This window comes from Pseudomonas sp. G166 (assembly GCF_037027455.2).
Classification (GTDB): Bacteria; Pseudomonadota; Gammaproteobacteria; order Pseudomonadales; family Pseudomonadaceae; genus Aquipseudomonas.
Window position 1 is genome coordinate 3322704 of record NZ_CP146985.1, and the last position, 57671, is coordinate 3380374.

Annotated in this window: 26 protein-coding genes and 1 pseudogene (2 of these 27 cut by a window edge); 8 read left to right on the top strand and 19 right to left on the bottom strand. The window is 62.6% G+C overall.

The window, feature by feature from the left end:
• The 11 genes from SGN16_RS14415 to SGN16_RS14465 form a co-directional block, all read right to left on the bottom strand.
• Positions 1–588, bottom strand: partial view of an MFS transporter gene (locus tag SGN16_RS14415; RefSeq protein WP_210638715.1) — the start only. Its footprint begins 729 nt before the window's first position; 588 of the gene's 1317 nt are visible here — the first part of the coding sequence; the start codon lies at positions 586–588; its stop codon lies beyond the left edge, outside the window.
• Positions 578–18379, bottom strand: a complete 17802-nt coding sequence (locus SGN16_RS14420) for a non-ribosomal peptide synthase/polyketide synthase (RefSeq protein WP_335944804.1) — start codon at positions 18377–18379, stop codon at positions 578–580. Before SGN16_RS14420 ends, SGN16_RS14415 begins: the two co-directional genes overlap by 11 nt.
• The gene (locus SGN16_RS14425) at positions 18376–27984 is read right to left on the bottom strand and encodes an amino acid adenylation domain-containing protein (RefSeq protein WP_335944805.1); all 9609 of its coding nucleotides are present in this window, start codon (positions 27982–27984) and stop codon (positions 18376–18378) included. Before SGN16_RS14425 ends, SGN16_RS14420 begins: the two co-directional genes overlap by 4 nt.
• 450 nt (positions 27985–28434) lie before the next feature.
• Positions 28435–29718, bottom strand: a complete 1284-nt coding sequence (locus SGN16_RS14430; RefSeq protein WP_335944806.1) for a TIGR02270 family protein — start codon at positions 29716–29718, stop codon at positions 28435–28437.
• 70 nt (positions 29719–29788) lie between these two features.
• Positions 29789–30700 (bottom strand): hypothetical protein, encoded by a 912-nt coding sequence (locus tag SGN16_RS14435; RefSeq protein ID WP_134926627.1) that lies wholly within the window; start codon positions 30698–30700, stop codon positions 29789–29791.
• Between the two features lie 21 nt (positions 30701–30721).
• A complete protein-coding gene (locus SGN16_RS14440; protein ID WP_134924365.1) occupies positions 30722–31735 on the bottom strand; it encodes a PAAR-like domain-containing protein in 1014 nt (337 codons plus the stop codon).
• Positions 31735–32772, bottom strand: a complete 1038-nt coding sequence (locus tag SGN16_RS14445) for a hypothetical protein (RefSeq protein WP_335944807.1) — start codon at positions 32770–32772, stop codon at positions 31735–31737. Before SGN16_RS14445 ends, SGN16_RS14440 begins: the two co-directional genes overlap by 1 nt.
• Complete coding sequence (locus SGN16_RS14450; protein ID WP_335944808.1) at positions 32769–33884, bottom strand: DUF2169 domain-containing protein; 1116 nt, start codon at positions 33882–33884, stop codon at positions 32769–32771. The genes SGN16_RS14445 and SGN16_RS14450 overlap by 4 nt, the downstream gene beginning before the upstream one ends.
• A gap of 15 nt (positions 33885–33899) precedes the next feature.
• Complete coding sequence (locus tag SGN16_RS14455) at positions 33900–34358, bottom strand: DUF6484 domain-containing protein (protein WP_335944809.1); 459 nt, start codon at positions 34356–34358, stop codon at positions 33900–33902.
• Positions 34359–34374: 16 nt separating this feature from the next.
• Entirely contained in the window at positions 34375–36600 is a 2226-nt protein-coding gene (tssI, locus tag SGN16_RS14460) for a type VI secretion system tip protein TssI/VgrG (RefSeq protein ID WP_335944810.1), read from the bottom strand.
• Between the two features lie 299 nt (positions 36601–36899).
• Positions 36900–38579, bottom strand: a complete 1680-nt coding sequence (locus SGN16_RS14465) for an HAD-IIB family hydrolase (protein WP_335944811.1) — start codon at positions 38577–38579, stop codon at positions 36900–36902.
• Positions 38580–38802: 223 nt separating this feature from the next.
• On the opposite strand from SGN16_RS14465, the pseudogene mgtA reads away from it, so the two are divergent.
• A pseudogene (gene mgtA, locus SGN16_RS14470) lies at positions 38803–42424 on the top strand (magnesium-translocating P-type ATPase).
• A 42-nt stretch (positions 42425–42466) separates the two neighbouring features.
• Here the strand turns inward: mgtA and SGN16_RS14475 are convergent.
• Positions 42467–42964 (bottom strand): BCAM0308 family protein, encoded by a 498-nt coding sequence (locus SGN16_RS14475; RefSeq protein WP_335944812.1) that lies wholly within the window; start codon positions 42962–42964, stop codon positions 42467–42469.
• A gap of 315 nt (positions 42965–43279) precedes the next feature.
• On the opposite strand from SGN16_RS14475, the gene groL reads away from it, so the two are divergent.
• The 5 genes from groL to SGN16_RS14500 all read left to right on the top strand — a co-directional run bounded on the left by groL (position 43280) and on the right by SGN16_RS14500 (position 47873).
• A complete protein-coding gene (gene groL, locus SGN16_RS14480) occupies positions 43280–44896 on the top strand; it encodes a chaperonin GroEL (protein WP_335944813.1) in 1617 nt (538 codons plus the stop codon).
• Positions 44897–45151: 255 nt separating this feature from the next.
• Complete coding sequence (locus SGN16_RS14485; RefSeq protein ID WP_210638726.1) at positions 45152–45856, top strand: phosphoribosyltransferase; 705 nt, start codon at positions 45152–45154, stop codon at positions 45854–45856.
• Entirely contained in the window at positions 45849–46508 is a 660-nt protein-coding gene (locus tag SGN16_RS14490) for an alpha/beta family hydrolase (RefSeq protein ID WP_335944814.1), read from the top strand. The genes SGN16_RS14485 and SGN16_RS14490 overlap by 8 nt, the downstream gene beginning before the upstream one ends.
• Positions 46509–46597: 89 nt before the next feature.
• Positions 46598–47206, top strand: a complete 609-nt coding sequence (locus tag SGN16_RS14495) for a c-type cytochrome (protein WP_335944815.1) — start codon at positions 46598–46600, stop codon at positions 47204–47206.
• 106 nt (positions 47207–47312) lie between these two features.
• Positions 47313–47873, top strand: coding sequence for a nitroreductase family protein (locus tag SGN16_RS14500; protein WP_335944816.1), 561 nt, complete (start codon positions 47313–47315; stop codon positions 47871–47873).
• 58 nt (positions 47874–47931) lie between these two features.
• Here SGN16_RS14500 and prs read toward each other — a convergent pair whose 3' ends face one another.
• From prs to SGN16_RS14515, 3 genes are all read right to left on the bottom strand, one after another.
• The gene (gene prs, locus SGN16_RS14505; protein WP_335944817.1) at positions 47932–48897 is read right to left on the bottom strand and encodes a ribose-phosphate diphosphokinase; all 966 of its coding nucleotides are present in this window, start codon (positions 48895–48897) and stop codon (positions 47932–47934) included.
• 94 nt (positions 48898–48991) lie between these two features.
• Entirely contained in the window at positions 48992–49558 is a 567-nt protein-coding gene (locus tag SGN16_RS14510; RefSeq protein ID WP_335944818.1) for a phosphoribosyltransferase family protein, read from the bottom strand.
• Positions 49559–49638: 80 nt separating this feature from the next.
• Complete coding sequence (locus SGN16_RS14515; protein WP_335944819.1) at positions 49639–51006, bottom strand: erythromycin esterase family protein; 1368 nt, start codon at positions 51004–51006, stop codon at positions 49639–49641.
• 314 nt (positions 51007–51320) lie between these two features.
• Between SGN16_RS14515 and SGN16_RS14520 the strand changes: the two genes are divergently transcribed.
• Entirely contained in the window at positions 51321–53603 is a 2283-nt protein-coding gene (locus SGN16_RS14520) for a heavy metal translocating P-type ATPase (protein WP_335944820.1), read from the top strand.
• A gap of 74 nt (positions 53604–53677) precedes the next feature.
• Here the strand turns inward: SGN16_RS14520 and SGN16_RS14525 are convergent, their stop codons facing one another.
• The gene (locus SGN16_RS14525; protein WP_335944821.1) at positions 53678–54451 is read right to left on the bottom strand and encodes an SDR family oxidoreductase; all 774 of its coding nucleotides are present in this window, start codon (positions 54449–54451) and stop codon (positions 53678–53680) included.
• Positions 54448–54777 carry a nuclear transport factor 2 family protein gene (locus tag SGN16_RS14530; protein ID WP_210638730.1) on the bottom strand — a complete coding sequence of 110 codons (330 nt, stop codon included), beginning with the start codon at positions 54775–54777 and terminating at the stop codon, positions 54448–54450. Before SGN16_RS14530 ends, SGN16_RS14525 begins: the two co-directional genes overlap by 4 nt.
• 81 nt (positions 54778–54858) lie before the next feature.
• Between SGN16_RS14530 and SGN16_RS14535 the strand changes: the two genes are divergently transcribed.
• Positions 54859–55812 (top strand): LysR substrate-binding domain-containing protein, encoded by a 954-nt coding sequence (locus tag SGN16_RS14535; protein WP_335944822.1) that lies wholly within the window; start codon positions 54859–54861, stop codon positions 55810–55812.
• A 43-nt stretch (positions 55813–55855) separates the two neighbouring features.
• Here the strand turns inward: SGN16_RS14535 and SGN16_RS14540 are convergent, their stop codons facing one another.
• A complete protein-coding gene (locus tag SGN16_RS14540) occupies positions 55856–57415 on the bottom strand; it encodes a GMC family oxidoreductase N-terminal domain-containing protein (protein WP_335944823.1) in 1560 nt (519 codons plus the stop codon).
• A 249-nt stretch (positions 57416–57664) separates the two neighbouring features.
• A protein-coding gene (locus SGN16_RS14545) for an alpha/beta hydrolase (RefSeq protein ID WP_210638731.1) crosses the window boundary here: on the bottom strand, positions 57665–57671 show its 3' end. 755 nt of this gene lie beyond the right edge of the window; 7 of the gene's 762 nt are visible here — the last part of the coding sequence; its start codon lies beyond the right edge, outside the window; its stop codon occupies positions 57665–57667.

Consider the following 57671-nt stretch of genomic DNA (forward strand, 5'->3'; position numbering starts at 1 on the left):
GCGCACCGCCGTCGCCACCCAGGCGAGCCAACCGAGCACGCCGGCGGAAAACAGCACCGCACCGACATCCAGCAACAACAGTCCAGGAACTCCAACACTGCCCAGCAACAGGGCCGCCAGGGTGGGCGCGATCAGTTGCGGCAAGCCGACCATCAGTTGCATCAGGCCGTTGGCCCGGCCAATCGCTTGCGCACTGCTCAAGATTCGCGGGATCGCTGCCTGGCAAGTGAGCATGCGCATGACCTGGCCACTGGAATTGACGGCGGCAAAGGCATACACCTGCCACCGTTCCAGCTCGCCTTGCTCGAACAGCCACCAGAGGATCAGCGCCGCGAAACCGCTGCCGGCCTCGACGCCGAGCAGGATCGCCCGCGCCTCGCAGCGGTCCACCAACCAGCCCGCCACGGGCGCCAGGAGCAGTCCCGGCAACGCAGACAGCGCGATGACCAGGGCGTAGTCCGTCACACTGGCGTGTTGCTGCAACAACCAGATGCCCAGGCTGAAGGCTGCAAGGGCCGACCCCAAGGTCGAGACGACCTGACCCGCCCACGCCCATACCCAGGGCCGCACCGAATGCTCAATTTTCATGGGTTTGAAACGCCTCCAGCGCGGGCCAATAGTGTTTTAGGTACTCGGCCAAGGTCCGTGCCGCAGGCGCTTTGAGAATCGACAGGTGATCACACCCTTCAAGCACGTGGCGCTGACAGTCCCCGGCGAATGCCTCCCAGCCATCCTCGGTTTCGCCATGACCTCGCCCGGCCTTGAACACTACCACGGGGCCCGGATAGACCGATGCCGGTCGATAGTCTTTCGCCAGGTTGGCGTAAAACACCCGCAAAGGACCGCGCAACGCATCGGCACGGGCTTGCGCGGGCATCAAACCGACGGCTTGCATGCGCGTCAGCAATCGGGCGCATTGCTCGTCCGGTTCCAGCTTGGCCAGGCTGTCGACGTCGAGGCCCAGCTCACACCCGGCCTCCATCTCCAGCAACGCCACATAGTGCGCCAGGGCCCCACGCGAATCACTGGCCAACCGCGTGCCAGGCGCGCGACTGTCGAGCACCAGCACCGGTGCCACCCCAGTACCCTCAGCGTGCAATTGGCGGGCGACTTCAAAGGCCAGCCAGCCGCCAAATGAGTGCCCGAGCAGGTAGTAGGGACCGTTCGGAACCTGCGCGCGGATTTCCCGCACATAAGCGCTGGCCGCAGCCTGCACCGAGGCATGGGGCTCGCGCTGGCCGTCGGAACCACGGGCTTGCAGGCCGATCACCGTCAATCGCGGGTCCAGTTGCCGGACCAGGGGCACGAAGCTGGCGACATTCGCGCCGGCGCCGGGGATCATGAACAGGCAGGGCGCGTTCGGCGCGCCGGTTTGCAGGACCAGGCTGACGCGCGCGCCCGACGGACCGGCAGGGGGCTGCTCGGCTCGCGCCAGCGCCTGCTCCAAGGCCTGCGCCAGCCGTTGCAAATGCTCGGGGTCGCGCATGATCGACCAGTGATCGCCCTCGATACGCTGCTCGACCAGCTCGGCCCCCAGCAGCGCGCGCCAATCGGCTGCCAGATCTCGCGAGTCACTTCCCCCAGGGCCTGCCGATGTGGCGCGGAACAGGTGCACGGGCAGGCCTAGCGGCGCCGGCCGATAGCGAACCATGGCATTGCGCAGGTTCAGGTTGAGACGGGCTCGGCGGCTCAGCTCCTGGCGGTCGAAACCGGCTGGCAGCCAACCCCGTGCCTGGGCCGCAGCGATCACCGCGTCCAGATCGAGCCCGGCATGCCAGGTGTCTTGGGCAGGGTCATCGGCGCTGTCGCCGACCCGGTGGTGCGCCAAGTACCCGATCAGTTGCTGGCGCAGGCCGGCTTCGTCGAAGCTCAGCGCCAACGGTGCGGCGCGCAGGGCGCCCGGCTGGCTGCTGTCGATCAGCCCGAGGAACGCTACCGGGCAATCCTCGCCCAGCAGTTGGCGGGCCATTTCATAGGCCAGCACGCCGCCCGCCGACCAGCCGGCGAGCTGATAGGGACCGTGCGGTTGGACCGTGCGCAGCAGCTCGATGTAGCGTCTGGCCAAGGTCGTGTTGTCGACGCCGTCGTCCAGTTCGGCGGCGGCCTGCACGGCATAGATCCCCCGTTCCGGGTCCAGATGCTGCGCCAGCCGGACGTACGGCAACGCCTCGCCCGTGCCTTCATGGATGAAAAACAGCGGCGCGCGCCCCGGCGAACCGGCGCGAATGCACAGCAGGCCTTGGGCCGCGACGCTGGCAACGTCCCGCGTAACGACCTCGCGGGCCAGCGCGGCGAGGCTTTCAGCGCTGAACAGGGCGCCGATGGCCACATCCATTCCCTGCGCGCGCAAGCCGTCGAGCAGTTGCACGAGCAGCAACGAATGCCCGCCCAGGGCGAAGAAGTTGTCGTCACGACCGATCTGCTCGATGCCCAGCAGTCGCGACCAGAGTTGCGCCAGTCGCGTTTCCGTGGTGCCGCGTGGCGCCGCATAAGGATGCTGTTGCAAGGCTTGCTGATCGGGAGCCGGCAGGGCGCGCCGGTCAAGTTTGCCGTTGGCGGTCAAGGGCCATTGCTCCAGCTGCACATAGGCGCTGGGCAACATGTGCGCTGGCAATTGTCCGGTCAGTGCTGAGCGCAATTGCCCAGGCTCCAGGTGCCGGCCCGGCTCGGCCAGCAGATAGGCGACCAGGCGCGCATCGCCGGGATCGTCCTGGCGCGCCAGCACCACCGCCGAGCGCACGCCGTCCAGGGCACTCAGCCGGGCTTCGATTTCGCCCAGTTCGATGCGGAAGCCACGCACCTTGACCTGCTGGTCATTACGGCCCAAGTAGTGCAAGGTTCCGTCGGCGGTCCAGCGTGCCAGATCGCCGGTCTTGTAGAGACGCTCGCCTTGGCCGCCGAGAAAGCGCGCCGGCTGGAAGCGCTCGGCATCGAGCGCCGGTTGATTCAGGTAGCCGCGCGCCAGGCCAGGCCCGGCGACATACAGCTCGCCGACCACGCCGCGTGGTACCAGTTCGCCGTGGGCATCGAGCAGGTAGACCTGCAAGTCCGGGATGGGCCGGCCAATCGGTGCCAGCCCGGCCTGGGCATGGCAGTCGGTGGCTTCGATCGGCTGGTAGGTCACATGCACAGTGGTCTCGGTGATGCCGTACATGTTCACCAGGTGGGTAGCCTGGCTGTCCGGCCGTTCGAACCAGGGCCGCAGCGCGGCGGCATCCAGGGCCTCGCCACCGAAGATGACACAGCGCAACCGATGGGGTTCGGCGCGGGTCTGTTTCATCCAGGTATAAAAGGCGCTAGGGGTCTGGTTGAGCACGGTGACGCCGGCGTCCACCAGCAGGTGGTAGAAATTCTCCGGGCTGCGCGAGGTCAAGTAGGGCACCACCACCAACCGGCCACCGTGCAGCAGCGCACCCCAGATTTCCCACACCGAGAAGTCGAAGGCGAAAGAGTGGAACAGGGTCCAGACGTCCCGGTCGTTGAAGCCGAACCAGGCGTCGGTAGCGCTGAACAGCCGCATCACCGCGCGATGCTCGATCATTACGCCCTTGGGCACGCCGGTCGAGCCCGAGGTGTAAATGATGTAGGCCAGGTCCGTGTCACTGGCTCGCGGATCGGCTGCCAGGTCAATGCTGGACAAATGCCCCCATTCACCGGTGTCCGGGTCCAGGGATACCACTGCGCACGACGCGGGGATCTGCAGCGTCTCAGGCAACGCAGTCAGGGTCAGCAGGACCCGTGGCGCACTGTCGTCGAGCATGAAGTTCAAGCGCTGCGCCGGGTAGACCGGGTCCAGCGGGACATAGGCGCCTCCGGCCTTGAGCACCGCGAGTATGCCGATGAGCATTTCGATGCCGCGCTCGGCGTGGATCGCCACGCGGCTGTCCGGGCCGACATCCAGGTCGCGCAGGCGATGGGCCAGGCGATTGGCCCGCTCGTTGAGCGCCCGGTAGCTGAGGGTCAGGTTCTCGTATTGGAGCGCAACGGCGTCCCCACGACGTGCGACCTGGGCCTCGAAACGTTGGTGCAATCGTTCGCCGCTCGGGGCCGCCAGCGCCAGCGCCGGATTGAAGCCATGCAGCAACTGCTCGCGCTCGGCCGGGCTGAGCAGGTCAATGCGGGTCACGGTCCGGCGATCGTCGTCGACCATGGCCCGCAGCACGGCCAACAGCGCCTGCCAGTGACGGGCCACGGTGTCGGCATCGAACAGCGCGGTGGCGTAGTTGAAGCCACCCTCGATGACATCGCCCGCTTCATGGACATCCAGGGCCAGGTCGAACTTGGCCGTGCTGACCGGCGCGCCGACGCTGTGCAATTGCAGTCCGTTGCCCAGATCGAGGTTGCCCTGTGGAGCGTTCTGCCAGGCCAGCATCAGTTGGAAAATCGCGTTATGAGCCAGCGAACGCGGCGGATTGAGCGCTTCGATCACTTGCTCGAACGGCAGGTCCTGATGCTCTTGGGCGGCCAGCGCCAGGCCCTTGACCTGGGCCAGCAGCGCACTCACCCGGGGCGCGTCGCCCAGGTCGATGCGCAGGGCCTGGAAGTTCACGAAGAAGCCGATCAGCGGCTCCAGCTCGACCCGGTTGCGGTTGGCGACAGGTGAGCCGATCACCACCTCCGCCTGGCCCGACAGCCGACTGACCACCACGGCCCAGGCCGCCAGCAAGGTCATGTACAAGGTGGTGCCATGGCGCCGTCCGAGGGCCTTGAGCCCGTGGCTCAGTTCGGCATCGATGCGCACCGGCAGGCTCGCCCCGGCGTAGTCCTGTCGAGCCGGACGCGGACGGTCGGTAGGCAGGGTCACGCAGGTCGGCGCGCCGTCCAGGTGGGCCTGCCAATAGGCACGTTGGCGTTGCAATTCGTCCGCCTGCAGCCATTGGCGTTGCCACAGCGTGTAATCGCCGTACTGGCGCGCCAGGGGCGGCAAGGGATCGACCTGATCCCGGCTGAAGGCTTGGTAGAGACGGGAGAACTCGTCGGTGAGTACGCCCATGGACCAGCCGTCCGAGACCAGGTGATGCACCGTCACCAGCACGACATGATCGTCGACATCCAGGCGCAACAGGCGTGCGCGGATCGGCCACTGACAGGTCAAGTCGAACGGTCGGCCGGCTTCCTCGGCGCACAGCACCTGCCAATCCGCCGCGCCGGGCGCGCTCAGGTCTAGTACGTCCAGGGCCAATGCCCGTGGTGGGTCGATCACCTGCCGCGCTTGGCCGGCAAGGCTCACGAACCGGGTCCGCAGGCTTTCGTGGCGCGCCACGATACGATCCAGGCTGCGGCGCAACGCCTCGATGTCGAGCTTGCCGCGCAGGCGCAAGCCCGCCGGCATGTTGAAGGCGGCTGTCGAGTCCGGGTTGAGTTGCTGGATCAGCCAGAGGTTTTGCTGGGCGAACGAAAGTGGCAGGGGTTGGCTGCGGTCGGCTTCCTGCAACGGTTCCAAGCGACTGCGCCCGGCGTCGGCCAGCACTGTCGCAAACGCGTGCAGGCGCGGTTGGGCGAAGACCGCCGAGAGCGGCACTTCCAGGCCCAGTCGATGGCGCACTTGTGCGAGCAACCGCAATGCCAGCAGCGAGTGTCCGCCCAAGGCGAAGAAATCGTCTTCGCGACCGATGGATGCGACACCCAGCAACTCGCTCCAGATCGCCGCCAGGGTCATCTCCAGCTCGCCCTCGGGCTGGCTGTATTCCGTTTGCGCAAACGCCTCGGGGGCTGGCGCCGGCAAGCGTTGGCGATCGACCTTGCCATTGCTGGTCAGCGGCAGGGCATGCAGTTGTACAAAGGCGCTGGGCAACATGTACTCGGGCAGGCGCTCACTCAGTTGGCTGCGCAGGTCCAGCGGCGACAAGGTCTGCTCGGCGCTGAAATAGGCGACCAGGCGCGGGTCGCCGTGGTCCGCCGGCAGCACGACGACCACCGATTCGCGCAGCCCGGGCAATTGATCGAGGCGGCTTTCCACCTCGGCCAGTTCAACCCGATAACCGCGAATCTTCACTTGGAAGTCATTGCGCCCCAGGTACTGCAGCGTCCCTTCGGCGGTCCAGCGGGCCAGGTCGCCGGTCTTGTACAGGCGCGCGCCGGGAGTGGCGTCGAACGGGGGCTCGATAAACCGCTCGGCGGTCAGCTCGGGACGGTTCAAGTAGCCTTGGGCCAGGGCCACGCCGGTGACATGCAGTTCGCCGACAGCGCCCTGGGGCACCCATTGGCCATGGGCATCGAGCAGGCACACCTGGGTGTTGGCAATCGGCCGTCCGATCACCGGTACGTCCGGCCATTGGTCCGGATCGTCGGGCAGGGTGTGGGTACACACCACATGGGTTTCGGTCGGGCCATAGTGGTTGTGCAGGCGCGCGTGGGGATGGTGCCTGAACAATGTGCGTAACGCGCCGGTGATGCGCAGCGCCTCGCCCGCGACAATCACGTCCCGCAGCATGGGCAGTTCAAGCGGGGCGTCGGCCCAGCTGTCGGCCATCGCTGCCAGGGCGATATAGGGCAGGAACAAACGCTCGATACGCGCCTGGCCGAGCCAGCGCGGCAGGCTCGCGAGGTCCAGGCGCTGGGCTTCGTCCAACAGCACCAGGGTACCGCCGCTGCCCAGGGTGGAGAACACCTCCTGAAACGCGACATCGAACCCCAGCGCGGCGAATTGCAGGGTACGAGCCGGGCCGGGCAATGGCTGCTCGGCCTGCCAGGCCAGCAGGTTGCTCAACGCCAGATGGCCCATGGCGACCCCCTTGGGCAGGCCGGTGGAGCCGGAGGTGTACATGACATAGGCCAGGTCATCGGGGCTCGGTTGCCCGAGCGATGGCGCGGAGGGTGCCTGCATCGCCGTTGCCGCCAAACGCACCGACAGCGGCGTGCAACGGTCGCTGCATTGCAACGCTTCGACGCGCTGCGCATCCCACAGCAGCAGGCACGGCTGGCAATCCTCGATGATGCCTTGCCGGCGTGCGAGGGGCTGACTCGGGTCGAGCGGCACGTAGGCCGCACCGGTCTTGAGGGTGGCGACCATGGCCAACACCATCTCCAGGCTGCGCGGCAGATGGATCGCCACCCGTTGGCCGGGTCCCGCGCCCAGCTCGATCATCTGCCAGGCCAGGTGATTGGCCTGGCGATCGAGCTCAGCGTAACTCAGCCCGCGCCCATGCAGTTCGACCGCGATGGCGTCGGGCTGCAACAGCGCCTGGCGCTCGAACGGCTGGTGTACCCAGCCGGCCTGCGGGTAGGCGGTTGGCGCCGGGTTGAGGCCGTGCAGCAGATGCTCGCGCTCCCGGGCATCGACCAACGACAGGCGGGCCAGCGGTTGGCGGTCGTCGGCGCACAGCTGGCGCAACACGTTGACCAGGTAGCGCCAATGCCGATGCACGCTGGCGGCATCGAACAGCGCAGTAGCGTAGTTGAGCCCGCCGACGATGCGCTCCTCGGCCTCATAGAGTTCCAGGGACAGATCGAAAGGCGCAGTGACCTGGTCGGCGGCCAGACTGGTCAGGCTCAGGCCATCGAGGTCCAGCGCGCTGCGTGGGGCGTTCTGCCAGGCGAACATCAATTGGAACACCGGGCTGTGTGCCAGCGAGCGGGGTGGGTTGAGGGCTTCGACCACATGCTCGAACGGCACGTCCTGGTGCGCCTGGGCCTGCAGCGCGTGCTCACGCACCTGGGCCAGCAACTGGCTGACGTCCGGTTGCCCGGCCAGGTCGATGCACAGCGCCTGGGTGTTGACGAAAAAGCCAATCAACGGCTCGACTTCGCTGCGTGTGCGGTTGGCGACCGGGGTGCCGATCACCACGCGTTCCTGACCGGCCAGGCGCCCGACCACAATCGCCCAGGCCGCCAGCAAGGTCATATACAGCGACGTGCCATGGCGGTGACTCAGGTCCTTGATCGCAGCGCTGGTCGGCTCATCGAGCGTGACCGTCAACCGCGCACCGGCGAAGTCCTGGCGGGGCGGCCGTGGACGATCGCTGGGCAGGTCGACCCGCTCGGGCGCGTCGCGCAGGTGTTCGAGCCAATAGGCCAACTGCTCGGTACGACGCTCGCCGGCCAGCCAATCGCGTTGCCAGGCGGCATAGTCGGCGTATTGGATCGCCAGGGCCGGAAGCGGATCCGCCGCGCCCTGGCGGAACGCTTTGTACAAGGTCGACAGTTCGTCGATCAGCACCCCGATGGACCAGCCGTCGGCGATGATGTGGTGCAGGGTCACGTGCAGCACGTGGCAGCAAGGGTTCTGCCGCACCAGCAGCACCCGTAGCAACGGGCCCTCGCTCAATGAGAACGGCCGGGCAGCTTCGCTGGCCATGACTTGTTGCAGGCGGGCCGGGTCGCTAGCGTCCAGCGCTAGGCAGGCGAACGCCAGGCGCGGCTGCGCGTCGATGACCTGGCGGACTTCCGCGTCCTGCTCGATGAAACGGGTCCGCAGTACGGCGTGGCGTTCGACGATGCGCGTCAAGGCGTTGCGCAGCGCCGCTTCGTCCAGTTCGCCATCCAGGCGCAGGGCGCCGCTGATGTGGTAGGCGGCGCTCGCTTGCTCATCCAGGCGGGCGATGAACCATAGACGTTGCTGGGCAAACGACAAGGGGCGCGCAACGCTCTGCGGCAGCACCGTGATCGGCGCCAGGGCGCTGCGCGTCGCATTGCCCATGACGCTGGCCAGCGCGGCCACGGTCGGGTGCGCATACAAGGTTGCCAGGGGCAATTCCAGCCCCAGGCGCTGGCGCACCCGGGAGACCCATTGCACCGCCAGCAGCGAGTGTCCGCCGAGTTCGAAGAAATGATCATGACGCCCCACCTGGGCGACGCCCAGCAGGTCGCGCCAGATCTCGGCCATGAGCGTTTCCTGTTCACCGCTTGGCGCTTCATAAGCCTGGGCGGTCCAGGCGTCTTCGCCGGGCACCGGCAAGGCGGCGCGGTCGAGTTTGCCGTTGGGGGTCAGGGGCAGTGCGTCCAGGGGTATGACCAGCGCTGGCACCATGTACCCCGGCAAGCGGCTCGCCAGGGCCTCGCGCAGCGCCGTTGGCGTCAACGGCGCTGCGTCCGCCGTCGCCACGGCATAGGCCACCAGCGCGGGCTCGCGACCATTACGCTGGACCGCCAGCACTGCTGCGGCGGCCACGTGTGGAAGCGCGAGCAGAGCCGCTTCGATTTCCCCCAGTTCGATGCGAAAACCACGAATCTTGACCTGGAAATCGTTGCGCCCCAGGTAATGCAACTGGCCGTCGGCGTCCCAGAAACCCAAGTCGCCAGTGCGGTACAGCCGCGCCGTCGGCTCGGCACTGAACGGGTCGGGCAGGAAGCGCTCGCGGGTCAGTTCGGGCCGCCGATGGTAGCCACGCCCCACGCCGGCCCCGCCGATATACAACTCGCCAGTCACGCCCACCGGCAATGGTTGCCCCGCGTCATCCAACACGTGCACCTGAGTATTGTCGATGGGCCGGCCAATGTGCGGGACAAAGCCGCGCGCGCGGTCCATCGAGGCCCAGGTCGAATAGACCGTGGTCTCGGTCGGGCCATAGAGGTTGTTGACCTGGTGCACCGCGCCATGGGCGAACAGTCGCTCGACCAAGTGTCGCGGCAGCGCTTCGCCGGCGAGGTTGACGGTGCCCAGCGAGTCCGGCAGCGCATCGGCGCGCAGCAAGGCGTCGACGGCCGACGGCACACTATTGAGCAGGCTCAGGGCGGGACGGTGCTCGAGCAGGGCAAGGGCGTCGTCGACCAGTTCGAGGGTGCCGCCGCAGGACAACGGCGCGAAGCATTCGAACACCGACAAGTCGAAGTTGATCGAAGTGCTGAACAGGCTGTGGGCAAGGGTTTCAGCGCTAAAGCTACGCAGGGCCCAGTCGAGGAAATTGCGCGCGTTGCGGTGTTCGATCATCACCCCCTTGGGTTGCCCGGTAGAGCCGGAAGTGTAGATCATGTAGGCCAGGTGGCTGGCCTCCAACGCCACAGCCAACGGCGTCGTGTCGCCGGTGTGCAACGCCTCGTCGACATTGAGCCGCCGGCAGGTAGCGGCGAGGGTGAGGCCCAGCGGCGCGTCGCCCATCGTCAGCACTGCCACGGGGGCACTGTCGTCGAGCATGTAGGCCAGGCGTTGAGTCGGGTAGGCCGGGTCCAGCGGAACGTACGCGCCGCCCGCCTTGAGCACCGCAAGCAGCGCGACGATCAATTCCGGACAGCGGCGCAAGTGAACACCGACCCGTGCCTCGGGCCCGACACCCAGTGCTTGCAGTTGCCGAGCCAGGCGATTGGCCTGGCGGTCGAGCTGTCCGTAGCTGAGCACGCGTCCCTTGCAACGCACCGCCTCAGCCTCCGGAGTCAAGCGAGCCTGTGCTTCGAAGTGCTGGTGCAGCAAGGCACGTTCGGGTTGCGTACGCTGCGTGGCGTTGAAGCGAGCCAAGCGCTGATGCTCGTCCGCCGGCAGGACGTCGAGGGTTTGGGCGAGCTGTTGCGCGTTGTGATCCAGGGCTTCGACCAGGCTGGCGAGGGCACGGTGCAGGAAGGACCAGACCCGTTGCGCCCCCACCGAACCGGCAATTTGCGCAGTCACGCTGAAGCCTTGGCCAAGGTCGTCCACCGAAACGGTGAAGGGATAGTTGGTGCGTTCAGCGCTGCTCAACACCTGCATGCCCTCGACACTTTGGTGTGGCGTGTCTTCCAGGCTGTAGCGAAAATTCAGCAGTGCGGAAAACAACGGCGTGCTGGCCGGCACGCCACTGCAGCGCTGGGCCATGGTCAACGGTGCGTGCTCATGTTCGAGCAACCCCAGCAAGGCCTGATGGGTGCGTTGCAGGCTGTCGCTTACCGAGCTCTGCGCGAAGCCGATACGCAACGGTAAGGTATTGATGAAAACCCCCAATGCCTGATCGGCGCCTTGCACGCCTTGCAAACGACCGAGCAAGACAGTGCCGAATACCACGTCGGCGCGTCCGGTGGCCTTGCCCAATACCAGCGCCATGGCCAGGTGAAACAGACTGGCAACACTCACCTGATGGCGCCGCGCCGCCTGGCGCAGAGCGAGCGCCAGCGTTGGGTCCAGCGACCCGTGGGCTTCGTCGATTTCGCCGGTATTTTGCACATCCAGCAGGCCAAACGGGGCGGTGGGTTCGCTGACGTCGGCGAGCATGGTTTGAAAAAAAGTCTGCTGCCGGGCGCTGTCCTGGCCGCGCCGGGCGTGCCCGACGAAGGTCCGGAACGGCACTGGTGCGCACAACTGCGCCGCGCGGCCCTGCTGGATCAGCACGATTTCCTCGACCATGCGTTCCAGGGTGGTGTGGTCCAGCACCAAATGATGGTGCAAGACCTGCAGCAACCAACGTTGCTGGCCGGCGTCGAACGCCTTCACCACCCGTAGCAGCGGCGCCTGGCGGATGTCCAGGCGCCGTTGCCGGGGATTGGTGTGGGCCTGTAGTTGAGCGAGCGCATCGGCTTCGGTAATGCGCAGGATCTCGATGGGCAGCGGCGCCTCCCGCCAGACCACCTGCACGGGTTGCTCCAGGTCTTCCCAGGCCAGGGCGGTGCGCAAAATGTCGTGGCGGGCGATGACTTGTTGCAGCGCCAGGCAAAAAGCGTCCAGTCGAGCTTCGTCGCTGAAGGCCAGGGTGGTGTGCAGCAGGTAGGTGTCGCCTTCGTCCTGCAACAAATAGTGAAAGAACAGGCCTTCCTGCAACGGCGCCAGGGGATAGATGTCCTGCACGTTGGCCGCGCCGCCCTCGACGCTGGCGACGATGCGGTCGATCTGCGCCTGGGTCAATTCCACCAACGGCAACAACTCAGGCGTGACGTGGGTGCAGCCCAACGGCAGGGACGCTCCCAGTACCTCGGGATCATGGCTGGGGGGCGTTTCGCGGTGCGCCAGCGCCGTGGCCAGTGCAGCGATGGTGGGCGCACCGAACAGGGTGCGAACATCAATGGCCCAGTCTTCGGCACGCATGTGTTCGACCAGTTGCACCGCCAGCAGCGAGTGTCCACCGAGGGCAAAGAAGTTGTCCTGGCGTCCCACGTGCGGCACGCCAAGGACCTCGGCCCAAAGCTCGGCCAGGCGGGTTTCCACTGGCCCTTGCGGCGCTTCGTAGCGTTGCTGGGCGAAATGATTTTCAGCGGGCTCGGGCAAGGCACGACGGTCCAGTTTGCCGTTGACGGTCAGGGCAAAACTGTCCACCTGGACGAAGGCCGCGGGCAGCATGTAGTCCGGCAACACGGCGGCCAGGCGCGCGCGCAACTCGCTCGGTTCCTGGGTCGTGGTGGCGGTGAAATAGGCCAGCAAACGTTGCTGGGCGTCGGCCAGCACCACGGCTTCGCTCACCTCGGGCAAGGCCTTGAGCTGCGCTTCGATCTCGCCCAGTTCGATGCGAAAGCCACGGATCTTGACCTGGAAGTCGTTACGTCCCAGGAACATCAGCACACCGTCGGCGCGCCAGCGAGCCAAGTCGCCGGTGCGATACAGGCGTGAGCCCGGCTGGAACGGGTTGGGCACGAAGCGTTGTTCGCTCAGTTGCGGCTGGTTCAAGTAGCCCAGGGCCAACCCGTCACCGCCGATGTACAGCTCGCCAGCGACACCGATGGGCAGCGGACGGCGCTGTTCGTCGAGCACGTAGACCTGGGTGTTGCCGATGGGTTTACCAATCGGAATATCGCCGTTCAGAGCGTCTTCAAGGGTGATGCGGTGGGTGGTGGCAAAAGTAGTGCTTTCGGTCGGCCCGTAGCCGTTGAGCAGGTGTTGGGGCGGCGAATGACGCAGCACCTGGGCGATGCGCCGAGGGTCGAGCACATCGCCGCCGACCATCAGGTAGCGCAGGTTGCGAAACGCCGGGGCCAAGGGTTCGGCAAACTGATGAAAGAGCCCGGCGGTGAGCCACAGCACGCTGACTTCATGGTGCAACAGATGTTCATTGAAGCGCGCAGCGTCGAGCAGGGTGTCGCGTGGGCAGACCACCAGGCAGCCGCCGTTGAGCAATGCACCCCAGATCTCCAGGGTACTGGCATCGAACGCCGGGTTGGCGGCCAGGGCAATGCGGTCCTGGGCGTTGAACTCGGCGAAACCGTTGTTGCGTACCAGTCGGGTAACCGCACGGTGGGGTACTTGCACGCCCTTGGGCGCGCCGGTGGAACCGGAGGTGTACATGACGTAGGCGGTCGCTTCGGCAGACACCGAAGGATGTTGGCGCGGCGTGGCGAGAGAACCCTGTGCCAGGGCATTTTCCCAGGCTGCCAAGGCCAGGTGTCGGACCGTCGGGTCGAGCACGCTCGAGGGCGGTTCGTCGGTGAGCAACCAGGCACTGCCGCAATCGTGCAGCAAGGTACGTTGCCGCTCCAGCGGGGTGGCCGTATCGATGGGCACATAGGCTGCGCCGTTTTTCAGAATCGCCAGGATTGTCGCGACCAGACGCGGGCCGCGGTCCAGACGCAGGGCCACCCGATCACCCGGTCGCACGCCGTGTTCGGCCAGCCAGTTCGCCAGTTGTTCGGCGTAATGGTCGAGCTGACGATAGCTTAGCGAGTGGTCGCCATCCTGCACCGCCGTCGCCTCGGGGCGGCGCTGTACCTGGGCCTCGAATAACGTGTGCAGCGACTCGGCTGCCGGGTAATCGAGGGCGCTGGCATTGAAGGCATGCAGCACGTGTTCGCGCTCGGCTGCGCCGAGAATCGACAGCCCATCGAGGGGTTGCTGGTCATCGTCGACCATGGCCTGCAACGTGGCGCACAGGGCCTGCCAATGCCGCTGCACGGTGCTGGCCTCGAACAGCGCCGTGGCATAGGTCAACCGACCGCCAATCACGCCGTCGCGTTCGTGCAGGTTCAGGGTCAGGTCGAATTTGGCGCTGTCTTCGTCGGTGCTCAGCGGCGTCAATTCCAGGGCGCCCAGCGCCAGGCTCGGTTGCGGAGCGTTCTGCCAGGCGAACATGACCTGGAAGATCGGGCTGTGGGCCAGCGAACGGCTTGGATTCAAGGCCTCGACCAGATGCTCGAAGGCGACCTCCTGATGGGCCTGGGCGTCCAGCGCGGTGCGTCGCACCTGGGCGAGCAGTTGCGCTACCTGGCTGACCTCGCCGAGCCGTATACGCAGCGCTTGGGTGTTGACGAAAAAGCCGATCAGCGGCTCGACTTCGACACGGGTCCGGTTCGCCAGCACCGAGCCGATCACCAGGTCATTCTGCCCGGACAACCGCGCCAGCACGATCGACCAGGCGGCCAGGACGGTCATGAACAAGGTGCTGCCGTGCCGGTCGCTCAGCTGTTTGATGGACTGGACCAAACCTGCGTCGATGCTGACTTCCAGGCTGGCGCCGGTGAAATCCTGGCGCGCCGGACGTGGCCGGTCCAAGGTCAGGTTCAACAGTGGCGGGGCGTCTTCGAGCTGGGTGCGCCAGTAAGCCAGTTGTTCGGCGATTCGTTGCGCCTGGCGCGGTGAGCGTTGCCACAGGGCGTAGTCGGCGTAATGGATGGCCAGCGGCGGCAGCGGGTCGGCCTGGTCAAGGACAAAGGCCCGGTACAGTTCGGTCAGCTCGCGGGTGAGCACCCCCAGCGACCAGGCATCGCCGACGATGTGGTGCAAGGTGACCAGCAGGACGTGTTCCTGGTCGGCCAGGCGTAACAGGCGCGCGCGAATCAACGGGCCGCGCGCCAGGTCGAACGGCGCCTGCGCTTCGGCGGCGCAGCGGGCCTGGAATTTCGCCTGTGGCTGGCCGCGCAGGTCTTCGTTGGGCATGACGAAGGCCTGCGGTGGGTCGATGACCTGGACCGGCTCACCACCTTCGGAGACGAAACGGGTGCGCAAGGCTTCATGCCGCTCAACGATGCGCGACAGTGCCGCGCGCAATGCCGATTCGTGTAACGCTCCGCGCAAATGCAGACCACCGGCCATGTGGTAGGCCGCGCTGGCCTGGGCATCCAGGTGGGCGATAAACCACAAGCGCTGCTGGGCAAACGACAGCGGCAGCCGTGCGGGCCGCGCAACGGCCGGGATGGGCGCCGCACCGTATTGTCCGGACGCGGCCAAGGCTTCGATAGCCTGGGCCTGACGTTGCAGGGTTGGCTGGTCGAACACGCAGGCCAGCGGTAGCTCGATCCGCAATTGCTGACGCAGTTGGGAAATCAACTGCACTGCCAGCAGCGAATGGCCGCCAGATTGGAAAAAATGCTCGTCCCGACCGACCCGTGGCAACCCCAACAAACGGCTCCAAATGGCCGCCAACTGGATTTCCAACGGGCCTTGGGGCGGTTCGAAGTGCCCGGCCGCGCCATGCTCGGGCGCGGGCAGGGCGCTGCGATCGAGCTTGCCATTGGGCGTCAGCGGCAAGGCCGACAAGGCGACGTAAGCGCTGGGCTGCATGTACTCCGGCAGGCCAGCGGCCAGGACGTCGCGCAGTTGTACCGCGGACACCGACACGCCTGGCTGGGCCACCCAGTACGCCACCAGGCGTGGGTCCCCGGCCACATCTTCCCGAGCGATCACCACGGCGTGCTGCACGCCCGACACCCGGCCCAGGGCCGCTTCGATTTCCCCCAGCTCGATGCGATAGCCACGCACCTTGACCTGGAAGTCGTTGCGCCCCAGGTAGAGAAGCTGACCCTCGGCGGTCCAGCGGCCCAGGTCTCCGGTGCGGTACATCCTCGCGCCGGGCTGGGTAGCGAACGGGTCCTCCAGAAAACGCTCTGCGCTCAGTGCTGGCCGATTCAGGTAGCCACGGGCGACCCCGGCGCCGCCGATATACAGCTCCCCGACCACGCCCAGCGGTACCAACTGCCGATGGGCATCGAGGATGTACACGTGGGTGTTGTCCAGCGGCCGTCCGATACCGGGCACGAAACCCTGCTCGCGGCTCATCGACACCCAGGTCGAATACGTGGTGGTTTCCGAGGGACCGTAGAGGTTGCACAGGCGCTGCACCGCGCTGTGGGCGAACACTTGCTCGACCAGGCTTTTCTTGAGGGGCTCGCCAGCCAGGTTGACCACACGCGTCGAGGCCGGGATCGCCTGGGCACCGACCAGCGCGTCAAGCGCCGAGGGCACGCTGTTGATCAACGTCACCGGCACCGGGTAGTCGAGCAAGGCCAGGGCATTGCGAGCCACGTGCAAGGTCGCGCCAGCGGCCAGAGGGACGAAATACTCGAACACCGCCAGGTCGAAGTTGATCGAAGTGGCAAACAGGCTGTCCCGCAGGCTGACCGCGTCGAATGCGTGCAGCGCCCAGTTCAGCAAGTTGCAGGCGTTGCGGTGCTCGATCATCACGCCCTTGGGCGTGCCCGTGGACCCCGAGGTGTAGATCACGTAGGCCAGGTGCGCGCTGGTCAGGCCCAGGCTAGCTGGATCGGGGTTGTCGCTGGGGAGTTCGGCCAGGCTGGCCTGGGTATGGGGGTCGTCCAGGCACAGCAGCTCGCAACCGTTGGGCGCTGGAACGCTGGATTGCAGGGCGCGAAGCGTCAACAGCGCCCGCGGCGCGCTGTCTTCGAGCATGTGCAGCAAACGTTCCCGGGGATACGCCGGATCCAACGGCACATAGGCGGCGCCGGCCTTGAGAATCCCGAGCAAGGCGATCAGCAGGTGCGGGCCGCGTTCCAGACAGATCGCGACACGGCTGTCGGGCTCGACCCCGGCCTGCAATAGACGGTGCGCCAACCGGTTGGCCTGGGCATTGAGCTGCCCATAGGTCAGCGGACTCGAGCCATCGGCGGCCTCGAAACGTGCGGCGATGGCTTGTGGTTGCCGCTCGGCCTGTTGCTCCAGTGCCAGGTGCAGCAAGCCCGGGCCAGGAAGGGCGCGGGTGGTGGCGTTGAAGGTGCGTAACAGCCGTTCCTGTTGCGCACCAGGCAACACCGAAAGTTGGCACGCCAGGGTTTGTGGATGCCGTTCGAGGGCCTCCAGCAGGTTCTGCAGCGCTGTGTTCAGCCAGTCGAGCACCGGTTCGGCACCAACCTGGGCGTCGATTTGCAGGCTCAGCGAAAAACCTTCGCCCAGATCGTCCACCGACAAGTTGAATGGGTAGTTGGTGCGTTCCTCGCCCCCCAGTACGCGCATGCCGGCCAGCATTGGGGCGTGCTCGGTGGCAGCGCTGTGCCGGTAGTTGAGCAACGCCGAGAACAGCGGCGTGCCACTGGGCAAGGCACTGCAACGCTGGGCCAGGCCGAGGGGCGCGTGCTCGTGGGCAATCAACCGACTGAGCAGCGCGTGGGTGTCGCGCAGCGCCTGTTCCACCGGCACCGCCAGGCGCACCCGCAATGGCAGGGTATTGATGAACAGCCCCATGGCGGTCGCGGCTTCGCCGGCGCCGAGCAAACGACCGAACATCACCGTGCCGAACACCACGTCGTCGCGGCCGCTGGTCTTGCCCAGGACCAGGGCCCAGGCGAGGTGCAACAGACTGGCGCTACTGACGCCGAGGTTGCGTGCGAGCAGACGGATCCGGCGACTCAGATCGATCGCCAGCGGTGCCTCCAGGGTCTGGACCTGGCTGCCATCGCCGCGTACGTCGAGCAGCCCGCACGGTGCGGTGGGTTCATCGATATCGCCCAGCAGTTCGGTGAAGAACGCGGCATGTTGCGCTTCGCTCAGCCCCTGGCGAGCGCGCAGTACGAAATCGCGGAACGGCTGTGGTGGCTGCAGTTCGGCCAGCCGACCTTGCTGGATCGCCGCGACCTCCCGAACCAGCCGTTCCAGCGAGGTGTGGTCCATCACCGCGTGGTGATGCAACAGTTGCAACAGCCAGCGGCCGGCGCGTGGGTCCTCGGCGGCCACCGCGCGCATCAAGGGCGCCTGGCGCAGGTCCAGACGCTGCTGCCGTGGATCAGTGTGGGCGCGCAATGCAGCCTCGACATCGGCCTGGGCGGGGTTGATCAGCTCCAGCGTCAGCGGCGCCTGGCGCCAGACCACCTGCACCGGTTCATCGAGGCCCTCCCAGGCCAAGGCGGTGCGCAGGATGTCATGGCGGGCGATGGCTTGATTGAGCGCGTCCATGAAGCGCTGCAAACAGGGCTCGTCGTCGAAGGCCAGCAGCACGTTGAGCAGATAGGTGTCGCCGCGCTGTTGAAGCAGGTGATGAAACAGAATGCCCGCTTGCAAGGGCACCAGTGGGTAGATGTCCTGGATATTGGCGGCGCCGCCTGGTACGCCGGCGACGATGCTGGCGAGCTGGGCCTCGTCCAGCTGGCAGAGGTCGAACATCGCCGGGGTAATGTGCGTGGTTCCCTTGGGCAATCCGCTCTCGAGGGGCGGTAGTGCGACAGGTTGGCGCAAGGCTTCGATCAGTGCCGGTTTGTGGCTGCGCAGCAGCGCGATCAGTTCCTGGTCGGCCAGGACCTGGTCGTCGGCCACCACCGATAATTGATCGCCACGCAATGACAGGGTCACGCCACGTTGTTTGAGCAGAGCCAGCAGTTGATCCGCAGTCACAGGAGCATCTCCTTCAAAGGGGTAGTGGCCGCGGCCAGACCTGCCAGGGTCGGGGCGGTGAACAGTTGGCTGATATCCACCCGCAAGCGGTGTTGGCGCATGCGTTCGACCAGACTCATGGCGATCAACGAGTGACCGCCCAGGGCGAAGAAATTGTCGTGGCGACCGACCCGCTCGACATTCAGCAGCTCGCACCAGAGCGCCGCCAGGGTGATCTCCACCTCGCCTTGGGGGGCTTCATAGTGCGTTTGCACGTAGGCCTGGGCGTCAGGTTCAGGCAGGGCGTTGCGGTCGAGCTTGCCGTTGGCGGTCAGCGGCAGGCTGTCCAGGCGCACATACGCGCTAGGCAGCATGTAATCGGGCAAGCGTTCACCGAGGGTGGTGCGTGCCTGGCTTGGGGTTGGCAGGGCCGAGCCCTGAAGGTAGGCGACCAGGCGCGTCACGCCATGGCGGTCGGCGCGCCCTACCACCACGGCCTGGCGCACGCCGGGCAGCGCCAGTAGGTGGCTTTCGATTTCTCCCAGCTCGATGCGGTGCCCATGGATCTTCACTTGAAAGTCCGTGCGCCCCAAGTAGCTGAGGCTGCCGTCCAGCTCCCAGCGTCCGAGGTCGCCGGTGCGATAGAGCCGCGCGCCCGGCTGGCGGGTAAACGGGTCGACAATGAAGCGCTCGCGGGTCAGGTCCTCGCGTTGCCAGTAACCACGGGCCACGCCATAGCCACCAATATGAATTTCCCCTGCCACCCCCAACGGCGCGCGTCGGCCATGGCCATCGAGCACCTGCACCTGGGTATTGGGCAGCGGCTGGCCGAGGCTTGGCTGCGAATGGTGATCGAGCCAGGCGCTGGTGGTGTCGACCGTGCATTCGGTGGGGCCGTAGACGTTCAACACCCGTACCTCGTGCTCGCCGGCCAACTGCGTCCACAACTCGCTGGGCACTGCTTCGCCGCCGAGCAGGATGCGCCGCGGCAACGGTACGGCCGCTGCCAGCGTTTGTCGGTGCTTGAGCAAGGCCTGCATCTGGCTTGGAGTGCAATCGAATACAGTGACCTGCTGGGCGCTCAGGTAGCCGAGCAAGGCGCCGGCATCCAGACGCACACGTTTGGGGACCAGTACCAGGCAGTGGCCACTCAGCCATTGGCAGAGCTGCTGCACCGAGGCATCGAAGGCGACCGAGGCGTTGAGTGAGCAGCGCGTGCCGGGTGGCAGATCGTCCAGGCGTTGGCGCAACCCGGCCCAGAGGTTGAGCACCGAGCGGTGTTCGACCATGACGCCTTTGGGCTGTCCGGTGGAACCGGAGGTGTAGATCAGGTAGGCCAGGTCGCTGGGTTGCTGACCCAGCGCGGCGCCATCGGGGTTATCTGCGCAGGCCTGTTGCCAGGCCGCGAGCCCTTGCGATTGTGCATCGAGGCTGAGCAACGGTCCGCCGTCGAAAGACGGTAGCCGGTCGCGCAGGTGTTCCTGGGTAAGCAGGGCGGCCGGGGCGCTGTCGCTGAGCATGTAAGCCAGGCGTGTCACCGGGTAGTCCGGATCCAGCGGTACATAGGCGCAACCGGCTTTCCACACGGCCAGCAGGGCGATCGTCAGATGGGCCTCGCGTTCCAGGCAGACCGCGATGCGCTGGCCGCGCTGTATACCCATCGCGAGCAGATGATGGGCCAGGCGATTGGCCTGTTGGTTGAGCTGACGAAAGCTCAGGGCCTGGTGTTCGTCGATGACCGCCAGGGCGTCCGGGCTGCGCGCGGCCTGTTCGGCAAAGCGTTGTTGCAAGGTCGCGTCGGGGGCCTGCGCGGCGAGCGGTGGGTTGAGGCGGTCCAATTGCGCCTTTTCTTCGTCAGGCAGCACGCACAATTGCAGCACGGAGGTATCGCCGGCTTGCTCCAGCGCTTCCACCAACGCAACCAAGGCTTGTTGCATGAACCCGACGAGCCGGGCCGGGGCGTGTCCGGGGTGGGTCTGGGCGGTCAGTTGGAAACCTTCGCCCAGGTCGTCCACCGCCAGGTTGAACGGATAGTGGGTGCGCTCTTCGCTGTGCAACAAGCTCATTCCCGGCATGGCCTGGCGCAGGTTCGCCTGCTCGGCATGGCTGTAGCGGTAATTGAACAACGCGCTGAACAGCGCGGTGCCCGCCGGCATGGCGCTGCAACGCTGGGCCAAGGCCAGCGGGGTCTGCTCGTGGCTCAGCAAACCGTTCAACGCATGCTGCACCCGGGCCAGCACTACCTGCACACCGTCATCCAGGCGCACGCGCAACGGCAAGGTGTTGATGAACAGCCCCACGGTCCGGTCCGCGTGGGCTCCGGCCTGCAGGCGCCCGAACAGGACCGTGCCGAAGACCACGTCATCGCGCCCGCTGAGGTGACTCAAGACCAACGCCCAGGCCAAGTGACAGACACTGGCCGCGCTCACCCCGTGGGCGCTGGCCTGTTGGCGCAAGCGCCGCGCCAGTTCGATTGGCAGCGCTTGCCGGTGCTCCAGGGCCTGCCAGCGCGGATCGGTTTCCAGGTCGATGGCAAAGGGCAGGGTGGGTTCCTCCAGGTCGCCCAACTGTTCGCTGAAAAATGTCCGCGCAGCCGCCACGACGTGCGCCTGTCGCGCCTGGGCCACCAAGCCGCGGGTGCTGGTGGGTGGCGGCAAGTCCGCCTGGCGGGCGCCTTCGATCAAGGCGATCTCCTCGATCATCAGCTCCAGCGAAGTGTGATCCACCACTACGTGATGATGCAGCAGCAACAGCAACCAGCGCTCATGGACGGCATCGAACGCCACCCGCGCCTCGATCAGCGGTGCCTGGCACAAGTCGAGCCGGTAATGGCGGGGATCGGCGCTGGCCTGCAATTGCCCGGCGATGTCGTCACCGCTGAACAACAGACGACGAGGCACGAAGGCCACTTGGCGCAAGACCACTTGCAGGGGTTCGTCCAAGTCTTCCCAGAGCACCAGGGTACGCAAGGCGTCATGCCGGGCGATGACCTGCTCCAGTGCGGCGCAGAAGCCTTGCAGGTATGCCTCGTCGGTAAACGCCAACAGGCTGCGCAACACGTAGTGATCCCCGGCGCTTTGCGCGCGATGGTGATAGAGCATGCCTTCCTGCAAGGGGCCCAGCGGATAGATATCCTGGATGTTGGCGGCACCGCCGGGGACCCGGGCCGCGATCAGGTCGATCTGGGCCTGGGGCAACTTGACCAGGTCGAGCATCTGCGGGGTGATCCGTGAGCAAGGGGTAGGGATGCGCGTGACACTGGCTTCAGGCGCGGCGCCAGTGCCGAGTGTCTCCAGGCGCTGGGCCAGGGTGGCGAGGGTCGGACGTTCGAAAATGCTGCGGATGTCCAGGTCCCAGCCATTGCGCCGCAGTTGTTCGAGCAGCTGTACCGCTAACAGCGAGTGCCCGCCGAGGCTGAAGAAGTCATCCTCGCGACCGATGTCCGGTTCACCGAGTACCTGCGTCCAGATCGCTGCCAGGCGTCGTTCGGTGTCTCCGCGTGGCGCCTGTTTGGCGTGGCCAGCGGACGCTGCCGCAGGCGCTGGCAAAGCTTGGCGATCGAGTTTGCCGTTGGGCGTCAGGGGCAGGCTGGCCAGGACGATGCATGCGCTGGGCAGCATGTAGTCCGGCAAACGGCTTTCCAGATGAGCGCGGACTTCGGCCAGATCCGGGGCAGGGCTGGCGGGGTCATGGGGCACCAGGTAGGCGACCAGACGCGAGTCGCCGGAAGGGCCGGGTTGGGCCAATACCACCGCTTCGCGCAGGCCCGGCATGCCGAGCAATTGGGCTTCGATCTCACCCAGTTCGATGCGAAAGCCGCGTACCTTGACCTGGAAATCGTTACGCCCCAGGTATTCCAGGTGACCATCGGCACGCCAGCGCCCCAGATCACCCGTGCGGTACATGCGCGCATCGGGCGCGGTGACAAAAGGGTCGGGTAGAAACCGCTCGGCGCTCAGCTCCGGCCGGTTCAGGTAGCCGCGCGCCACGCCCGTGCCGCCTATGTAGATTTCCCCGGCCACCCCCAGCGGCACCGGCTGGCGATGCCGATCGAGCAGGTATACGCGGGTGTTGTCCAGCGGTCGGCCGATGCCGGCTACGTAGCCTTCTTCGCGACGCATCGACAGCCAGGTCGAGTAGGTGGTGGTTTCCGTCGGTCCGTAGAGGTTGCAAACCCGACGCGTGGCGCTCTGGGCGAACAACTGTTCCACCAGGCGCGCCTTGAGTGGTTCGCCGGCCAGGTTGACGACTCGGGTCGCGTCGGGAATGGCGCCGATCCTGAGCAGTTCCTCGACCGCCGACGGTACGCTGTTGATCAGCGACACGGCGCTGGGCTGCGAAACCAGGGCCAGGGCATTGTCGACCAGTTGCAGGGCCGCGCCGGCGGCCAGGGGGACAAAGCATTCGAACACCGCCAGGTCGAAATTGATCGAGGTAGCGAACAGGCTGCGTTGCAGTTCATCCGCCTCGAAGCTGCGCAGGGCCCAGTGCAGCAGGTTGCAGGCGTTTCGGTGTTCGATCATCACGCCCTTGGGCAGTCCGGTCGAGCCGGATGTGTAGATCACATAGGCCAGGTGCGCCGCGTGCAGGCCGTTGACGTCGGGATTTTCCATGGGCAAGGCGGACAACTGCGCTTGCAACGCCGGGTCGTCCAGCTCCCAGCGCTCGGTCGTCGGCGTGGTCGGTAGCCGACCTCGAAGTGACTGGCTGCTCAGGACCAGGCGCGGCGCGCTGTCTTCGAGCATGTGCAGCAGGCGTGCCGGCGGGTAAGTAGGGTCCAGGGGCACGTAGGCGCCGCCGGCCTTCAAGATGGCCAGCAAGGCGACCAGCAGGTGCGGGCCGCGCTCCAGACAGATCGCCACCCGATCATCGGGGCGCAGTCCGGAGGCCAGCAATGCATGGGCCAGTTGGTTGGCCTGGCGGTTGAGCTGGCCATAGGTGAGCGTCGTGGTACCGGCGGTTGCGGTTGCAACATACGCGGCCACGGCGTTGGGGCACAACGCGGCCTGCTGTTCGAAAGGTTGTTGCAGCAGGGTGTCGCGTGGGTGCGGCTGATGGGTCGCGTTGAACCCTTCCAGCACCTGTTCGCGTTGCCTCGCGGGCAAGCTGTCGAGTGTGCAGGCAAGGGTCATCGGCGCCGTTTCCAAGGTCTGCGCAACCACCGACAGGGCTTGGACCATATGCGCCAGGACCGCTTCGGCGCAGACCGAACGCTGGATTTGCGCGGTCAGGGCAAACCCATCGCCCAAGTCATCGACAGACAGGCAGAACGGGTAGTTGCTGCGTTCCTCGCTGCCCAGCACCTGGATGCCCGGCAGGTCGAACTCCGGGCGTGCCGAGTGCTGGGCCTGGCTGTGGCGAAAGTTCAGCAGGGCCGTGAACAGCGGCGCCTGGGCTGGCAAGGCGCTGCAACGTTGTGCCAGGGCCAGGGGCGCGTGTTCATGGGCGAGCAATTCGATCAGCCGCGTATGGATCTGACGCAACGCAGTGTGCAGCGGCGTGTCGAGGTCGATGCGCAGTGGCAGGGTGTTGATGAACATGCCCAGGGCCCGGTCGACCTGCTGGCCCCCGGTGAACCGCCCGAACAGCACCGTGCCAAAGACTACGTCGTCGCGGCCACTGGTCTTGCCGACCAGCATCGCCCAGGCCAGGTGGAACAGGCTGGCGACGCCCACCCCTTGGGTCTTGGCCAGGCGCCGCAAGCGCAGGGACAAGGCCGGTTCGAGCTGGCACTGCGCCTCGCAATTGTCACGGCCCGTGCCTTGGATATCGTGCAGACCATAGGGCAGGGTCGGTTCGTCAACGTCGCCAAGCAGTCGCTGGAAATATGCCTCGGCACTCGCTTGACGCCGAGGCTCGCGGGCCTGGGCCACGAACGGGCGGAATGGAACGCTAGGCGGCAGCCGATGATCGGGATCGAGCATCAAGGCGCGGACTTCGGCAAACAGCAGGCCCAGGGTGGCATGGTCGATGGCCAGGTGGTGGTGGACCAATTGCAACTGCCACTGTTGCCGGGGTGCGTCGAAGCGGGTGAACGCCTGCGCCAACGGCGCGCGACGAATGTCCAGCGCCCGCTCGGCAAAGGTTTCCCCATCGGCGAGGTGGACCACGGGCAGACGGGCAGTGCGCCAGACCACTTGCACCGGCTCGTCCAGGCCCTCCCAGAGCACCGCGCTGCGCAGGATGTCATGGCGGGCAATCACTTGGTCGAACGCTGCGATGAACCCTTGCAGGCGCTCGCGGCTGTCGAAGGCGAGGGTGGCTCGCAGCAGGTAGGCATCGTCCGTGGGCTGCAGCAAGTGTTGGAACAGCAGGCCTTCCTGCAACGGCGCCAGGGGATAGATGTCCTGCACGTTGGCGATGCCGCCGTCGACGCTGGCGACGATGCGATCGATCTGCGCTTGGGGCAGGTTCACCAGCGGCACATTTTCTGGAGTGATGCGGACACAGTGCGGCGGGATGGACGCTGTTACCGGTTCGCCGGCCTCGACTGGCTCGCCAGGATGTTCCAGCGCCAGGGCCAGGTTGAGCAAGTTGCTGGCGTTGAACAACGTCCCGGCATCCAGGCTCCAGCCTTGTACGCGTAATTGTTCGACCAGTTGCACCGCCATCAACGAGTGCCCACCGAGGGCAAAGAAGTTGTCCTGGCGCCCCACGCGCGGCACGCCAAGGACCTGGGCCCAAAGTTCGGCCAGGCGGGTTTCCACTGGCCCTTGCGGCGCCTCGTAGCGTTGCTGGGCGAAATGATTTTCGTCGGGGGCGGGCAGGGCACGACGGTCCAGCTTGCCGTTGGCGGTCAGGGCAAAACTGTCCACCTGGACGAAGGCCGCGGGCAGCATGTAGTCCGGCAGCACGGCGGCCAGGCGCGTGCGCAACTCGCTCGGTTCCTGGGCTGTGGTGGCGGTGAAATAAGCCAGCAAACGCTGCTGGGCATCGGCCAGGACCACGGCTTCGCTCACCTCGGGTAGGGCCTTGAGCTGCGCTTCGATCTCACCCAGTTCAATGCGAAAGCCACGGATCTTGACCTGGAAGTCGTTACGTCCCAGGAACATCAGCACACCGTCGGCGCGCCAGCGAGCCAAGTCGCCGGTGCGATACAGGCGCGAGCCCGGCTGGAACGGGTTGGGTACGAAGCGTTGTTCGCTCAGTTGCGGCTGGTTCAAGTAACCCAGGGCCAATCCGTCGCCGCCGATGTACAGCTCGCCAGCGACGCCAATGGGCAGCGGACGGCGCTGTTCGTCGAGCACGTAGACCTGGGTGTTGCCGATGGGTTTGCCGATAGGGATATCACCGCTTAGGGCGTCTTCGAGGGTGATGCGGTGGGTGGTGGCGAAGGTGGTGCTTTCGGTCGGCCCGTAGCCGTTGAGCAGGTGTTGGGGCGGCGAATGGCGCAGCACCTGGGCAATGCGCCGAGGGTCGAGCACATCGCCGCCGACCATCAGGTAGCGCAGGCTGCGAAAGGCCGGGGCCAAGGGTTCGGCGAGCTGATGAAAGAGTCCGGCGGTGAGCCACAGCACGCTGACTTCATGGTGCAGCAGGTGTTCATTGAAACGCGCAGCGTCGAGCAAGGTGTCGCGCGGGCAGACCACCAGGCAGCCGCCGTTGAGCAATGCGCCCCAGATTTCCAGGGTGCTGGCATCGAATGCCGGGTTAGCGGCCAGGGCAATCCGGTCTTGAGCGTTGAACTCGGCGAAACCGTTGTTGCGCACCAGTCGGGTAACCGCACGGTGGGGTACTTGCACGCCCTTGGGCGCGCCAGTGGAGCCGGAGGTGTACATGACGTAGGCGACGTCGCCTGCGCTATTCGTCAGTAGACGACTTGGGCCAGCGGTCGAATCTTCGTTCAAGGCCTCGACATCGATGACCTGGACGCCATCCTTCGGCGCTGGGCTGTCACCTGCGCTGAGCAGCCAAGCCGTGCCGCAATCCATCAACACTCGGGCTTGATGGGCGGCCGGGGCGTCTCGATCGATGGGCACATAGGCCGCACCGCGTTTCAAGATCGCCAGGATCGACACGATCAGCGACGCGCCCCGAGCCATGCACACCGCGACCTTGCTGCCGGTTTCGACGCCACTTGTCGCCAGGTGGCGAGCCAACCGTTCGGCGCGCTGATCGAGCTGGCGATAGCTCAGCGAGTGGTCGCCATCCAACACCGCCGTCGCCTCGGGTCGACGCTGTACCTGCGCCTCGAACAACACATGCAGTGGCTCATCGGCGGGGTAGTCACGGGCGGTCGCGTTGAATTTTTCAATGACCTGATGCCGTTCGGCGTCATCGAGCAACGGCCAATCGGCCAGTGCCCGGGTGGGGTCGGCGAGCACCTGCTCGGTCAAGTGTTCGAGCCGCCGCAGGTGCGCGGCGATCTGCTCGGCGTCGAACAGCCGCGGGTCGTAGTTGAACTCCAGGAGCGGTTCGGTTTGGGCCTCGTAGTCCCGCAGGTAGATGGCCAGCGGATAACGCTCGTAGCCGCTGTGCCAGGTGCGCAGCGAGCAACGCGCCGCCCCCAGGTTGACGTCGCCGGGGTACTGTTCGACCGACAGCATCAGTTCAAACAGGTGGCCGGGATGGCCGGCCCGCGCGCGTAGTTCGCGATGCAAGGCTTGCAATGGATAGCGTTGGTGCCGATAGCTGCGCAGGGTCTGGCCGGCGACCTGTTGCACGGTCTGGATAAAGTTGGCTAGAGGATCGACCGCGACCGCCAATGGCAACACCGAAGAAAACATGCCCACGGTACGTTTTTGCAAGGCATTGGCGCGGTTATGCACCGGCAGACCGATGACCAGGCTCTCCCGTTGATCGGTCATCCGGCTGAAGTAAGCGGCCAGTAAGGCGCTCAGACAATGGCTCAGCGTAGCGCCCTGAGCTTTTGCCAACTGGCTCAGAGCATCCAGGCGCCGTGCCCCCAGTGACCAGTTCGCCTGGGCGCTGACAACATGAGCGGTTGCATTGGGCTGTGGCTGGTGCTGTACGCTCGGCGACCGGGCGGCCTGGAACAACGGTTCCGGCAGCGCCGCGAACTGCTCCAGCCAGTATTCACGGGCCTTGTCGTAGCGCGACGAGCGCAGGTAATCCTGGTCCCTGGCCGCAAAGGTTCGGTAGCCTTCGGCCAGTTCGGGGTCCAGCACCGGCTGTTCACCACGCAGCAACTGATTGTAGGCCGCACTAACGGCCTGGCCGACCAGGCCCACCGACGTGCCATCACAGATCAGGTGGTGATACCGGCTGTTCCACAGGGCCTCGGTGTCGGACAACTGGAACCATTCCATGCCCCACAACGGTTGCTCATAAAGTGCGAACGGCGTGCGATTCAGTCGCGTGATAGTGGCCAGGGCCTTGGCGCGTGCCTCGGGCTCGCCGCGCCAGTCATGGTAGGCGAAAGGCGCCTCCAGGTCGGTGGCTACCCGCTGCTGCGCGTGCCCGTCGCTTTCGCTGAAGATCAGCCGCAACGCATCGTGTTGAGCGATTACCACCCGCACCGCAGCGGCAAATACCGTAAGGTCCACCGCACCGTGGATCTGCACCGTGACGCCGATGTTGTAGGAGGGAATATCGGGCGATAACAACTGGTCGAGCCAGACGGATTGCTGCGTGGAGCTTAACGAAAAGCATCGCGGTTCGATCATGACACGTCCATGTAATGTGAGGGCTGGTGCAAGCTGGTTCCATGAGACTGGAGCCGGCAGTCGCTCGCGGCACATTTCCTTGCCAGAGGAACGTCAGGAAGGACTGTTCGTTGATGCGACGTCCTATGACTGCTCCGGTTTTTGCCGCGCGCTTAGGCTAGGACGCTATGACTGAGCGGTCAACCGTTGAAAAACGGTTGACGAAGAGAGATGTGATGTCCGATGCGGCCAGCACTAAAGGCTCAAAGCCCAGGGGCTCAAAGGCCCGGAAGACGCGCGCATTCCCTGGAAGATCGCTGTTTTAGCGACCGAAACGTAGGATAATTATTTGGTACATCTCCTACATTTTGTGTGCTGCTTCACCAAAAATCGTTGTTACCCTGCCGCGCCTCAGGCCACACACCCGGGAATCGCAGCCGATCGGGATCACAAACGCCCGCCGGTACAGGATTACCTCGATGGCTTCGTGCCGCTGGTGTTCGATGCGGCGTTGACCGCTGCCAACCACCTCTTTTGCCGCCAGGCCGGCGCGCTAGTGGGAAACAGCACTTCGTTTGGCCGATAGCGCGCGAGGCCGCAGGCGGCGGCGATGCGCTGGCGTTGCTGGCCGTGGACAAGGGCTTGCTGAAAACTGTGTTCGCTATGGGCCAAACCCAGCATATAACGCGTACCCACCTGGAATTGTCCGCCGTTGGCTTGCCACCATTTTTCGATTGCCTGCGGGTCGGGCCAGGGCAGGTTCTCATCGGGGTCCATCGCGACATTGGGATCTTCAGGGTTGTCGTTCGGGCCCGCATCGAAATCCGGCAGGGCCTGCAGTTCCAGATCAAGCAACGCCAGGTCAGCGCCAGTGATCAGGCTGAAGGCTTCGCCGGCGACCCGGGCAAAGGGCAGGTCGCTCATCTGTTGGATCAACCAGGGCACGCAGACCGGATCGCCCAGCAGCCCAAGGGCCTCGATGCCTATGCGCCGATCCCGGGGATCCTGTACCCACTGGCGTATCCAGGCGATGCTGGGCTCGCGTTCCTGCCAGGCCAGCAGCACACAGAGCGCGCGGTATTGAAATTCGCCCGGTTGCTCGGCGAATGAGCGCAGAGGCTCCAAGGCCTGCTGATCGCCCATTTGGGTGGTGGCCCAGTTGGCCCAGAAGCGCGTGGCGGCGTCTTCATGCTGGCGGTGGGCACGAATCGCCGGCAGCAGGTCACGCCGGCGCAGTTCGCCAGCCGTGCGCGCGGCACGCGCCAGCACGCTGGGGTCGGCATCGGAAAGTCCGGCCAGCAGGGCGGGGCCGGGGTCGTGGCGATGCATGCCGCAGGCGGCGAGGCCGAGGCGGCGGAACAGGGGCTCGGGGGAGGCGAGCATGCGTTCTATCCAGGGCGCGACCCGTTCCCAGTCGAGCCACCCCAAAGCCATCAGGTAGCCGCGTTCGGTTTCCAAGGCACTGCGCAAATGCTCGCTGAGCCGCGACAACACTTTTGCATTGGCCGCCTCGAAGGCCAGTACCACGCAGGCGAACATCTCTCCGATGGCGTGTGGGCCGAGCTGGGCCAGCAGCGTCTCCAGGCCGCCAGGGGCTGCGATTCGCAAGCCGTCGAGGTGGGCGTCGAGGCGGTTATCGAGTTTGTCGAGGTGCTCGATGTCATAGTGCGGGGCGCGCAGGGCATAGTCGCGCAGGACGGCGAGGAAGCTGGCTTCTTCGGCGTGTTGGTCCAGAACAATGGAAGTTACCAGCATGTTGAATATTCCGCCTCCAGCGGTTCTTCTACAGGAACCTTCGAATGACTTGGCCTGCCCTTGGCACGCGTCACTTCATTATCGTTTGCCATTGATCATCGCGGATCAACCCAATCGTTCTCTCCGCGAAGGACCACACCCCTTCGGTGCTGCTTCGAAGCACTGTGAATTGGAGGTCTGCTTCTTCTATGTCCAAGGCGATCAGAGTCTGTCCGGCGACTTTGTCCACACCGGCCAAATGGGCTGCATATATTTGATCGTTATAGGCCGCCACCCCCCAGTAGCTTCTTCTCGTGTCAATCGGCTGAACAATGGACCATTGATCTGCAACGCCGATCAGTACGGTTCCATTCTTGCCAGCAATGGCATAGTGACCGTTGTCCAGCCGACAGATACTGGTAAGACTTGCGTTGCTTGGTAGATCAAGAACGGCCCAGCTTGTACCATCGAAATGCGCAGCGTAACCATCGGAGGTTACAGCGACCATATCGCTGCGACTGCTTCCGGCGATATCCTCAATGGTCACATCCTGATTGCCAACGCTTAACTTCGGCAGCGTTTCGAACCTATCGCCGAGCAAGCGATAGACCTGGCCGACAGATCCTGCGCAGATCACATCATCACCTAGGATACGAATTCTACGCAGTGGTCCGATGTTACCGACGGCAGCGTTCGCGAAGGGCTTTCGCGAGGCTTTGAGCGCCTCTCTTGTTGTTGGCGATTTCCAGTCGAAACGCACGACTGAACCGTTCTCACCCAAGACGTAAGCGGAGCCGTCAGTCGCGGCATCAACCGAGAGAATAGCCTCTGCAGACAATCCGAACTCAAGCCAGACATCCTGCTTTCTAACGCCAATCCTGTTCTTTGGATTGTCATAGTCGTCGCCAATGGTACAGGCAGCGATGATGATACCCGCGACCGGACTAACACCCTCCTGAATAAAGGCCCCTTCAATAAACTCCGCATCTGATATTCCGTTCATCTTCATTAGATCCCGTGCTTGTTAATCGTCCAATACTATGGCGGCTGGTGGCTGTTTCGCCCTGGGCAGCGGATCGTTGGGTTTCACCGTCAATTCCATCTTCTGGTGACCATTGTCCAACTGCTTTTGCAGGCACTCCTTGTCACATCCTTTGGCTCCGGGTGGAGCATTGACTTTGCCAACCGCCGACTTCGCGCCTATCTCGCAACCGACGGCCAGGGTATAGGCCTTGCCTCGGTTGGCAGGATTAGCGAGCCAAGCATTTCTTTCGACGGTGTAATTGCACCCTACCTGCCCATGCTCGGTACGTTTTGAATGGCTATGGCCCTCCACACAGAGGCAGGGGGCCTTGTCCGATTTATAGTTCGTCGTTGCGTCGGCGGAGCCTCGGTTGGCATGTGCGACGAACTCATTGGATGGAAGCAGGTGGTGGCCTGTCATCGGTTTGCCATCTGCGCCGTCGCAACAACGGTTCGGGGTCTTCGGCATAAGCAGGCATTTTCGGCTGCTACAACACTTGTCGCTTTTGTCATTGGCACCAGAGCATTGGGTCTTAATATCGTTTGCCATTGGTTGGCAAGGATGACCAGCGGTATCCATCGCAATTGCATCTTGATAAGGCCAAGGGCCGGTGTTGCTTGTCGATCCGTGGTTATGGGTGGTCAGGTCCATATTTCTCACGACGTTTTCAGCTTCAAACTTCACATTCATCGACCAGGCTGTGAAATAGACTTTCCCTTTGATCTTGCCGGTGATGATCCCCTTTTTTGGAGCGTTTCCAGCCTCATCGCCATAACTTGTCTTGAAATAGCTCTTGTCCTTGAGCATGGCCTCCTTGCCACTGATCTTCACCGTTCGCGTGCCCCTGGTGGTGTCCTTGGCCATGCCGGTGTTGGGGTAGGGGATGGGCACACCGAGCGGGGTGGGTGGGGCCTGGGGCGGGGTAAAGCAGACGTCCGGAAAGCAGGCAATCGACTTGCCGTCGGCCGCCTTGCAGGAAACCTCCATATTGTTGGCGTAGACCTCATTCGCCATTACGCAGCCCTCACAATCTGGTAACTGAGCAATGCGACGGCGCGTTCGCCAGCGTCGTTGCCGAGGTGGCAGAAGATATTCGGTCCTTCGCCATAGCCCTTGCGACTGGCAGCCAGGGCCACGGCGAGCATGGCTGGGCCGATGGCGGCGCCGACTTCGCCAATGCAGTCGGCCGGGTGCCAGAGATGGAAGAACTCCTTGCGCACGCGCAGGGTTCGGCTGAGGGCCAGGGAGGCTTCCTTGAAGTAGTACTGCTCGCCGGAGATGTCGGTGAGCCGATAATCCATGTGCTCCAACCCACAGCCGGCTTCGCTCAGGGCCGCCCGTACAGCTTGAGTCAGGCCTTCGGCGCGCAGGGGGATGTCTTCGGCCTCCACCGTGGCCTTCTCCATGCCGAACCCCAGGCCGACGCAGGCCAGTTGCGGCTCTTCACGGGCGACGGGGGCCGCCAGCACCACGGCGGCGGCGCCTTCGCCGGGGATAAAGCCGTTGGAGTTCTGGCTGGTGAGCAGGCGCTCGCGTTCTTCGAAGGCGGCCAACGTCGATGCGTTCAGGAAAGAGTCGACGCCGGCAATCAGTACGTGGCGATGGCCGCTCTGGTAGATCAGCGTGCGCGCATTCAGCAGGGCCACGGCGGCGCTGACCCGACCACGAGCGATGATGTAAGAGTCCGGATGAAAACGCAGGCCCAGTTCGGTTTCGATAGCCTGCAGCAACCCCTTGTCGAGACCGGCGAGGCGGCCGGGGCGCTCGACCTCCGCCAACCCCAGCAGCAACGGGGTCTTTTCCGGGTCGACCCCAAGGGTGCTCTGTAACGCCTCGGCGATGGCGCGAGAGGCCATCTTGATCAGCTTGGTGCGGCCGCGCCAGGGCTGCTCCAGAGGTACGCTGGCGGCCATCAGCCATTCGCCACCCTGGTCGATGAAACGGGTTTCCTGGAAATTGTCGATGGCACAACGGATCGCCGCGCAGCTCGCGGGTGCACTGAGGCCAACGGCGCTGACCATGCCGGAGCCGATGATGCAAAGTGCGGTCATCCGTCCATCTCCTCGGGGGCGCGCCTGGCTTTTACCAGGGAGGAGAGCGACGGGTAGTAATCCTTGCCCAGTTCACGGGCGCGCCACCAACCCGTGGACATTGTGCCAACCAGCACCTGGGCGATCTCGAACAGGTTGCGCCGCAGGGGACGGGAAACACGCCAGGTCAGTTGTACCTGGCGCGCGTCTGTGTCGATCAGCAAGGTGTCGATTACCGCCTGCACAGTCTCATGGCCACCTTTTTTCAAGAAGAACGTCACCGGCACCTCCATTTCAGGGATGCGAAAGCCCGCGCGCTCTTGGGGCGTGAGGTTGAGCAGTAGCACGTCCTCGCCGCCACGCAGGTAAGGAATCTGCTGATCGTCAGGGGCTGCCTGGAAGTAGCGACGGTCGAAATCTTGCGGAAGAAACGGAAAGCAGTCGGCCAACCAGGCCTCGTCGTAGGTACCGGCGAAACGGGCGCGTTGTGGCCAGCTACGACCGATGGGGCCGAGGGCCATGGGGCGGAAATCGCCGGAGGGGCTGTCGATCGGCTTGCCCAGTTCTTCCGTATTCGGCATTGGCTTGTAAGCGACTTCAGCACTGTCGATGCTGCCTGGAAACCAACCGCAACCGCTTGGATTGTCCGGGTAGCAATGACGCATATCCGGATTCTTGGCCATGGGATGGGAGCCTCCGTAGGCCTGGGCATAGGAGATGTCCTGCTGGGTAAAGGGTTGCGGTAAACCGGGAGATACCCCCAATAGGCCCGGTAGCCATTGTCGGGGGCCGAGGACGGAAAAGGCTTTGCTCATCTGCCCGACGCGAATGCCCGCGGCCAGTTGCGTCACGGGCCGCCCGCCTGGGGCATAGGCCTTGCCGCGTACCAGCACATCGCAGAATGGCTTGACCGGGGCGAAGTCCATTTCCTGCAGCGGGGCGCTGAGGCCCGGCTCGCCGAGGAAGGTGTCGGCCATCAGCAGCGGTTGCTGGGTGTCGGCGAGGGTTGCCGCACGGCCGTCCAGCGGTAAATCAAACGTGCCTTTGGCCACGATCACCAGGGATTCGCGACCATCGGGCTCCAGGCCCTGGGTGTAGGCCGCAAACAGTTTGCTGGCGTTGAGCAGCTCCATGAGTCGACTACCTGTCTAGTTGATCTGCACCGAACCGCCCTTGATGCGGTTCACGCCGGATGACCGGTTCGAAAGATAGGTCCCACGGATCAGCACCTTGCCCTCACGCGTGAGGGTAATGCTCGCTTTACCGCAGCGCAGGACGATTTCCCGCTCTGCCGTGAACTCCAAGCGCTCGCCGTCCAGGTGAGTAACGGCTGGCGTGGCGGTTTGCGGCAGGCGCTGGATGCGACCGATCACCAGCGGCCGGGTCAAATCGCCGGCCTCGAACATCAGTGCGACCTGGGCGCCGATGTCTTCACGGGCGAGCGGGGTGGTGGTGCGCGCGACGAGGCCCGTTTCGCCGGGGCAGCCAGGGAAGGCCACCACCGGGGCATCTGCCCCGGGCACATCCAGCAGCACCCCAATCACGACGCCATCCACGCGCGCGGGCGTGGCGGTAGAGGAAACGGGGAAATGATATTCAACGGTCATGGCGCCCACTCCGTGGCTAGTTCTGCAGGATTTTCTGGCCTTTGACGACCACGTTTTTGTTGGCCTTGATGTTGATGGCGCCGGATCCGTCGATGGTGATGTTCTTGCCGCTGATCACGATGGTGCCGTCCTTCTTCATGGTGATGCTGGCCGCGCCCGTGGTCAGGCTGATGGAGTCACCGGCGTTGAGGGAGAAGTGCTTGCCCACATCCAGGCTGTCGTTCTGCTTGATGCTCGTGCTGCGGTTCTGGGCGACATCGCGGGACTCGTTCTGGCCGATCTGGGTACTCTGGTTGCCGTTGATCTCGATCCCTTCGTTGCCCTGGACCGTTTCGTTGCGGTTGCCGCTGATGCCGATGGTCTCGTTGCCACCCACGTCCTCGGTGCGGTTGTTGGCGATGCTGATTTTTTCGTTCGCACCGACTTTTTCCGTGCGGTCGGCACCGATGGTGATGGTCTCGTTACTGCCTACGCTCTCGGTGCGATTGGCACCAATAGTGATTTTCTCGTTGCTGCCGACATCCTCGGTACGGTTCACGCCAATGGAGATGGTTTCGTTGTTGCCAACCTTTTCCTTGCGGTCCACACCGATGGTGATGGTTTCGTTGTTATCGACGGTTTCGGTGCGGTCGTGTTTGACGTGCACGGTTTCGTCGTTGTCGATGGTCTTGCTGCGGTCATGGCCGACCCAATGGGTCTCGTCGTTCTCGACCTCGATGTCCTGGTTCTTCTCGGCGTGGATAAACAGTTGCTCCGCACCTTTCTTGTCCTCCATGCGGATTTCATTGAAGTTGGCCGGTGAGCCGCCCTTGCTTGAACGGCTTTTCACCCCGCTCTGGGTGGCGTTGGCCGGCAGCGCATAGGGCACGGTCTGTTCAGCGTTGTAGACGCGGCCGGTGATGATCGGCCGATCCGGGTCGCCTTCAAGGAAACTGACGATCACTTCCTGACCGATCCGCGGGAGCTGCACTGCCCCCCAGTTCTTGCCGGCCCAGGCCTGGGACACACGAATCCAGCAGGAGCTGTTTTCGTTGGATTGGTCGTGGCGATCCCAATGAAAATGCACTTTGACCCGGCCATACTGGTCGGTCCAGATTTCCTCGCCATTGGGCCCCACCACCACGGCCGTCTGCGGTCCACGGACAATGGGCATGGGGGTCAAGGGGAGGGGGCGGAAGGCTTGGTTGGCATCCATGCAATCGAGTTCGCTAACGAATTGTTCGGCCTGGTCCATCTGCCCACTTTCATAAGCGTCCTGACGGATCTGATAGCGGGCGACCACCACCAGGTATTCGCGATTCTGGTCCGCACGATCGTAGCCCGTCAGCGTGAACACATGGCCGCAGCCCAGCCCGCGAGCGCGACCGCGCAACTGCACGCGCTCGAACTGGCTGTGAATGGCTTCGATGCGGGTACGCGCGTAGTGCTCGCCATCGTTGCTCTGTACGTACTCACCGGGATAGTCGTAGAGCGGGTGGTCGCCGTTGCTGTGGTTGCGCGGCATACTGGAGCGCACCTCAAGGCTGGCGCGTGGGCGCAGGAAGTCATAGTCGTTCAGCGCCAGCGAACCGGGTTGTACTTCCCGGGCCAGTTGCCAATCGTAGAAATGATCGCGCTCGCGCATTTGTCGATCGGGTGGATAGAAGGGTACTGATTCATAGTTCGCCGCCGTGGTATGAGCGCCATAGGCGTCGGCCAACACCAGTACATGCCGCGACTTTTCATGGCGAAAGTAGTAATAGATGCCTTCCTGCTCCATCAGCCGACTGACGAAATCGAAGCTGGTTTCACGGTACTGCACGCAATATTCCCACTCGCGGTAGCTGTCGCTGAGGCTGTCTTCGAAATCGGAAAAGCCAAGGTCGCGGAACACCTGCTTGATGATGTCCGGCACTGTCTTGTTCTGGAAAATCCGACAGTCCGAGGTGCGCGTGAGCAGCCAGAACCAGGGCCGCAAACTGACGCGGTAACCGGCGAACTGGCCGTGGCCGGTCAGTTGTCGGCAACTGCAGACAATGCCATGGAAGTAGCGTTTACCGCCGTCGTACAGCTCCAGGGTCAGGCCCATCGGCTTGCCCAGTAACTGGTCGAAGGTGATTGCCCGGTCTTCGGAGGTGAGGTCCAACTCGTAGTGGAACAACCTGCCCAGCTCTTCGCTGCCATCCATGCTCTGCAGCAGCAGGACATCGCCACCGAGCGGACTGTCGACCTGCACCCAACGGTTGTTTTGCGTGATTGCCATAAACGGCTTCCTGTGGCTCGTATTCGGGCGTCAGTCAGCCGTAAGGAAGGCGACGCCAGGATCGTCGCCACAAGAAGGGTCAGGGGAAATCGAGTCCAACAATTGCTGCATATCCACCACGCAGGTGATCTCCCTATCGGCCTGGCAATCCTCTCTGTTCAACCGGAACCTGAGAGGTTTCAAGATTTGAAGATAGGTGAGCTAAGGTCGTTCATTTAGTTTCTTTAGCTATTTAGTCAATTCCAATAGGGCATAAGGATATAGCCGACTTGAGTTGCAAAGGAGACGGCGCGCAGTGCTTAGAGGTGATAGCGCGATTGGACAAGTCGTGCAATCCGCTCCAACGCATCCTTAGGTGCCGAAGTGGTGTCTGCCTCAATAAGGCGTGCCTTGTTGGCAAGCACATCGTCCCGGATCACTTGCCGGAACCAGTTGGAAAAGTCCCCAGCATCCATGTGCTTGCGAAGCGCCGGGTCGTCAAGCTGCGTGGACAAGGACAGAAACTCATTAAGGTTCGCGGCGCTTTGGCCCAGCGCAGGAAAGTGGAATGAATGCCATGCACCGACATCCCCCGCGACGTACTTGCCGCTGTGGCGATGGTGTTTTTGAATGGGCTGGACCTGATCGAGCAGCACCACTTCTTCGCCCTCGCGAAGGTTCCAGAGGCAGGCATGTTCCAGGCTCGGTAAGCGCTCCGGAAACTCGGGACTGCGGCGCTGGAGACGCTTGGCGAACTGCTCGACCAATTCCCGGGCGGTGCTGCCGAGTGTCACCAGCACGTCCACCTCCTCGAGAAGGGCCGGGCATACCTGGTCGAAGTCGAGGGCAACGACGATTGCGCCAATGTCCCCGAGGAAACCGGGGTGCCAATCAGCGCAGTGGGGGAGCATGTAATGAGCCTCGTCCACGATCAGCCAGTAGGGGCGACCTGAAACGTTGCGTAGGTGCTGGATAAAAGGCAGCAGTTCGCCAAACAGTCGTACCCGTGCCGCCGGATCGAGGGCAAGGGCGCTCACCACCACATTGAGCTGCGCCTGCAAAAGGTGATGCACCGATTCTTCTGTGGTCGGAGGAGCGCTCAGGGCCCCCACCGTGACCGCATCGTCCAGGGTCAAGTAGTCACCCTCTGGATCAATGATGCAAAAATCCTGGTGAGCCTGGACCATGCGTTCTGTCAGCCAGGTGATGTAGCTGGATTTGCCAGAACCTGAATTTCCAACAATCAACATCACCGATTCTGGGGCGAGCCATACCTTGCGTGCATGGGTGTCCTGGCCTAACTGGATTCCGATGCGCTCGACGGAAACCAGAGCGGCGTCTTTCTCCAGCAGCATATCCACCAGTTCGCAGACCCCTCGGCCATGATCATGACTGAGGCACAGATCCACACTGGCCTTTATCGACGCAATGGCATTACTCACTGCCGCGGAACAACCGCAGATCGATAGAAAGGCGTGGTCGTTTTCTGCATCACCCACGCCCACCACATTCAGCGCGCAAATACCCAGTTGCCGTAAGGCAGCATCAAGGCCCGACGCTTTGTTCACACAAGGTGGCAACACCATGATCGCATCCTTGTTGAACGTCATCTGCAGCTCAAGGCCGAGCTCGCGAATGCTGGCGCTCACCGCGTTCTCAAACGGGTGCCATGTGGCGATGACCGAGCGGCCGATCGACAACGGCGAGACGCCCTTTTCGCGTAGGCGCTCAACCAGATCGGTAGAAGCTGGATCGGCGATGAGCTCCTCGGTGTCTGTCTTCGGATCGTACAAGAGCGCGCCGTTTTCTACGACCACCAGGTCAAACAGCTCCAGTTGCGCAAACTGATGCTTGAGCGCTTGCAATTCCCGGCCTGTCACCAGCAATAACTTGCGGCCGCTGTTCTTCAGGGCAGTGAGCGAGGCACAGACCTCTGGTGAAACGCTACCGTGTTCGGCAATGGTCCCGTCAAAATCCACCGCTAAGGCTAAGAAGTGCATGCTCACTCCATACAGGCTCGGTTGAATCAGGAAGGAATCATTACCCCTGTGCGCGAATGAACCTTGAGCTTTGTCAGTATTTGAACAAACAGTGGTGCCGCCAAGAAATCCAGGCTCGGCGTCCAAGTGTTCAAGAGAAAGCAATCGTGATTGACCTGGATCAAACAAAACCACCCATACCGGACCAGAATCCAGCCATCTGCTGAACAGCCGGGGGGATGGCATGACTGTTAAACCGCCCACTCCAGACCTCTCTCGCTCGTCAGCCCTTGAAGGCCAGCATTACAGCCGTCCCGCATTGTGGTTGACGTGGCTGCTGGGGGCGGCGATGTGCGCGACGGTCATTGGCGTCGCGCTGCATTTCACTGACGTCGAATCCTTCACACGATTGCTGATCGAGGCGCAGCCACTGTGGCTTCTTGGTGCCCTTGGCCTGCAAGCGCTCACCTACCTGGCGCAGGGGCAGGTCTTTCGTGTGGTGCTCAAAGCCGGGGCACAACGCCTGTCACTCTGGGACGCCGGCAAACTCAGTTTGATGAAGCTGTTTGTCGATCAAGCGCTGCCGTCCTCTGGCATCAGTGGGGCCTTCGCGGTCGTCGCCTCTTTCGTGCGACTCGGGTTCGCGAAACCGGTCGCTCTGGCGTGCCTGGTGTTGGATTTATCCGGTTACTTCCTGGCCTACGTATTGACCGTGGGTGTGGCATTGCCGGTGGTGATATACCAGGGGCACGCGACAGCCGCCGTCACGACCATGTGCCTGGTGTTTGTTGCAGCAAGCCTGGCGCTGGCGATCATCACGCCAAAGTTGGCCGGCAATCCAGAGCTGGCGGCGCACGTACCAGGGCAACGTTTTTCGATTGTCGCCAAAGGTGTTTCATTGCTCGCCGGGGCTGATAGGCAGTTGGTACGCAACCACACTTTGCTCTGGCGCATCACGCTGCTGGAACTGGCGATCATCATCCTCGACAGCGCCACATTGTGGGTGCTGGTCCGCGCCCTGGGGGAGTCGGCGCCGCCATTGGGGCTGTTTGCCGGCTTCATGCTCGCCAGCGTACTGCGCAGTATTGGCATTGTGCCGGGCGGGCTCGGTGCTTTCGAAGCCGCGGCCGTCGTAACGTTGCATTGGGTAGGCGTGAGCGTCGCCGTGGCGCTGTCCGCCACGCTCCTTTTTCGAGGCCTGACATTTTGGTTGCCGATGTTGCCAGGCCTTTGGCTGGCGAATCGTCAATGGCATTTGCCCCCAAAAAAACCGACGCTTTACGCCGAGACTGATTATTGGAGCGTTCCGCTCAGCCAGTTGTTCAGCACCCTTCATAGCTGCGAAACAGGGTTAAGCAGTGCCCAAGCCAAAGCCCGAATGCGCGCCCCGCGCGCTCAGGGCAAGGCTCGGCCCCGCGGGCTGGTCAAACTGGTGCTTGAGCAGATGCGCACTCCGCTGGTGCTGATCTTGATTGCCGGCGCGCTGGTGGCGTTGGTGGTGGGGGACTGGCTGGACGCGGCGATCGTTTGGTGCATTGTGCTGATCAGCGCGGTACTCAGTGCCTGGTATGAAAATCGTGCCAGCGGCGCGGTGGAACAGTTACGCAGCAAGATAGCCTTGCGGGCCATGGTACGCCGGGAGGACCGGGTCGTTGAGGTTGGCGCCGATGAAGTGGTGCCCGGTGACGTCATGCTACTCAGTGCGGGCAGCCTGATCGCCGCTGACGGCCGGATACTTCGGGCATTGGATTGCTTTATCAGCGAAAGCCTGTTGACCGGCGAAACCTTCCCGGTGGAGAAGCTACCCGGCGATTGTGCCGCCGATACCGCCCTGGGACAGCGCCATAACTGCGTGTTCATGGGCACCTCGGTGCGCAGCGGTACAGCCGAGGTGCTTGTCACTCGCTACGCCGAGGAAAGCGAGATCGGCCACATCGCCAAGACCCTCTCACTACGGCCTCCTGAAACCGAATTCGAACGCGGCCTGCGACATTTCGGTGGTCTGCTGCTGCGGGTGATGCTGGTGATCACGATCGTGGTGTTCGGCATCAATATCCTGCTGCATCGTCCGCCCCTCGATACCCTGTTGTTCGCCATTGCCTTATCCATCGGGATGTCACCGGAATTACTGCCGGCGATCCTCAGCATCACGCTGGCAAAGGGTGCTCAGCGCATGGCGGCCAAAGGGGTCATCGTGCGGCACCTCAATGCCATCGAGAACCTGGGAGCAATGGACATCCTGTGCACCGACAAGACGGGGACGCTGACCCGGGGTGTGGTGGTGCTGGACGGTGCCACGGATGTCGACGGGCTCGCCAGCCCCTACGTCTTGCAGTTGGCGGTGCTCAATTCGAGCTTGCAAACCGGCATGCGCAACGCAATGGACGATGCCATTAGCCAAGCAGGCAAGGACTTGGCCCCTTGTCGGAAGGTCATCAAGCGCGATGAAGTCCCCTATGACTTCGTGCGCAAGCGCCTGAGCGTGATGGTGGGCAACGGGCCTGCGGCTGAGACGTTGATGATCACCAAGGGGGCCTTGGACAACGTGCTTGAGGTCTGTACCCAATTGCGCCGAGGTGATCAGGTATTAGCGCTCACGGACACGGAGCGGAAGGGGATCGCCCAGCGTTTCGCAGCCTGGAGCGAACAGGGATTTCGAGTCCTGGGCCTCGCCAATCGCACATTGGCGGATCAACCGCACTATGGCCACGCAGAAGAAAGGGACATGACCTTTTGTGGTTTCCTGTTGTTCTTCGATCCGCCAGAACCTGGCGTCAAGGACACGATCGCCACGCTCGACAAGCTCGGGGTACAAGTGAAGATCATCAGCGGCGACAGCCATCTGGTCGCCCGGCATGTCAGCCAGGCGGTGGGCCTGCCAGAGGGGCGAATCATCACCGGCGCCGAGCTGTCCACCATGAGGGATGAAGCGCTGATGCATCTTGCACCACGGACAAGCCTGTTCGCCGAAGTCGACCCCAATCAGAAGGAACGTATCATCCGCGCCCTGCAGAAGACCGGGCACGTTGTCGGGTATATGGGGGATGGCATCAACGACGCGCCGGCGTTGCAAGTGGCCGACATCGGCATCTCCGTGGACAACGCCACCGACGTCGCGAAACAGGCTGCCGATTTCGTGCTGCTGGAGCACGACCTGGATGTCCTGCGCGAAGGTATTGAAGAGGGCAGGCATACCTACCTTTGCCAACACCCTCAAGTACATCTCAATCGTTTCCAGCGCCAATTTTGGCAACATGATCAGCATGGCGCTTGCTTCCCTGGCGCTCCCGTTCTTGCCGCTGTTGGCAAAACAGATATTGCTCAATAACTTCCTGTCCGACATCCCCTCCATGGGGATTGCCAGCGACAATGTCGATCGGGAATGGGAAAGTACACCTCACCGTTGGAACATTACGCAGATACGCAACTTCATGGTGGTTTTCGGGCTGGTAAGCTCGTTGTTCGACCTGCTGACATTCGTGGCCCTGTACCTGCTGGCGGAAATGGTACCGGCCGTATTTCGCAGCGGTTGGTTCGTGGAGTCGCTACTGACCCAACTGCTGACGATCTTCATCGTGCGAACCTACAAGCCGTTCTACCAAAGCCGACCGGCAAACCTCCTGATGGTCAGTGCGCTCGGCATCGGTGTGCTGGCCGTCGGGTTACCTTATAGCCCGGCAGCGGCATGGTTCGGCTTGGTGCCCTTGCCGCCGCCAATGCTAGCGATGGTATTGACCATCAGCGCGACGTACATGATGACGGCTGAATACGTGAAGCGGGTTTTCTATCGTCGCCAACGCTCGGCGCACCAGCGTAAATCCCGTCCAGACAAGCGCGTATTGGCCACAGGGCAGCCAAATCACTGATGCGCGCCTCAACGGTCCGTGTCGAGGCGACTGCCCCTGGGTCTATTCGTCACGTGCCCAATGGATGCTCACTCCATACTCATTCTCGCTGTACCGATAGTCGGACTTTCCTTTGAAAGCGCTTTCCAGTGCATGCCCCAGGCGGCTGGCCAGGTGGATACCGGTGGTGGTCACGATCAGCTCATCGGCCAAGTCGCTCAGCTTGATGATGCGTTCCAAGGCGTGATCGGCTTTTTCCTTTTCCTCGGTGTGTTCCATCAGGTGGATGATTTCACTCCGATGCTTTTGCAAAAAGCTGCCTGATAGCGTGAGCGTACCTGCGGGCATGTTGTCATGGATGCGCCGACAGGCCGGGCATGTCATCTCTTGCGCATCATGAACCACCGTGTTTTCAGGGCGACTCCAGGTCCAGTTGCCGGCTTGGTAGACCGCGCCACATTGCGCGCAGACAGCTGAACCTTCGATCCGCTGCAAACAGTAGGGGTCATGGGGGGAAGTCTTGAATAGCTTGTTCTTTTGGCTCTCCTGATACTTGTCCATGCGTTTCTCCCGCACATTGAAATGGAAAAAAGGTTCCACGTTCAGCTGTGACCTGGATCGGGATACCTGACCATTTTCGTCCAGTGAACAGACCGTGGATTACACCGGCTCATTGGGACTCGGTTTCCAGCTTCATGGGTTGATTTTTATCAACTTCGGGGCAACAGCAGACAGTCGGTCATCCTGACGCCAAGGGGTTGCTGGCAAAGGGCGCTGGCATCGTGGCTTTGTTGATAAAAGTCAACGTGGAGCCGGCCACTTCATAGAAGCTGCAAAAAACACCTTTGTTAAAACCCGCTTCAGGAGAACACGCTGATGGCCCACACTAAAATGGTGTTTCGTGCTGCTGCTCGCGAGAAAATCCTGAGTGGCGCCACGCAGCTGGCGGATGCCGTACGGGTGACGCTGGGTCCGAAATCAAAATCAGTGTTGATTCAGAACAAGTGGGGCAATCCAACGGTCTGCAATGACGGTGTGACGATTGCCAAACGCATAGACCTGCAAGACCCCGAGGAAAACCTGGGCGCGCAAATGTTGCGTCAGGCTGCGGAACGGACGGGTGACGCGGTAGGGGATGGCACCAGTACCGCAACGGTGCTGGCCCATGCCATCCTGGCCGACGGCATTCGCAACGTTGTCGCGGGGGCCAGCGCGATCGACCTCAAGCGCGGCTTGGATCGCGGGCTGTCACTGGTCGTGGAAGATCTCGCAGCCCGATCACGCCCGGTCAGCACGCCCAAGGAAAAGGCCCAGGTTGCCGCGCTGTCGGCGCATAACGATGCCGTCATCGGCCAATTGGTTGCCGACGCGCTGGAAAAGGTCGGGGTTGAAGGTGTTGTCAGTGTCGAGGAGTCCAAGACCACTGAAACCGTGATGGAGGTCATGGAAGGGATGCAGTTCGACCGGGGTTATGTCTCACCCTATTTCGTCACCGATGTCGAGAAGATGCAGGTCGAACTCGATGATGCCTACTTGCTGCTCTGCGACCATAAGATTGGAGCGCTCAAGGATTTGCTCCCGCTGCTGGAACTCATTGCCAAAAGTGGACAACCCCTGGTGCTGATCGCCGACGACATTGAAGGCGAGGCCTTGTCCACCATGGTCGTCAACCAGATCCGCGGGGTACTGCGCGCAGTGGCGATCAAGGCACCAGGCTTTGGTGACCGCCGCCGGGAAATGCTCCAGGACATAGCGGTCCTGACCGGTGCTACGGTGGTGTCCAACGAATTGGGGGTTACCCTTGAACAGGTGCAATTGAACCAGCTAGGGCGGGCCCATCGCGTCGTGGTGCAAAAAGACAGCACGGCATTGATTGGCGGAGCCGGCACACGCACGGCCATTGAGGCACGGACACAGCAGATCCGTGCGCAAATGGACAACACCAGCAGCGATTACGATCGCGAAAAGCTTCAGGAACGGCTGGCGAGGTTGTCCGGTGGCGTCGCGGTGATCCGGGTCGGGGCGCCTTCGGAGGCGGAAATGAAGGCCCGTAAAGATGCGTTGGACGACGCGATCTGCGCGACCCGAGCGGCAATCGCCGAAGGCATAGTCCCGGGCGGGGGGCTGGCGCTGCTCAAGGCGGTTGCAGTGATCGCGGCCGAGGAGACCCGACATGAGGGCGATACCAGGACCGGGTTGCAGATTCTGCGCAGGGCGCTGGAGGCGCCGGCCAGGGTCATCGCGGAAAACTCCGCAGTGGACGCCGGCGTGGTGGTGGCGCGCATGCTTGCAGAGTCCGGCAACGTCGGTTTCGATGCGTCATCCAATGGCTACGTGGACATGTACGAAGCCGGCATCATTGACCCGACCAAGGTGGTGCGTATTGCCCTTGAAAATGCCGTTTCGGTTGCCAGCATCCTGCTGTTGACCGAGGCAACCATGACCGATATCCCGGAAAAGGAATCGCCTGCCCAGCCGCCGTTTCCCGAATAGCACCTGGCAGGATTGGCATGGCGGCGCAGCAATGACGCATAGCGCCATGCGGATTGAACGCCTGCCGCTATCCAGGCACCCAGCGACTTGAACGGCGTCGCGCACAGAGTTGATATAAATCAACGCCAAGAGGAGGCCATCAGAGCACGCTAAATCAACACTGAGGCCCGATCCGGCGGAGCTTGCGACATTCAGTCAGGCTGGTGACAACCAAGGGTAACGAAACGACAGGCCCAATCGCCTGGGGAGGCTTTCATGACACAGAGTCCCTCATTGCAAACCACCTTGCAGGACCGGGTTGCGGCAGGTCGAGGGCTGGTTGAGCCTTTGCTCAAATATGCAAATCGAACTGATGTTATCGTTCTGGCTTTGCCACGTGGTGGCGTTCCAGTGGCCTATGAAGTGGCCACGGCCTTGCAGGTTCGCCTGGACCTGATGCTGGTACGCAAGCTTGGCGTTCCGTCCCATGAAGAGTTTGCAATGGGCGCCATTGCCAGTGGCGGCATTCAGATACTCAATGAAGACGCACTGCGGTCTCATCCGATTGATCGAGCCAGTTTTGATGCCGTGCTCGCGCGGGAGACCCGGGAGTTGCTGCGCCGTGAGCAAGCGTATCGGGGAAACCGCCCACCGGTGCAACTCAAGGACCAAGTGGTGATCCTGATCGACGATGGCCTGGCGACAGGAGCCTCGATGATGGCGGCAGTACACGCGACGAGAAGACACGCGCCTGCTCGCATCGTCGTCGCCGTACCGGTTGCGCCACTTGAAACGGTCGAAGCGCTGCGCAGCGAAGTCGATGAAGTGATCTGCTCGATCATCCCCGAGTGGATGATCTCGATCGGCTATTGGTACTTGAATTTTGCCCAGACATCGGATGAAGAGGTCATTCAATTGCTGCAACGCGCCTGGCATCGAGAGTCTGCCAGCGCACCCCCTGAAGGGGATGGTGATGTTTAAACTTCAACCCCGGCAGTTGGACTTGAATGATGTTGAGTTGACTGCCGATGTGCGGCTGCCACCGGGCGCCAGCGCGCTGGTGGTCTTCGTGCACGGTAGCGGTAGCGGTCGATCGAGCCCGCGTAATCGATATGTCGCAGAGTCGTTAGCCACGCGAGGCTTGGGGTCGCTGTTGTTTGACCTGCTCACGGTTTCCGAACAACGCCTGGATAACCTGACCGGGGAGCTACGTTTCAATATACCCCTGCTTGCCAAGCGACTGGTCGGGGTGATCGACTGGATTGGTCATGACTCAGCATTGCGATCACTGCGTATCGGCCTGTTCGGTGCGAGCACCGGGGCCGCCGCCGCGCTGTTGGCGGCGGTCGAGCGAGCGGATGCCGTGCACGCGGTGGTCAGTCGGGGAGGGCGGACCGACCTGGCCGGGCCGGCACTGTCCCAAGTAAGGGCGCCCACGTTGCAGATCGTCGGCGCACAGGACCCCTTGGTGGTCAGGCTCAATCGCCAAAGCAGTCAAGCACTGCGCTGTGTCCAGCGCCTGGATATCGTGCCTGGCGCGACACATCTTTTTGAAGAACCCGGAGCCCTTGAGGAGGTCGCCAGGCTGGCGGGCGACTGGTTTGCAGAACATCTGTCCGTGGAATCCTCATGACGCCCCTCAGGCCAGACGGAAAGCTTCATCCTTGGTCAGACAGTTGTGATCCGATGTGGTTGGTCATCTGAACTTCAGGGGCACAAACCATGGAAACATACCGAGCAAATCGTATTCTTGCCCTCTGCCTGACTGCGCTCGTGGGCTGTACCAGTACGAACGAAGAGACGGCGCAAGAATCGCCGCCCATGTCAGGTATCGCCATGGCGGATCAGGTTTGCTCCTTGTGCCACGGCCTGACGGGTGAGTCCGTGTCGCCGATGTTTCCCAAGTTGGCTGGCCAGCAAAAAGAGTATCTTCAACTGCAACTCAAGGACTTTAAAAGCCATGTTCGTAGTGATAAAGCCGGGACTCAGTACATGCGCGGTTTCACTCATTTGACTGAGACCCAGATCACCGAACTGGCTGACTATTTTGCCAGTCAGCGTCCGATGCAGGCCGACACCGATGTGCTTGATGCGCGCGGTGAATCGATCTATCGCGAGGGTATCCGCGAGTCCGGCGTCGCCCGATGCAGTTCATGCCACGGTGCTGACGGCCAGGGCGAAGGCCGGGTGCCCCGGGTGGCGGGGCAACACGCGGACTATGTGATTCACCAGATCAATGTGCTTCAAAAAACAGCCCAACACGCACTGTCTGATGCAGACGCCGTAGCTGTTGCACGTTACTTGGCGGGACTAGGAGGCCAGAAACAATGACCATCGAGTATCCGTTGGGAAGCCCGACGCCCTGACCTTATCTGAATCAACAGCAAATCCTCTTGGCTGGACGATCTCATGAACAAACTCCTTGAGGTCCGACCCCATGAACATTGACCAAGCGATCTACGGCCGTCGTTCGACGCGCGAATACACGACAGCAGCCGTTGATGAAGCAGTCATAGACCGCTTGATCGACGCCGCTGTCCAGGCGCCCAGCGCGGTCAACCAGCAACCGTGGACGTTCACGGTGTTGCGCGATCAAGCATTGCTGGATCGCATTTCGCGCGAAGCGAAGGCTCACATGCTCGCGACGCTACCCTCAGGGCAGCAATCCGAGCACTTTCTAACGTTGCTCAATGATGAAAATTTCCAGATCTTCTATCACGCGCCGGTGCTCATTTTGATATCGGGGAACACCCCGGGCCAGGCGGTCATCGAAGACTGTGCATTGGCTGCCGAGAACCTGATGCTCACCGCCTATGCACAAGGCCTGGGTAGCTGCTGGATCGGTTTCGCCCAGGCGTTTCTCAATACGCCTGAAGGAAAGAAAATCCTTGGCCTTCCCTCTGAGTGGACACCGGTGGCGCCCATTATCGTTGGCCATCCGAAGTCCGCGCCGGCGCCCGTCACGCATAAGGCACCAGAGGTCCGTTGGATTGGCTGACAGGGCAGGGGCCAATGCGCTGCGTCGAACACCTGGGCCGAGGCCAGGAGGTATCCGCTCAGGCGCGATCGAATGCGCCGTTTTCCGCGAGTAAAGAAGCGACCAGGGCGGTGCTATCGAGTATCCGCAGGTGACGTGTCACACAGTCAGGGGGCAGGCGAAACGGCGGTATGGTGTCAGCGATGGCGATGTGTTCGAAGATTGGCTGGTCGAACAGTTGACTGCCGGCAGCAAACAAACCGTGGGTAGCGGCGGCGAACAAGCGCCCGGCCCCAGCCTTCTGGCAGGCCATGCCAGCATGTTTGAGCGTATCCCCTGTGCTGATCAGGTCATCGAACACAATGGCTGTCTTACCGCAGACATCGCCTATCAAGAGGGTGCCCGTCAACGAGCCATGGGCACGATGTTTTTCCATCAACGCACTGCCGACCGAACGTCCCAATTGCAGTTCCAGGGCCTGACGAAACAGCTCGGCTCGCTTAACGCCCCCTGAGTCCGGGGAAACGGCAACCACTTCATCGTTGCCCACTAGCGTGGCGAAATGCCCGGCGAACAGTTCCGTGCACTGCAGATTCCACGCCGGCATGCGAAACGCGTTGTCGAACGCGGCCGGATTATGCACTTCCAGGGTGATCAGGTGATCCACGCCACTGGCTTCGAAAAACGCTGCCACATAGCGCGTGATGGTCGGATCCTGAGGCTGGCTACGGCGGTCCTTGCGCCCGTAACAGAGGTAAGGTGACACCACCTGCACCCGACGAGCGCCGGCATCCTTGAGGGCGCCGCAGAAAAACAGCAGGCGACACAGCTTGTCATTGCCGCTCTGCTGGCCATCACCATACAAGGCATGGAACACCACGACCTCGCGGCCGTTGACCGGATCCAACGGTCGGCATTTATGCTCACCGTCTTCATAGTCGCGCTCCTCGTGGCGCGCCAAAGCGCAGCCAAGCCGTTGCGCAACTCGGGCACCATAGGACTCGCTACCTCGCAGGGCGAAAAGGAGCGGGGGCAGGGTAGGCATGCAGGACTCCTTCGAGGCCGCCGGCAAACGCACCTCATCTCAATGGCACGTATCCCTGTGATCTTTACCGCGTTGCCGCGGGTCTGTCGCACTGTCAGCGGGCGGCACCATGTCGCACCACCTCAATGCAAAACAACTGTTCGAAGGGCGGCACGTTACATTCGACGATGTCAGTGGCGGCGACTTGCAGATGCACGCCGACAATGTCGGCCCGGATCGGTTGCTGGCAAATATGCCGGTCGACCAGCACGGCAGTGTGGACTCGACGAGCCCCCAGTTGCGCCAGGTACGCACAAGCACGCAGCAGCGAATGACCTTCGAAGAGCACATCATCAACCACCAACAAGGTGGTATTGGCAAGGTCCAGCTTGCCCAGGGCCGGGTTATCGGTCAATTGCGTGTAGGTATGCAGCACTTGCAGGTCGTCGGCGTAGCGCTTGATTTGCAGAGGGTAAAGAGGGAGTTCCGGCTGGCAAGTATGATGCGCAATGTACTGGCGCAACCGTTGGGCCAAAGGTTCGCCCCGACGCTGGATGCCAATCAGTGCCGCGTGAGCCGGGGGCAGTATGGTCGCAGCCTTGCGCGCCATCGTCTGCAGCACGTCATCGAGCTCATTACTGTCGTACAGGCGCAACCGCTGACTTGCTAGTAGGATCGTCATTGCCGTCTCCTGTCCGTACTCCATGGGTTGTGTTCGAAAATACCCGCAGGCCCCCACTCCCGGGGGACCTGCACTCGTCCTCACACGCCAAACGGGTAAGTCTCGTCTTCAGGTTCCAGTTGCTGGTTTTTCGGCAGGGGCAGCGCGGTGACCGGCTTGGTTTGCTCGATCCAGATCATGGCATCGAACTGTTCGGCCAGCACCGACTCGAAGTAGTGGCTCAGACGCTCGCTTTCGGGGCGGTATATCACCCCGATGGCCCGCTCCAGCAAAGGGGTAGACAGGACTCGGCGTAGTTCCTTTCGCTGCGGGTCCCGCCAATCGGTCAGCGATGCCGCGACACCGGCCTTGAGGAACTGATGTTCCCAACTGTCCGGCCGCGAAGGGCGGATGTCCTTGATCAACATCTCGCCATCCCAATCATCGGCGGCAGCCACCTGGCCTCGGTCAGTGGCCATGCCGATCAGAACGACATCACGCCCAAAGGCGCTTCGACACAGTTGACCGATGTTGAACTGCCCCTTCCAACCCATTTCCGTGGCGCCCGCATTGCCGATATGGGAGTTGTGCGCCCATACCACTGCCTTGGCTTGTGGGCCCCGGTGCTCAAGCAGTGCTTGCAATGTATCGAACATGTGCCGGTCACGCAGGTTCCAGGAGGCCGTCGACCCTCGATAAATCGCGCGGTAATACTGTTCCGCCGCCATTACTACCCGGGCGTTCTGCGTCGCATTGAAGAATGCCTCGTCGTTGCGGATGAGGCCGGCCAATTGTTCAGCCAGCATGACATTGAGCTGCTCGACCACCGGCTGTTCACAGGGCATTACACCACCACGCTCGACGAAGTGGCCGTACAGCGAGGGCTCATCCTGCCACGGGGTCAAACAGCCATAACGCCGCCGGGCTTCTTGAGCCAGTTGCGGCTCGACCCGATCCAGATAGGCCAGTACTTCATGAATGGAATTGCGCAAGCTGTAGACGTCCAAGCCACGAAACTCGACGCGACCGTCGGGATCCTGCTGGTGATTGTGCCGATGTAGCCAGTGGGCGAAAGCCTTCACCTCACTATTGCGCCACATCCAGGTCGGAAATCGGCTGAAGATGTGGCGCTTCCACGCCGTATGCGCAAATCCCCGGACGTATTGGTCAACATGGCCAGCGTCCGGCCAGTCTGCTTCAACCGCGACGATATTGAACCCGTGCCGCTCGATCAACCTTTGGGTAATCGCCGCCCGGACTTGGTAGAAGTCGCTGGTTCCATGGCTTGCCTCACCGATCATCACCACGCGCGCATCAGCGTAGCGATCGAACATTTGGGCAAAAGCGGGGGAGTCCAGGTCCGGCAGTGGCTCAGCGTATTGACGCAACAGAGGGGCTATATGCTCCCTGTCAACGTAATGTTGCTTGCCATAAAGCTTCTCCATCATTTTGTGCGAAGGTGAGTTCATGAACATCATCCTCGAAAAGAGTGGATTGCCGCTGACGGCATGGCGCTCGTGTCGTAACCGGCGCCAGACCGTCCGAAATCGTTGCGCAGGTATCTCGACTCAGTGCGCTAACGCCTCTGTATTCGTTGTTGGGCTATTCATACACCGCGCCCAAGGGGATTGATTGAGGTTTGTCAATAAAGGCGCAATCCCCCCAAGAGAAGATGCTGATCACCCGAGGTTGCCTTGGGGGAGCCATTCCCAACCACGATGCCGTCATGGCATGGGCGATTGTTAAAATATGGCCCGAATCGTTTTTCCAGGAACTCCCTTTAATGCTCGACAAGTGGCTAGGCCCGGTTCTATTACTGTTTACCGCGCTGACGCTGCTGGTAGGGGGCGCTGCACAACTGGCGCAGAAACCTGGATGGGCAACGCTTTGCTGGTCCACCGGAACGCTGGTGATGACCGTGGTGCTGCTGGTGGAAGTCGCGCGGCGATTGGCTCGACGCGAGGCGGGCGTCGACCTGATAGCCTTGCTGTCCATGACGGGCGCCTTGGTCCTTGGGCAAGCGCTGGTGGCCGCTGTGATTGCCTTGATGCTCGCCAGCGGGCGCACCCTGGAGTTTTTCACCCGGCAGCGGGCTGAGCGTGAACTTCGTGCACTCATCGACCGGGCGCCGCGTTTTGCCTGGCTGCAGGAGGAGGGGGGCCTGCGCAAGATCCCCGTTGAACAAATCCAGCCGAATCAAACCCTGTTGGTACGCTTAGGCGAGGTGGTGCCCGTCGATGGGCGCCTGCTGAGCCTTACCGCCACGCTGGATGAATCGGCGCTCAACGGCGAATCGATGCCCGTGACTCGTCGGGAAGGTGAGCAACTGTCCAGTGGCATCTCCAATGTCGGTGCGCCCATCCTGCTCATAGCCACACAAACAGCTGCACAAAGCACCTATGCCGGGATCGTGCGGCTGGCCGAAACAGCACGGCGTTCGCGTGCACCGTTCGTGCGTTTGGCCGATCGCTATGCGTTGTTTTTCATTCCACTGACATTGCTGCTTGCTGCCGCGGCCTGGCTAATCAGTGCAGACCCCTTGCGCACTTTAGCGGTTCTGGTGGTGGCGACGCCTTGCCCCCTGATCCTGGCGGTGCCGATTTCCATCATGTCGGGTATTTCAAGGGCTGCGCGACGCGGCATCCTGATCAAGGACGGCGTAACCCTGGAGGCGTTGGCCGGGATCAAGCAAGTGTTTCTCGACAAGACTGGGACATTGACTAGCGGTCATGCCCGCCTGCAGTCGATAGAAGTCAACGGCTTGGAAGACCCACAGCGCCTGCTCGGCCTGGCCGCTTCGCTGGCACAGGCCTCAACGCACCCGGTTTCCCAAGCGATTGTTGAAGCGGCGCAACAGCGCCAATTGCCCCTCGCAGTCCCGCAGGACGTGGAAGAAACTCCCGGCTCCGGGCTGTGTGGACGAATCGATGGCGTCCAAGTGCGTTTCGGTACGTTGGCTTATGCTCATAAAGAAACGCCCGAGACCGACTGGGCAGCCGCCATGTTGCGCCACATGGATTACCTGGCGTGCAGCGGAAGCTTCATTGAGGTGGATGGGAAGCTCGCCGGCCTGCTGCTTTTTTCGGACAACGTTCGCCGCGAAACCCCACAAACATTGCGTCGACTGCGCAACAGGGGGATCGAAAAAATCGTCATGCTCACCGGAGATCGGCTGGAGACCGCCGAAATGATCGCGCTGTCCGCAGGCATTGACGAACTGCGCGCCGGGTTGAGCCCAGAGGATAAAGTGCGTGCCGTACAGCAAGGTTGCCTGCATGCCAGCACACTGATGGTTGGCGATGGCATCAACGACGCCCCCGCACTGGCGGCAGCCAACGTCGGCGTGGCCATGGGCGCGAAGGGGGCCATTGCGTCTGCGCAGGCGGCCGGTGTCGTGCTGTTGGTCGATCGGCTGGATCGCCTGGTCGAGGCGTTGGACATCGCCAGGCGGACCCGCTATATCGCCCGCCAAGGTGTACTCGTCGGCATGGGACTGTCGTTGCTGGCCATGGCAGTGGCGGCCCTCGGTTACTTGCCGCCGCTGATTGGCGCCGTAGTCCAGGAAGGCATCGACGTGGTGATCATCCTTAACGCCTTGCGCGCATTAGGCCCATTACGGGGCAAGAGGCAGAGAAAACTTGGCGCAGAGCAAATCGATCGCTTGCACGACGAACACCAGCAACTCGCCAGTGTCCTGAGCGATCTGCATCGGTTGGCCGGTGACTTTTCCCAGCGTCCACTAGAGCAGGCACAGCGGGAGTTGTTCGAACTGGTCCACAAACTGCAAACGTTACTGGAGCAGCATGAGCGTGAGGATGAAAACACTCTCTATCCGCTGCTGACGCGAAACATGCAGGGAGAAGATCCCTTGTCGACAATGAGTCATGTCCACCGGGAAATCTTTCGTCTTATCCATTTGCTGGCGCGCATGAGCAGCGACTTCGGCACCCAACCCACGGTAACTTCCGCTGATCAGATCCAGCACCAGTTGATTCGCCTGGACACGCTTGTGCGATTGCACTTTGACCAGGAGGAGGAGCTGTTTCGGTATCTGGATTGGCGTTAGCCGCTGGCGTCATGAGCGATGAATTTGTTGCCTGAAGGTGGGGGCGGACAACCGAAGCCGCCCCTCATCTTTTATCAAGCCGTCGGAATGGTGCCGCCATCAATGACAAATTCGCTGCCCGTGATGGATGCCGCGCGAGGCGAAGCCAGGAAGGCAATAAGGTTCGCCACTTCTGCAGGTTTTGAGGGCCGGCCGAGTGGAATACCGCCTAACGCTTTCATGATCAGTTGCTTGCCGCCTTCGTAGTCGGTACCTGCTTCTTTCGCCAGACGCTCGGCGAAGGCGACTGACGCCTCGGTTTCAACCCACCCCGGCGATACCCGGACAACACGCACGCCTTTTGGCGAGACCTCCTTCGACAGGCTTTTGCTGTAGGTCGAGAGCGCAGCCTTGGCAGCCGCGTAAGCGGTCGTTGCTTCAGGCAGAGGCAGCCGGCTCTGAATGGAAGTCACGTGGATGATGACGCCCTGGTTTCGTTCGAGCATGCCCGGCAACAACGCGCGGTCGATGCGCACGGCCGGAAACAGGTTCAGATCGAGCTCGCGTTGCCAGTGTTCCTCATCCAGTGCAGCAAAGCCGCCACCCGGTGCCGATGAGCCACCCAGTACGTGGATGATGACGTCGACGTCTCCCAATATTCGCTTGGTTGCAGCGACCAAGATCTCACAACCCTCCCGTGTCGACAGGTCAGCCGGGACGCACACGTCTGGCGGCATCTCTATGTTTGCCTGGCGAGCGCAGGTCAGCACTCTTGCGCCTTCGTCGAGCAGCAGTTCAACAACCGCTTTACCGACGCCTTTGGTGCCGCCGGTGACCAGAACGCGCTTGCCTTTCAAATCAAGGTTCATGGCGCAATCTCCAGCGAGCTGATCCGCCCATCCGCCAATGTGAACACGTGGTTCAACCTGACTGGGCTGCCTGGAAAATCTCCGGTCACGCGAGCTGTGACGGTCAACGTGCCCGCCCCCTGGATAACCTCGACTGGCTCGACTTGGAACGCGAAGGCTTGCTGTGTCTCGCGCAGCCAGGCCTCGATCGCATCGATTCCCTCGTGTGTTCGGTTTTCATCGAATACGCTGGCGTTAGTGCTGAAACACGTCGCCAGGCGTGATGCATCGCCGCCATTACTGATGTCGAAGTACTGCTCAACGACACTGGGAAGTTTGAGTTTCATAAGCGGATCCTTCGGGCAGTGAATTGATTACAGCGTGATCTTGCCGCTCACCGGATAGTTTGCTCAACTGACATAAACTTAATGGCCAATCCCGATAAACAGGACAATCAAATGCCGGATCTTCGTGTAGGGCTCAATGAGTTGGAGGCGGTAACGGCCGTGGCGCGCCGGGCCTCGTTTCGACAAGCCGCTATCGACCTGAGTGTTTCCACGACTGCATTGAGCAATACCATTGCCAAGGTTGAGTCGAATCTTGAAACGCGGCTCTTCAATCGCACCACACGCAGTGTGTCTCTTACCGAGGCCGGCAGGATGTACATGGAGCAAGTCGGGCCAGCGCTACAGGATGTTCGCGCGGCGCTCGAGGCGGTGCGCTCTCACAATGTCGGGCCTTCGGGAGTCTTGCGCATCAATGCATTCGCGAGTGCCGCTCGCTCTACTCTGATGCCGCTGATGCTGGAGTTTTCGCGGCGCTACCCAAAGGTGCATATCGACCTGGTTACCGAAGGACGCCTCGTGGACATTGTCGATGGCGGATTCGACCTCGGGGTGCGGTCTATCAACCTGGTGCCCAGCGACATGATTGTCATCCCGCTGGGCCGGCCGCAACGTTACGCCATCGTGGGCTCGCCAGCGTACTTTGAGGTGCACGGCCGACCTCGGGCTCCAACCGATCTACTTACACATCACTGCCTACGGGTCCGCCTACCCAACGGCGCCATTTTTCCGTGGTATCTGGAGCGCGACGGGGAGGTCATCAGGCTGGATGTGAACGGGCAATTCACTCTGGACGAGTCCGGTATCGCCAAGGCTGTAGTCGGGACAGGCGTGGCCCTCGGCTTTTTCATGGAGCAGGACGTTCAAGCCGAGATCGAGGCCGGAGAGTTTGAGCGGGTATTGGAGGATTGGACGCCAGCGCGAGAAAACTTGTGCCTGTATTACCCGAACCGGCGCAACCCTTCGGCAGCGCTCAAGGCGTTTATCGATTTGGCCCGCGCCAACATTCAACCATTTGCAGCAGGAAGCGGCCCTTAGCGGGTGACTGGCGCGGACGGAGCCACGGGCGCATGCACCAGGCTCATATATCGTAAGTGGTCCGTATAGCCTCCACGGCCCGCTCACCGATCACGACGCACGGGGCCATCGTATTGCCGCTCGTCACATGCGGCATGATGGAGGCATCGGCTATGCGCAGGCCCTGGACTCCATAGACCCGCAGCTGTCCATCGACCACGGACATCGTGTCCTGACCCATTTTTGCCGTACCGCATTGGTGCCAGTAGGTAACGGCCGCATTGCGTGCGTAGTGTTCGAGCGATTGGGTGGTCAGTTTTCCAGGCAGGCTTTCACCTTTGACCAAGCCCTTGAAGGGGGCCTGCGCGCCCAGTTCCTGGACAAATCGAATGTTTTCCAGCGCGTTGCGCAGATCGGTCGGATGCGACAGCGTGTTGGGTTCAATGATGGGGACATCGCTCACATTCGGGCCGCTGAGCTTGACCCGTCCGCGACTTTCCGGGTGGGCAAGGCCGGCGAACATTGTCCAGCCATGTGCGGGCACGCCGAGTGAGGCGGTCTCTGCGCTGGGTACTGGAAATTCGACCTGGCAGTGGAACATGTCCGGGAGATGCAAAGCGCTTTCGCTGCTCCAGTAGAGCGTCGCCTCGGAGCCGCCGTAACCCACCGTTTGTGGAGTCGCGTATTCGAAAATAACGGCAAAGGACACGTGGTCTTGATGATTGGCGCCAACACCGGGGAGAGGCTGGACGAGCGCAATGCCATGGCGCTGCAACTCTTCCTCCGGCCCCACGCCTGATTGCATCAGGACCTTAGGCGTGTTGACCGCTCCCAGCGAAAGAATGACTTCGTGATTGGCGTAAAAGCACTGGGTCTGGCCATTGCTTATGGTTTGCACGCCAATGGCGCGCTGGTCCCTGAATAGCACGCGACTGACAAGGGTATCAGTCAAGACCGTGAGATTGGGCTGGCCACAGCGCGGTGCGACATATGCGCGGTAGATGGAATGACGCCGGCCATCCTTGACGATAAGGTCGTTCAAGGCAACACCTCCGCGGCCTTCCATCATGGCGCCATTCGGGTTGTCAAAAACCGGTATATCCATTCCGGCAGCCGCACTGATCATGGCGCTCGCAATCGGCTGGGCGTCTCGCACAGGCGCGACATGAACCGGTCCGCCCTTGCCGCGACGGACTGGATCGCAGGAGCCCTGATAGTCTTCCACGCGTTGATAAATCTTCAGGACCGACGCATAGCTCCACGCAGGATCGCCACTTTGCGCGGCAAAATCTTCCCAATCGTTTTTATGGCCGCGAGCCCACAACATGACATTGATGCTGGACCCACCGCCCAATCCGCGGCCCATGTTCAGCGGGATTTTCCTGTCGTTCAGATGAGGGTTAGCAGCACCTACAAAGTTCCAATCGCGCTCGGTACCAAGGTTCAGGGGCCAGTTCCCGGGCTCCAGCACGTGAGGGTGTTCATCGCTGCCTCCGGCCTCGATGAGCAATACCTCGACCTCGGGATTTTCGGCCAGTCGTCCGGCCACGACGGAGCCGGCGGTGCCCGCTCCACAGACGATAAAGTCGAAATGATGTTTTTTAAGCTCGGGATTCATAGGCATGGGCGGATCTCCTTGGGCGGAGTGTTATCGTTCGCCAGGTTCATGAGTTGATTGAGGGGGTGAGCGACCGTCAGCCATTCGAAATAAAGCGGCAAGCCCGTTGCAGAGGCATACATGCGGTGAGTTTCGCTGGGGCAGGGAGGTACGTTGCGGCTGGCTGTTCGACTACCGTTCGCGCTATGACGCGCGGTGGCAAACATTCCAGGTACAGCGCACTTCCCTCGACCTCAGCGCAGAAGGGGCCAGAGGTTACTGG

What these genes read in the sequence shown, in the direction of transcription:
- SGN16_RS14425 (WP_335944805.1), bottom strand. Translation starts at nt 27,984, where the DNA reads ATGATCGAACCGCGATGCTTTTCGTTAAGCTCCACGCAGCAATCCGTC.
- SGN16_RS14430 (WP_335944806.1), bottom strand. Translation starts at nt 29,718, where the DNA reads ATGCTGGTAACTTCCATTGTTCTGGACCAACACGCCGAAGAAGCCAGC.
- SGN16_RS14435 (WP_134926627.1), bottom strand. Translation starts at nt 30,700, where the DNA reads ATGAACGGAATATCAGATGCGGAGTTTATTGAAGGGGCCTTTATTCAG.
- SGN16_RS14440 (WP_134924365.1), bottom strand. Translation starts at nt 31,735, where the DNA reads ATGGCGAATGAGGTCTACGCCAACAATATGGAGGTTTCCTGCAAGGCG.
- SGN16_RS14445 (WP_335944807.1), bottom strand. Translation starts at nt 32,772, where the DNA reads ATGACCGCACTTTGCATCATCGGCTCCGGCATGGTCAGCGCCGTTGGC.
- SGN16_RS14450 (WP_335944808.1), bottom strand. Translation starts at nt 33,884, where the DNA reads ATGGAGCTGCTCAACGCCAGCAAACTGTTTGCGGCCTACACCCAGGGC.
- SGN16_RS14455 (WP_335944809.1), bottom strand. Translation starts at nt 34,358, where the DNA reads ATGACCGTTGAATATCATTTCCCCGTTTCCTCTACCGCCACGCCCGCG.
- tssI (WP_335944810.1), bottom strand. Translation starts at nt 36,600, where the DNA reads ATGGCAATCACGCAAAACAACCGTTGGGTGCAGGTCGACAGTCCGCTC.
- SGN16_RS14465 (WP_335944811.1), bottom strand. Translation starts at nt 38,579, where the DNA reads ATGCACTTCTTAGCCTTAGCGGTGGATTTTGACGGGACCATTGCCGAA.
- SGN16_RS14475 (WP_335944812.1), bottom strand. Translation starts at nt 42,964, where the DNA reads ATGGACAAGTATCAGGAGAGCCAAAAGAACAAGCTATTCAAGACTTCC.
- groL (WP_335944813.1), top strand. Translation starts at nt 43,280, where the DNA reads ATGGCCCACACTAAAATGGTGTTTCGTGCTGCTGCTCGCGAGAAAATC.
- SGN16_RS14485 (WP_210638726.1), top strand. Translation starts at nt 45,152, where the DNA reads ATGACACAGAGTCCCTCATTGCAAACCACCTTGCAGGACCGGGTTGCG.
- SGN16_RS14490 (WP_335944814.1), top strand. Translation starts at nt 45,849, where the DNA reads ATGTTTAAACTTCAACCCCGGCAGTTGGACTTGAATGATGTTGAGTTG.
- SGN16_RS14495 (WP_335944815.1), top strand. Translation starts at nt 46,598, where the DNA reads ATGGAAACATACCGAGCAAATCGTATTCTTGCCCTCTGCCTGACTGCG.
- SGN16_RS14500 (WP_335944816.1), top strand. Translation starts at nt 47,313, where the DNA reads ATGAACATTGACCAAGCGATCTACGGCCGTCGTTCGACGCGCGAATAC.
- prs (WP_335944817.1), bottom strand. Translation starts at nt 48,897, where the DNA reads ATGCCTACCCTGCCCCCGCTCCTTTTCGCCCTGCGAGGTAGCGAGTCC.
- SGN16_RS14510 (WP_335944818.1), bottom strand. Translation starts at nt 49,558, where the DNA reads ATGACGATCCTACTAGCAAGTCAGCGGTTGCGCCTGTACGACAGTAAT.
- SGN16_RS14515 (WP_335944819.1), bottom strand. Translation starts at nt 51,006, where the DNA reads ATGAACTCACCTTCGCACAAAATGATGGAGAAGCTTTATGGCAAGCAA.
- SGN16_RS14520 (WP_335944820.1), top strand. Translation starts at nt 51,321, where the DNA reads ATGCTCGACAAGTGGCTAGGCCCGGTTCTATTACTGTTTACCGCGCTG.
- SGN16_RS14525 (WP_335944821.1), bottom strand. Translation starts at nt 54,451, where the DNA reads ATGAACCTTGATTTGAAAGGCAAGCGCGTTCTGGTCACCGGCGGCACC.
- SGN16_RS14530 (WP_210638730.1), bottom strand. Translation starts at nt 54,777, where the DNA reads ATGAAACTCAAACTTCCCAGTGTCGTTGAGCAGTACTTCGACATCAGT.
- SGN16_RS14535 (WP_335944822.1), top strand. Translation starts at nt 54,859, where the DNA reads ATGGCCAATCCCGATAAACAGGACAATCAAATGCCGGATCTTCGTGTA.
- SGN16_RS14540 (WP_335944823.1), bottom strand. Translation starts at nt 57,415, where the DNA reads ATGCCTATGAATCCCGAGCTTAAAAAACATCATTTCGACTTTATCGTC.